This is a genomic window from Microcoleus sp. K4-B3 (assembly GCF_036704615.1).
Taxonomy (GTDB): Bacteria; Cyanobacteriota; Cyanobacteriia; order Cyanobacteriales; family Microcoleaceae; genus Microcoleus.
In genome coordinates this window covers 1-46,368 of the sequence record NZ_JAUBSF010000057.1, presented here as the reverse complement: position 1 = coordinate 46,368, position 46,368 = coordinate 1, and the positions used below count along the sequence as shown (strand labels likewise).

Genomic DNA, 46,368 nt, shown 5'->3' with positions numbered 1-46,368 from the left:
TGATTTTAAATCACCCTAACCTTCCTTCAGTCTTGTCTTATGGTACTCTGGCTGCTTAAAAACTGTCCGGAGTATTGAAACTTGGTGAAAGCATCTATGGCAACAAATTCAACAGTAAATATCCTGGATATCGCGTCTGGCTTGCCCGATAATTGGCTTATCGGTTGTGACAGTCGCGAATTTGCCCGAATTGTCGATCGGCTATTTCAAGAAATAACCCACAATCCCGCACAAAAAACACCCCCAAAAATTTGCCTCTCCGAACCAGAACCAGTGCAATTTCTTGCCAGTTTCATCGCCGCCCGTGCCGCCAAAAGCCCTATTTTTCTCTGCAATCCCAACTGGGTAAAACCAGAATGGGAACAAGTCTTTGATTTAGTTCAACCAGACATATTTTTAGGACAATACCCGCTTCCCAACAATCCCCATATCCCAGTCCGCGAAGGCGGGCTTCGTTTGTATAGCCGCGAATTCCATTCGCCTAGTAAAAGCGGTTTTGATACAATCATGATTCCCACCGGCGGTTCTTCAGGGAAAATCCGTTTTGCCATCCACACTTGGGAAACACTAACGGCATCAGTACAAGGTTTTCAACAATATTTTCAAGTTGAAAAAATCAACTCTTTCTGCGTTTTGCCATTATACCACGTCAGCGGTTTAATGCAATTTATGCGTTCTTTTACTACCGGAGGAAAAATCGCTATTCAGTCATTTAAAGAATTAGAAAATGGTAAAATATGCGATATCGAACCCGAAGAATTTTTCATTTCTTTAGTTCCAACTCAACTGCAACGGCTGCTGCAAAACCCAGATACAGCTAATTGGCTGAGACGGTTTCTGGCTGTAGTTTTGGGCGGTGCTCCGGCTTGGCCGGAACTTTTAGAAACAGCTAGAAATTATCAAATCAAATTAGCCCCCAGTTACGGCATGACAGAAACCGCCTCGCAAATTGCTACACTAAAACCCGAAGATTTTCTCGCTGGCAATAACAGTTCCGGTCAAACTTTACCGCACGCTAAAATAACTATTCGCAGTGCAAATGGCGATATTTTGTGCAATAATCAAATCGGAAATATTGCGGTAAATGCTAAATCTTTGGCGTTGGGTTATTATCCTGAAAATTTTGGCGATCGCGAATATTTCCAATTAGACGATGTGGGATTTTTTGATAAAAATAACTGCTTAAATATCGTCGGACGCAGCAGCGACAAAATTATTACAGGCGGAGAAAATGTATTTCCGGCGGAAGTTGAAGCCGTTGTGCGATCGACTAATTTAGTTGCGGATATTGCTGTAATTGGCTTGCCAGACAAAGATTGGGGTCAAGTCGTTACGGCTATCTACCTTCCCGCTAATTCCGAAGTTACTGTCAAAAATCTGCAAGCGGCAATAGAAGATAAGTTGAGCAAGTTTAAGCAACCGAAACATTGGGTAATCGTCGAACAATTGCCGCGCAATTCTCAAGGGAAAGTTAATCGAGAACAATTGCAAGAAATTGCGCTCGAATATCAATAATTATTAGGCGCTCGCAATCAATGCAGAAGGCAGAATTTCTCATGCTTATTTCCGACTCCTGACAACAGTCAACAGTCAACAGTTAACAGTCAACTGACTAATTACGACAAACCTAACAGCCTTCTCGTCCTCTCTGCTTCTTGTCTTTGAACGTCCATAAACTTCAACATTCGGTAAAGTACCTCTATTTGGGGCAACTTAATACCTGCTTGCTGCGCCACCCGTATCGGATTACCAAAAATCGCCTCAACTTCCAGGGGCCGCGATTCATCATAATCGATTTTCATGCTCGTGCGGTAAGGCTTCATTTTCTCAGTGTATTCGAGCATATGTGGGATAAAGTCATCGGCAATAATGCGATCGCAACTTTTGGCTCCCGCTACCACTTCCCCCATCATTTCCTTGACTAAAATCAGAGTATCGGGATTAGCCATCAGTTCATCTGTTCTCGCATCCAACACTACAGACAGCCCGTTATAAGGAATATTCCAAACCAGCTTTTTCCACCTTGATAATAGCAAATCTTCGCTCATTTTAATAGGAATATTAGCACGTTTAAAATCCCCAGCAATTTGGTGCATTCTATTAGTAATACCGATGGCTTTGTAGTCTTGGGCATATTCTCCCAGCGTGATAGTGCCGTAATCTAGGTGGCAGATGTGACCTGGCCCAACTTTATAAGAACAGAGAAAACACAGCCCGCCAACCACTCGTTCTGCACCGACAATTTTAGCTACTTCTGGTTCCGTATTCAATCCGTTTTGCAATACTAAAACCGCGCCGTTATCCTTTAATAAAGGAGGCAAAATTTTGGGCAACAAGTGATTTTGAGTTGTTTTCAGCGCTACAATTACTACGTCGCACTGAGGCATTTTGTGCGCGTCGTGGTAGGCGCGGACGTGGGGGAGGATGAAGTCGCCTTCAGGAGACTCGACAATCAAACCGTGTTTTTTGACCCGATCGTAGTCGCTGCGTAGCAAAAAATTGACTTCTAAACCTGCTTGTTGCAGTCTAGCACCATAGAATCCCCCTAAAGCTCCCGTGCCGACAATGGCATAATTGCGATTTGGCATAATATCAAAAACTCAGAAATAACGATCGACTAAACTGTAATTTTACTGTCATTCCCTGCTATTATTTAAAGATAGAACTAATCTGAAATCTCAGATATCAAATTTCTTGATCCACTGCATCAATTCTTCAGATAGCTGTTTTCTAGTTCGGCTAACTCCATTGATGCAGACGTGCTTAGTAAGACCTTTCGCCGCGCTTCTTCCTGCAACTTCGCCAGAAAATACTTGATAGGCAATTTCAAATTCATCGCCAGCAACTTGTTTGGGCGTCAATTGAATCGTCAGCCGATCGCCCGCAAACATTGGGCGATAAAAATCTACACTAGCATGAATTATGGGAAAGGCAACCTCGGGATTGCTGAAAAATGCTTTGAGATTGATTCCCGATGCTGCTAGAGATGCCTCGTAAGCTTCGTGGCATATCGCCAAAACGTTAGCAAAGTAAACAACTCCAGCAGCATCGGTATCTTGAAAGCGAACAGTGCGAATGTAAGTGAAAGGCATTTGAGGTAGTAACGGGCGATCGCAAATTGGATCTGAATTTTACCAACCATCATATCCGTAAACCCGCACTTTTGGAGAAGTTATCAGCTAAGTAAGTAGGCGCTAATTTTTTCTATTGTAAAACTCGCCCTCCTCACTCCTTCCCCTTCTTTATTAACCTTTGTTCTTAATCAACATCACATCTATAATCTTGAGGGCAATATCTTCGGAAAGCCCCAATGCACTGTAAAGATCGTTCAAAAGTTGTTCTTCTTCTTCTGAAACCTCGCCATCTGCTAAAGCGATATCAGTTGTCACAGCAAAAACTGTTTCTTTAAGTTCGTCCGGAAGCGTTGCCAAAGCCGCATTAAACAGTACCTCAACTCCTTGCCGTTGCAGAATCATCAGCAGGCGATCGAGCATTTTTCTCATCACGTCATCGGGATAGCTGCGGAACAGTTGCATCCGAGATAGCGTCATGCTAATCGCTTTGCTTTCGCTGTCATTGATGTAACCGTCGGCTGCTACGGCAATTAGCGCGATCGCCGCAAATGATTCGGCAGGCCCTAACGTTACTTCCGTTTCTTGGCGAGTCTGCGATACTTTATCAAATAAACCCATGATATTTTCCTCATTATTTAGTAGTGGATTCATGGAGTCAGGATCAGCTCTGGCTCGGGAGGTTTGTTTGGGGATTTCGACAATTATATCAAATTTTGTTAGTTATTTGTTATCAATAAAATTATGAAAAAATTAAGAATTTTTATTTCGCCGTCGGCGCTGGAAGGGCAGGTTGATTCATATCCTGAATTACCTTCCCATATCTCAGGTAAAACCCGCCCTCCCAGCCCCGCCGATCTACTTGTCAAAAATGGCTAAATCTGCTTTCAGGAAATCAACAAACTGCCGCGCAGTCCTGCCCGATCGACCGTTGCGGCGAGTTGCCCATTCTTTAGCGCGGTGTTCCAAATCATCGGGAGCGAGTTTAATTCCAGCAAGTTCTGCCAGATGTCGGACAATTGTTAAATAAGTGTTTTGATCGGCCGGTTCAAAAGTTAAAGTCAAGCCAAACCGATCGCTAAAGGAAAGTTTTTCCTGCACAGTATCCCAAGCGTGAACTTCGTCTCCATCGCGGGGGCGAGGCCTGTCGTCAAAAAACTCTCGAATTAAATGCCTGCGGTTAGATGTGGCGTAAACTACTACATTTTGAGAGCGAGCTGTTACATTTCCTTCCAAGACAACTTTCAGAGCTTTAAAAGCATCGTCATCTTCCTCAAAAGAAAGGTCATCCACAAAAATAATAAACTTTTGAGGAACTCCCCGCAACTGCTCGACAATTAGTGGCAAATCTTGCAAATCCGATTTAGATACTTCAATCAAGCGCAGATTGCGAGATCCAAACTCATTTAATAGCGACTTCACCAAAGAAGACTTACCGGAACCGCGGCTCCCGTACAGCAAGACGTGCAAAGCCGGATAACCTGCCAGCAAAAACTCCGTATTTTTCACCAGAGCATCCCGCTGCCAATCGCAGCAAACCAACTCTTTTAAAGTTATGCGATCGGGATGCAAAATACTCGCCAACTGCCCTCCCCGCCACGCAAAAGCGCGATATTCTGCAAACAAACCCGTTCCAAACTGTCGGTAATAAACTGCCAAAGATTCTGTAGCGCTAGACCATTTTTCCAGTTTTTCGTGCAGCGGCAAATCGCCCTTTTCTTTGACACTTTCTGAATGCCAAATCGGAGGCACAGCGTCAAGTTGACCCGCTACCCGCACCCACTTGCTCAACTGATCGCTGCTGCAGTCGTAAATATTTTGCAGCACTTGTAAATCATGTCGCGCTGCTTCCACCAAGGCGGGGGGCAAACTCGCAAAATCTGTTTCCTGAGCTCGGCGAGAAAAGGGGTTTTCGTCTTTGAGAATTTCAGCAATCAGAGAATCTTTCCAGCTCAGATTTTTAGCAGCCTGAACTTTGAACCAGTTCCCGTAAGCTACCTGACATTCCAAACCGCTGACTTCGCTGTGGTGGAGGGCTTGCAGCAAATCGAGAAAAGCTTGACCTGCGGGGCTTTTGAGAACTGATTGATACAGCAGCAGAGATGCCGCTTGGCGCTGGAGGTAACGGATTTGGGCGATCGCACTAGAAGTTAGGGCTGACATAATGGCAATTGTATAACAGTTAGATATCCTGACTGGGTTTAATAAATTTTCTAACAATTTGTGACCGCAATTGCAGGTCTCGCTGTATAAACTTAGATGCAAAGAGTGAAATTTCGAGGATGAAAAATGAATTTAGGTACAGCAGCGGCGATCGGCTACGGCATTTTAACACTGGTTGGCGGCATCATGGGTTATATCAAGGCCAAAAGCCAAGCCTCGCTCATTTCGGGCTTGATTAGCGGTTCGCTGCTAATTTTTGCCGGCACCGCACAACTCATGGGACAAAGTTGGGGTTTAACATTAGCAGCAGCCATCTCCGCTGTTTTAGTAATAGTTTTTATTGTGCGCCTTGTTAAAACTCAAAAATTCATGCCGGCAGGAATGCTAATTTTAGCTAGCTTAGCGTCTTTGGGCGCGATCGTTTACGAAATCAGCGGTCAATAGATTTGAGATTTGAGATGGGAGAGTTTAGATTTTAGATTTTAGATTGACTTCACAGCTTTTACTGGGAGCTTGAACTAAAGTCTAAGCTTTTTTATCTCCACCACTTATACCAATTCTAAAAAGTAGGGAGACATATAGATTGTACGCGAGCATCTGTAAGGATACGGCCTTGCCGTGTCCGGGGCTGGTCTCTGTGACTTTTAATAATTGCTAGAGTGAATATAAGAGTTGGCGGTTGAAACCGCCACTACACAAACGAAGTTCGGATGGTGCGCGAACTTAAGAATAAAGGGAGCATTAAAGCCGGATTTGGTATCAGCCTGTATTACCAATTACCAATTACCAATTATAGCGGTTCTCAAGCGTGGTGAGGTATGCCCTATGCCCACGGAGGCCTATGCCCACGGAGGCCTATGCCCACGGAGGCCTATGCACGTCGGGTACCTCATGTTACTGAGAAAGGCTATACCCATTACTAATGACTGATGACGGCTTCAATATACTGCTGAACTTCCCTGAGTTGCTCCCGCTGGTATTCGATCCAATCTTTTTCCGTCGATCGCTGTTGGGCTGTTTCTTGCTGATACCGCGCCTGCTTATCTAAAAAATCATTGTAGAACCTCATCGCTTTTTCAACAGTTTGAATTGCCAGTTTCATGCGCTCCTCAAAAATTTCTAAAATCAAATTATCCATGATTGACCCAATCACTTTACAGGACTCTTCAAAATCGACCAAACTGATTCCCATCTTGCTTTTATGAACCAGAGTTTCTACAGGTTCTTTCAGCGTTTCTTTAAAACTCTTCATATAAGAATCCGGCAAATATTTCAGTGGCTCCGTAAACTTCGACACAATCTCGCTGCCTATTGATTGCAGTCGCTCTCTAAATCGCGCTTGACTTTTGATGTCGAAGCATTCAAGACAAAATTCAAATTTTTCTATATCAATAGATTGTAATTCTTTAAAAATCAAATTAAGTTCATTCTCCATAATTAAAATCACTCGCTCTGCCTGGTAATCAACTTCATTCCGTAACTCTTTGTGCAAATTATCTTTTTCAACAAAACCGATAGTATCTCTTTGAAAGACTTGATAGTTTTGATCCCACAAAAACCACTGATTTTTTAACTTTGTAGCCTTGTCGATCCACGATTGGCGAACTTTAACAACAGCATCATATTTGCCCTGTTTTCCTAAACTGCGAATTCTCACATCGCATCCGCTTAGTTCGCCAATTTGCTCCCAGACATCAACAGGAGATGCTCCAGCAATTCTCGGCTTGCTATTCCAGACATCCTCAGCCTGAGATACATCTTTGAAACATACCTGAAGTAACCCCTTGAGTCTGATGGCAGATTGCTTAATTTCCTCAATACAAGGTTCCACATCTAAACTGAGTTGGGTAGCTGACTGTTTAATCTCCACGGATTGATATTCGTCTGCCAACAATCGATCGCTAAACTGGGTAATAGCCTGGAATGCCTTGAGATACTCATTCATTTCCTTTCATCCCTCGTTTCCCTAAACAGCATACAATACAGAACATCTGCCTTTTTGAATGCAAACTGAGTCACAACATGGATTATCTATTCACCCCTGCAACTCAGGCTAGACTCAATAGTGGCAACCTCGTACAGCCTGCAGCCAAAACAGGAAAATTGCTCCCGGCAGCTAGAGATCCGGTGACAGGGGAGTTTGTGGAGATCGCAAAAATCTTTTATCAATCAACAAATAGAACTTTATGCGATCGCGGAGTTATAGGATTGCTCGCACAGTTAGCCGGAGGCGGCCCCGTACAGCCGCTGGTAGCTCCCGTGTACGTGACAGTAGCGCCGTTGCAGGTTGCTCAAACTCATCAGGGGTTTCAAAAAATATACAGAATGCTTAACTGTCTGAAAATTAATTTGGCAGTGATGCAAGCAACTGCAGCAGTCATGGGTATTGGCGCTGTATCGAGTACAGTTTTGTCAGCAGTAAACCTCAACCAAGTATTAAAAATCAGAGAAGAGGCAAAGCACCAGAAACTAAAAATTAAAGACGGGTTTATCGATCTCAGACACATCCTCAAAGATAGGGGAGTAGAGGTGATCCAGCAGATTTTTAAGGTGGCTCACGACTCAAGTTTTGAAATGCACCGCCAGAAATTTGTTAACGGTTACGATATTTTTTCTAAAGCTGTCAGACGCTGCCAGTCAGCCCTGACAGTGCCCGATTTCAAACTTCGGAATTCCGAAATTAATAGCGGGCGGGATATGCTGTTTGAGGCTTTAAAAATTTATGACAATCCCAGTTTGTTGGAGGGGCTGTGTTCTGCCGGACAACTCCGGCAAAGGGAATGTGTTTGGGCGATCGAGCAGGCGATCTGCGTCACGTTTCACTTGCAGCGGGCCTACGATATGGTGAGCGATCGCCTGCTGGAACTCCAATCAAAAATTCGTCAAGATCTTCTAACTGTTGTTAAAGGATGTCAATCGGAACCGGAATTAGATTTTTTATTTCCCGAAGTTACTAGGATTCTCGGTCATGATTTAAGTGTAATAGAATTTTGGCAAAATGAGGTTGATTGGATGCAAACTTTGTCTTCAAAAGAGCAGCACCAGTTAGCTAGTTTAGATAAACTCAGCGGCGATAGTTTAAAAAGCAGCTTGCACACTACATTCGCGGTATTAGCTGCGGAACTTTCACTTTATGAAACTTTAAAGCAAAAGTCTCACTTTCTATCCTTGCGCGACCAGCTAACCTTCGCTGTGTCGCCGGAAATCCGCCGGAGATACGAATTCTATGTCAGCCAGCAGGCGATCGCTACTGGCTATCAAGCTTTAGCTGCCTCGAATTGGCAAGAAATATCCGATTTAACTGTGGCTAACCTCTACTACTTTTTTCAAATTCGAGAGGACTCAACTGAAAGTTCTCCAACTGAGGACGAAGTAGAAACGCCTTATTGGCACTTTCCCCCAACCTTAAAAAACGAGCTGAATTACAGCAATTAAATGACAGGGGACTAATTACCTCAGCCACAACTTAATAGTATTGTCTTTAGAACCGCTAGCAATAGTTTTGCCGTCGGGACTAAAAGCAACCACATAAACTTCATCGGAATGTCCCGTCAAAGTATTCAGCAATTCTCCGGTAGCAAAATCCCAAATTTTAATAGTTTTATCCTTGCTTCCGCTCGCAATAAACTTCCCGTCCGGGCTGATAGCAACCGAGACAATATCGTCAGAATGTCCGTTGATAGAGCGAATTAAATCTCCTGTTGCGATATTCCAGATTTTAATAGTTTCATCGTAGGAACCGCTAACAATTGTCTGGCCGTCCGGGCTAACAGCAACCGACCTCACCGGGTCGCTGTGTCCCTCAAGAGTTTTAAGCAACGCCCCTGTTGCTACATCAACAATTGTAATTTTTTTATCCTTAGAAGCGCTAACCAAACTTTTGCCATCTGGAGTGAAAGCAACAGAATAAACAAAATCTGTATGGTCGGGCAAATTCTGAATCACACTGCCAGTTGCTGCATCCGAAATCTTCGTGGTTGTGTCTCCGCTGCCGCTAGCCACAAGCTGTCCGTCGGGGCTGAGAGCGACAGACCAAACAGAAGCAGTGTGGTCGAGACTGCGAATCACTTGCCCTGTTTTCAAATCCCACAGCATGACTCGCCAAAAACCGGTTCCAGTAGCCAGTTTCGTACCCTTTGAGTCAAAAGCAACCGACCAAATAGTGGAGGAATCTCCTGGAAAAGTGCGGATCGACTTACCTGTAGCTAAATCCCAAATTTGGATGGTTTTGTCTTTAGAACCGCTGGCTAACATTAAGCCGTCTGGACTGAAAGCAACAGACCCAACGGCATCTGAATGCTGAGCGAAATTTTTGACTTTGGCGTTCTTCCACTGCAAGCCTGCTTGGCACTGTTCCTGTAACTCCTGAGCGGACGCATAGCTGCTGGAAGTGCCGGCAATTGTTGGTATTTGGCTGATGCAGCCTTCATAATTGCTGGCTTTATAAAGAGCTTCAATTTGATTGAGCTGTTGAGATTCTTTCTGGACTCGCTGCTGCCATTCTTGCAACTTGAGATATCCGTAAATTCCGCCGATCGCAGCTAAGATAGCCGCAATTGTTGCCCCGGCGAGATAAGGATTGAATTTGCGAGTTTCTTTGGGGACAAGCGCTGCGGTCGGGGCGATCCTCTCCGAGGGCTGCGCTAACGACAAATCGGTTTTTCCGTTCAGATTTAGCTGGGGGGATACCGCCGGACTTGCCTGCAATTCGAGTTGAGGGGCGCTGCTTGCTGCTGGCGGATTGGGGTTGCGGTGTCCCTCCAAAACTGTGGAGATCGCCTTGTACAATTTAGCGAATAAAGATTTAGGAATGACTAATTCTTCGATTTTCGCGGCATCTTCGTCAGTAAGCCCTAAAACTTGCTGCAAGCGTTTTAACTCGTCGCGAGTTTCCAAAGAAAAGGGATATTCTTGCTGCATTGCTTCTTGCAGTGATTGTTCGTAGCGTTCGCCTTTTTGCCTGTATTTGCGGTAAGGGTTCAATACCTCATCTTCGATCGCCTCTGCTTCTTCTGGCAGCAATTCCAAACTGACGCGCAGTTCATCTAATATTCTACGACCGACGACTGTAATGTCACCGCGGCTGCTGCTGCGCCGATCGACTTCTTCGCGATATATTGTAAGCTTGGGAATCCGCGCCCGAGAGCGATCGCCAATTTTCCTCAAATCGGCTAAAGCTTCCGCCGCCGACTGGTACCTCTCCCGAAAATCGTAGCGCACCATATTGTCCAAAACATCGGCCAGCGCTTGGGAACACGCGGCTAAATGGCGCCAAACAATTTCGCCTTTATTAGAATTTTTCAAATCCCGCAGTTTCGGCAAATCGTAAGCCGGCAAACCCGTCATTGCTTGGATGCCAATCATTCCCAAAGCGTAGATATCGCTGTTGAGTTGCGGGTTGTATTGAAATTGTTCGATCGGCATATATTCCAGCGTGCCAATCCGCACAGTTACCGGCGCTTGCCTTTGAGCGATGTGAATTTCTTTCACCGACCCAAAATCGATCAAAACTAACTTGTTGTCTGAATAGCGGCGGATTAAATTTGCCGGTTTAATATCTCGGTGAATTACTCCCTGCCCGTGTACAAACACTAAAATTTCTAACAGTTCCTTCAGCAAAGAAATCATTTTTTCTTCTGTTAGAGGTTTGCCCGGTACTATCTCGGTTGATAGCGAGTGACCGGCAACAAAGGATTCAACTAAGAAAAATTCTTCATTTTCTTCAAAATAAGCGAATAACTGAGGGATTTGGTCGTGTTGACCGAGCTTTTCTAGAACTTCTGCTTCTTTTTGAAAAAGACGGCGCGTAGTATTAATTAATTTCGGTTCGGTGGTACCGGGACGCAGGTGCTTGACAAAGCACTGCGGTTCTCCCGGACGGCGAATATCTTTGGCCAGATAGGTTTGTCCAAATTCTCCTGTTTCTATGACTTCAATGATTTGATAGCGTCCATCTAAAAGTTGGCTCACCATGATAATAACGCAGCCTTTTTTTGGTTGATTTTCGCAAGAAACAGTTGCACTGCCGGCAGGAATTGCTATTTTTACCCTTCGCAGCCTCGCTCTTTACTTTCTCTCTATGTATCGCTGCGATCGATTTAAATTGCATATTTTGGCGGGCCGGATGCCCACCTCACAAGAACTTAAGTTGATGCGACCGCCACTGCAAACTCGGCTTTATTTACTAAATACTTTATTTTTTCAACATCTGCAAAGCTTGATATCCCAAAAAGAAAAAACCCAAAGCGCCGAGTACCGCTATCGTGTTCGCAAACACATCGACTGTAAAAAATTCGCCCATTGCAATCTCCTCTGACAACTGATATCTATCCTCGGCTTTTCGGTCGCTGACCGGATGAGGGGTCTTGCCCCTCGCTACGGGCGAGCCGAAAGATGCTCACAAATTATAGCAAAAGAGGCGGTCAAAATAACTTTCCGGGCGATCGACTAGCTTTTTGTTTTAATATTTTTTAATATTTAGGAAGACAAATCGTGCACCGAAAATTTGAGGTCAGTTCGCTTTGATATTGTTAACCCTGCTAATTTTTTCTCTCATAGTAAGTAGAGCTTACACTAAGAATTTGCGCCGATCGGTCAAAAATGCGCCTCGAACCGACAGAATTTCAGCGAGGCTCTCACCTGGGTCAGCCGCGCAGTTCCCCAAAGTTTCGGTAATCGTACCAGCATACAACGAAGCGGAGAATATTCGGGATTGCGCGATCGCCATTTTGGAGAGTACACCCCTGTCTGTGGACAACCTAGAGGTTTTGATTGTAGACGATCGATCGACAGATGACACGCTAGCGATCGGGCAAACCCTGCAACAGCATCTCAACGACCCCCGGCTTAAAATATTAGCAGGTCAGCCGCGACCTGCGAACCAATATTGGGCGGGCAAAAACTGGGCCTGCGCCCAAGCTGTTCAGATAGCAACCGGAGACTTCTTATTATTTATCGATGCCGACGTGCGGCTCAAACCAGGGGCGATCGAAACCGCTATCGCCACAGCCGAAACCGAGAAAATAGACTTGTTCACCTCTATGCCAGCGCTGGTTTGTGAGTGTTTTGCCGAGTGGTTAGTGCAGCCGATAATGTTCAATCACCTAGCAGTTTGCTACGACTTTACCGCCGTCAACGATCCCTCGAAAACAGACAGTGCTTTTGCCGGCGGCCCATTCATGCTATTTAGGCGATCGGCCTACGAAAAAATCGGCGGTCACGAAGCAGTTGCCGGCGAAATTGTTGAAGATGTGGAACTAGCTAGACGCATCAAACGTGCGGCTTTAAAGCTCGGACTTTATTCCGGTTCAAATTTGGCATCCGTGCGGATGTATCGGTCTTGGAACGCATTGTGGGAAGGCTGGACAAAGAATCTGTATCTGGGTGCTCACCGCAGTTGGGTAGCGATGGTTTACATGGCCGCAATTATGTTATTTCTTTATCCTATGCCGTGGTTGGCATTAGGTATTTTGCTGGCAAACGGGGACTTCGCAGAAATTCTGGCAATTACCAATTATCAATTACCAATTACCAATTACCAATTGCCAATTACCTTGTTAACTATTTGTTTATCCGTAATCGTAATTTGGCAGCATTACAATTTGCGCCGCTTGGGTGTCGAGATTTCTGACTGTCCGACGAAATACTGGTGGTTGGGAGGTTTGGGAGGTGCGTTAGTGGCGGCGATCGCGATCGGTTCTGCGATTAAAACCGAAACCGGTTGGGGATGGACTTGGCGCGGTAGAGCCTTGCAAAATCCGAATACTTAATAGAAATTGTTTTGGCAAGTTCTATTAAGTACGGTAGAATGAAAATACCTGAGTCACACGAGGCTTTAAGCTTATGTCTAACTCAGGTTATATATAAAATTATTTGTAAAATTCAAATTAATTGCGTGAAAAAAAACTTAACTACAGGAAGCCCCTATAGAAACACACTTCATTACGAGTATCCCCAAGACATACCTGAGTCCTATGCGGATATCGTAGAGGAACTGCGGACTAAGGCTCTAGAAGTTCGATCGATTTGTATTAAAAAAATCGATTCTGGTAATGCTGCTGCTGCGAAACTCGAACTCGCAACAGGTGGAGTTTATAGAAAAGAAGCTACGAGCAAGAAAAAGCCTATCAATATTCCAGGCGAAAACAGTGGGCCAAAGTTGTTTTTTGAGCCAAGGATTGACAGAGCATCACTCAATAATAATTACAACGAAAAACACGCTGAGTACAAGCTCTTCAATGCACTTGCAGGAGAATTGGAAGGAGATAGTGTACCTTCGGATGCGACAGGAAGGCTTTACCTCTACACGGAGATGGAGATGTGTTCTGGGTGTAACACTACTTGCGATGAAGACTTTGGTAGATTGTTCCCGAACATTCAAGTAATTATCTTCTACAAGGAGCCATATCCGTAGAAATATAGGATAAAAAGCCAGTAGAGCCAAGAACGGCTTTACTGGCTTCTCTGGGGAAGGTAGAATGGAAGTGATATCAAGCTTAACATTAGCTGGCTCTTAGTTTACGATTAAGGAAAATACATAAGGAGGAAAAGTCAATGATACAGTTTGACATAGGTCATTACACCGATTTCAAGTTGCCCAGCAACTCAACTATTCCCGATCAATTACAGCAAACACTTCGCACGGTTTGGGACCGAAAATATGACGATTTATACGAAAGAGGCGGAAACAGCGATGTAGAAGAAGCTTTTGTAGAAGTAATGACAGCCTTTGGAATGCCTAATGATGCAATATCCCATCAGCGATACGTCTATATGGCTTATGGAATAGCATTAGCAGCTCAACCGACCATTAAACATTACTTTCCTGAAGAACACAAGGTTGATATCGTTCAAGCAATTGTATCGTGTTGGCTAAAGGATGGTGGTGAAATCCCAGAAACTTGGGCAGATACCTTGTTTCCTCATGTCAACAAAATTGGAAGATATCAAGCTGCTGATGAAGCTTATAATATCTTCTATGGCTTGCTGCAAACACTCAATACCAAAACAGCCTATAATGCCATCTTAGATATTCTGTATGATGCCATTACTGGCGATGCCATTTCTGGTTTTGCTGCGGCCCAACGAGATATGTTTAATTGGTGGTTGATCGAGGTGGTTCCTGCTGCCTATTGTTTAAAGCTGCCATCTACTTTATATTCGGGAAAATGGGAATTTCCGCCCCTGAGTCAGTGTGCGTAATTGCGATGAGGCAATCAATAGTATTCTGTTTTTACCTTTCCGCATAAACAAAAGCAGGTACGCGCTTGTAAGCAGGCGTACCCGATCGCTTTTCAATTTCCGGGTTAAAAATCACATTAACTTCAGGATAAAACATCAAAGCAGCACCCACGCGAACCGCCCCGTAAATCACCTCGACATTTTCCATTTTCCCCGCATTTCCCTGTACCGTAACCCGCTGATGTTCCTTCAAACCCACACTTTCTGCATCCGCACTATTCATCAAAATGCAGTTGCGGTGTGGCATTCCCCGGTATTTGTCATCAATTTTGTAGACGACAGTATTATGCTGAGAATAGCTGCGTCCCGTCATCAATGCCACAACAATACCCTTTGTTGATTCCGGTACTCCAAACTCTTTGGTTTCCGGTAATTTCAGCTTAGGTAAAGGCGCGACAAACATCTTCGCTTTCCCAGACTCTGTAGGGAATTTAGGTTCTGTAAAAATGCGACCGCTGATGGTGAATTCTTCTTTGGTTTCATCAATTGTCGCTATTTTTTCATAGCCAGGAATAGTTTTAGCAATCAATTGCCGAACGTATTTTGTGTCTTGAAGTTGGCGCCAATCAACGGGAAAATTGCCGTGAATTCTGCTGGCTAATTCTGTCAAAAAATGCACTTCAGGAATCAAATCAGAATTTTTGAGATGAGTTTCACCCTCATCATTTAAACGCACAAAATTATTCCCAGATTCCACCGTTGTTTTATGGGGGTTTTCAAAGCGATTCAGTACAGGAATCACAATTGTATTGTGTTTTGCCAATCCGCTAAAATGCCCTAAGTTCGGTTTAGTTGCCAGGTAAATAATAGTTTCAATTTTACCTAAAGCGCGTTTTGCCTGAGTTGAATCTGGATTTGCCCCATACAAGTTGCCGCCCAGACAGATCAGTGTATCGACTTTGCCTGCATCTGCTGCTTCAATGAGCGATCGAGTTTCGTAACCCTTAACAGGGCTGAGGGGACGATTTAATAACTTTTCTAAAGCTTGTTGAATTTCTTTTTTCAGCTTCACAGTGACGCCCATAGAGCCGAATCCTTGGACGTTTGAGTGTCCTCTGACGGGCATTAATCCCGCCCCTTCTTTGCCGACATTTCCAGTCATTAAGGCAGTATTGGCGATGCTGAAAACGTTATCTACACCGTTATCGTGTTGGGTAATTCCCATCGCCCAACCGAAGACAACCCGCTGTGAAGTGCCGATAATTTTGGCGGCTGCCTCAATTTCTGCGCGGGAAACTCCGCAGGTTTTAGTAATAGTTTCCCAAGACGTTTCGCGGGCGTGCTGGACTGCTGCTTCCCAGCCTTCTGTATAAGCTTGCAAGTATTTTTCATCCAGCAATCCTTGTTCGATTACAGACTTTTGAATGCCGACAAATAGAGCCGTATCGCTACCGGGAATTGGTTGCAAGTATAGCGAGGAAATATCGGAACCGGGGATGAGCGACTTGACGGGAAAAGCAGGAGAACCAAACTTGACTAACCCGATTTCCATGACCGGGTTAATTACAATTATTTTACCGCCTTTGTCGCGAATTTTAATCAATTCGTTCATCAAGCGGGGATGGTTGTAGGAAGAATTGCTGCCCGCGAGCACGACGCAATCTGCTTGCTTCAAGTTTTCTAGACTCACTACCGAGGTGCGGGTGGCAAACATTTCGCTTAAGCCGGTTGTCGAGGGAGCGTGGCAGAGATCGGAACAATCTGCTAAGTTATTGGAACCCATCGCCCGCATCATCAATTGCAGCAGAAAAGCCGCTTCGTTGGAAGAGCGGCCGGAACTGTAAGATGCGACTCGTTCGGGAGTTTTGCGAAAGGCAGCTTCGGCAATTTGATAAACTTCTTGCCAAGAAATGCGATCGTAATGAGAGGAACCAGCCCGCAAAATCATCGGAAAACTCAGCCTTCCCAGCCTGTCGGCTTCCATTGAAGTTAATTGCTGAAGTTGCGCAATACTCTTGTTTTCAAAAAATTGAGTTGAGATAGCCGGCTTGATTTCAGCAGAGATTGCTTCGACGCTTTTCATGCAGCGCTGAAGTTTTTCGCCTTCTTCATTCGTAAAACCTCCTTTCTGCCCGCCAGTGCCCCAAGAACAGGACAAACAAGCACTTTTGTGCAGCAAAGTTTTCCAAAGTTTTGGGCCTTCTGGAGACAATGTATGCTTTGCCCAAAACTCAATTACGGGCAAACCGCCACCTATCTTTGGTGTTTCCTCGTTTGTCTCGTTGAATGGCGGGATTGGTTGGACATTTTGGGAGTTGACATCCATGCGGTTTACCTTTTGTTTGAATTGCGGATTGATGCGGCGGGCGAACCGCCAAAGGAGTTAAGTTTATTACTGGAATTTTACCGCCTATTTACCGCCTAAAAAACCAGTCAACAGATAGATATTTTAATCTAAATTCAACTCTCGGTTCGCAGTCAGGAAGGCAAGTCCTTCTTCATCCGCAGGCAGAGGAATGAAGTCCTCACTACAAACCAGGTTTACTTCCTCTTATTTAACGCCTGTTTCCCAAACCCAAGACAAAGCAGTCGATCGCCCTCAGCAACATTCGGGTCATTTTGCAAATAATCTCCCAACCACTCGCAACTCCGAGCAATAATATTATTCAGTTCCAAATTCTCCACAGGCAACAGAATTACAGTCCTATCCCTACTAGCAAAAGCCAGAGTTTTGCTGTCCGAACTAAAAGTAACGCTCAACACGCGATCGCTCGATTCCAAAGTCTTAGATAGCAGCGCCTTCTTGCCGTCAAAATCCCACAGCTTAACAGTATTTCCCCCACTCGCCGCCGCAATCAACTTGCCGTCAGGACTAAAACTCACGCTTTCTACAGTATCGCTGTGGTCGAGTTTTTCAGTTAAATTCGCCACCTTGCCATCAAACTCCCATAAATAAACTTTTTTGTCAGCGCAAGCAGCAGCAATAGTCTTACCGTCGGGACTGAAACTAACATTTTTAACGCTGTCCCGGTGGTCGAGAGTTTTCAGGATTTTCGCTGACGAACCGTTAAATTGCCAGAGGTAAACTCTCTTTTCTCCGGTAATTTCAAAAGCCTTTTTCTTCCCGCTTGGCTTGTCCTCAGCAGCGGTAGCAGTAGCAATAGTTTTGCCGTCGGGACTGAAGCTAACGCTAATTACTGGATTGGTGTGATCGAGTTTTGCAAACAAAGTTGCTTTAGCACCGTTCCAGCGCCAGAGGTACAATTTGCGATCGGCACTTGCGGCGGCAATTATTTTTCCGTCTGGACTAAAACTCACGCTTCTGACAATGCCGCTGTGGCTGAGAGTATCTAACAGTTTCCCGTTTAAATTCCAGACTTTCACCGTTTTGTCATCGCTGGCAGAAGCAACAGTTTTATCATCAGGCGAAATGCTCACCCAGGTAACAGAATCCTTGTGACCTTCTAAGGTTTTGAATAAACTGCCGTCAGCGTGCCAAAGTCTCACTGTTTTGTCTCCGCTAGCAGAAGCAATTGTTTTGCCGTCAGCACTAAAACTAACTTTGTAAACCCAGTCTCCGTGTCCCGATAAAATCTTATTCAACGGAGTGCTGTCCGGTTGCCAAAGTTTCACTGTTTTGTCCTTACTTGCGGAAGCAATAGTGCCGTCGCCGCTGAAACTGACGCCCCTCACGTCGTCTTGATGTCCTCGAAAAGTGTTGAGCAAAGTGCCGCTGCGACTCCAAACTTTCACCGTATCGTCTGCACTGCCGGTGACAATTTTTTCGCCGTCGCGACTGAAACTCGCGCTGACAACTTCATCGTTGTGTCCTTTGAGAGTTCTGATTTCCTCACCATTTCGGTTCCAAATTTTGGCTGTGGTGTCGGCACTTGCTGAGACGAGTTCTCGACTGTTGGGACTGAACTTAACGCTGTAAACAATTCCAGAATGATTGGTTAATGTTTTGGGATTATTTTTAAATTTCTGGGTTTTACTTTCTCGGTTCCAAAGCTTGACAGTTTTGTCAACACTTGCTGAGGCAATTGTTTGGCCGTCGGGACTGAAACTGACGCCGAGCACCCAGTCTTTGTGTCCGGTTAAGGTTTGCAGCAGTTGTTTGTTCGCAAGGTTCCAGATTTTGACGGTGTTGTCGTGACTGGCGGAAGCTAGGGTTTTGCCGTCTGGACTGAAACTGACGCTGGTGACGATATCGCGGTGGCCTGATAAAATGCCGTGAAGCGGAGCTATCCCGTAGGGAATCGCACTTTTGTCGTTATCTACTTGCCAAATTCTAATTGTACGATCGGCACAACCAGTAGCGATCGTTTTCCCATCGGGACTAAAACTAACACTCGTCACGCTATCTGGGTGATTGAAAGTTTTTAATAACTTACCTTCTTTGCTCCACAATTTCACAGTTTTGTCAGCACTTGCCGAAGCAACTAAATTGCCGTCGGGACTGACACTCACATCCAAAACAAACTTGCTGTGCTGCTCGAAACGGTTGCGTTCTTGCACACCGGAAACTGCTTGTCTGAGTCTTTCAGAAATTTGATTTTTAGTGTCCACAGGCAGCGCTGTACTTTTCTGAGAATCACGGCCGATTTTGATACTATTTCCCAACACTCCTAATTGATTTTTTTCATTAGAAAGCACCAAAGCTTCCGACGCCGAATTTAGGGCATCAGTCCGACTGGTTTCTGCTTCTTGCCGCGCGCTTTCTGCTAATTTTGCTTGCTCGAATGCCATCGCCGAAACACCTCCGAGTACAAGCACTCCTAGAACCGCCGCCCGCAATTGCCATCTCCGAGCTTGATAAAGTTGAGCTTCCGCTTCGTGCTGTTTGTCTCTAGCTTGACGCTGTTTGTCTCTAGATTCCGACAGCAAAGCATCTCGCTCTCTGTCTTTGCGAATTTGTTCAATTTCATCTCGGTTAATTTGGTTTTGCTTTCGCAGTTCCTCGAATTCTGCCTTTTTATCTAATTCCTGCTGCTGGCGGATGAAGCTAACTAGATAATCGTGAACGAGCTGGTAAAGCTCTGCCGGCAGTTCCGTCCACCTAAAAACTAAACCAGACTTTACTAACAGTTCTAAGACTAAATCTAATTTATCAGCTTCGGCAAATGTCGCTAAATTTGAGGCTAATTCGGCGCGGGTTTTTAGGGGACGGATCTCGTCTTCATCTGTCAGCAAATACAAAACTCGGCGCGCCGCTACTTCATTTTCCGGGCCGCAATCTTTGATGACTTCTTCGAGAAATCTTTCGACTAATTTTTGTTGCGGATTGTTGCCAAGTTCCTGATATTGAGTTAAAGTTCTAATGTTCTCTTGTTGCAGTTGAGCGCCGACAAGTTGTAGTTCGATCGGGCGGACTTCTCCCAATTCTCCAGCTAAATCTTTGACTAATTCTTCGATTAGCTCTGGTTCTAAGTAAAACTGCGCTCGTTCAGTTAAAGTGCGAATTACCGATCGCGCATCGCCCAGGGAAAAATTTCCCAAATAGAACAGAATATCTTTGCTGAGAATGTCCTCCAAAATATCATTATTAATGAATCCTGTCTGGTTTTTTGGTCGGGAAAATTCCAATAAATAGTGCAGGTAATCTTCCCGCAAAGACAGAATGACTTTTAAATATTTTATTTTTAAACATTCCCTTAAAAAATCAAAAAATATCTGCCTTTCCCCTGGCTCTTTCCACACGAAAAAAAATTCTTCAAATTGGTCGAATATCAGAACAGTCACTAAATGTTCTGAATTTATTTGCAGAGCCTGGATAATGTTTTCGTATTCTATCGCCTGTTGTTCTATGATTAATTCTACTGGGTGTGACGGCTCAGTTTTATCCTGATTGTTCCCAGCCGATCCGCCGTTAAACCCCGAAATAAGATTTCCCGTGACTGTGCCTGCTTCTACTGGAAAATCTACTGGAAAATCTACTGTTACTGCTTCGGAAATTTCCGGATAGAATATTTCAGCTTTACCAGCAGATAACTGTCTGGTCAATTCCCGCGGCCAGTTGTTGTAAACTTGCAGCACTATCGGCAAAACAGTCCGCATTTCTATTTTTTTTTGTTTGAGAGCCGGTACTAATCCCCCGGTGACAATTGAACTTTTACCAACTCCAGACTGACCGTAAATTACTGTCAGTTTGTCTGGGGTATTGTTCATCCTATATATCAAGCGATTGAGGTCTTGTTCTCTGCCGGAAGCAGTAATTTCGTCAGCAATAGTAGCAGCGCCAGCAAGAGTTTCGGCGACGGAATTAACCGCTTCTCTGTGCGGCTGCAACTTTCCGGCTCCAATAAAAGCTCGGAACCGATATGTATGTTCCACCGCTCGATAATCTTGCTTAATTTGAAATGCTTCGAGATATTCTCCCCGCATAAAATAGAGCGATCGCAGCATTTCTAAAATCCGCAAGTACAGTTGCGGGTTGTAGCACGGTTCGGTTTCCGAGCGAGCAAGCTCTAAATGCGCGATCGCCTCCTCCATCTCACCCAACTGGCTCTGAGCTTCTGCTAAAATTAACAGATATAAGCCTTGATGCTGCGACTTTACAGGCGTTCCATGTCCCGTCGCTTCTAAATTCGAGTTGAGAACGTTTAGAGCGACTAAAGCCCATTCTTTTGCCCCTTGCCAGTTCTTTTGCTCTAAGGCTACTCTAGCCAAAAAGCCGTAATCTTGAGCCAAATTAACTGCTGAATTTTCCATCTTTTGATGTAACCTCCGAGCTTTGATAGCTAAATTCCAGAGTGCATCCCAATCTTCTAAATGCTGTAATACTTCGCCGAGTTGATTGATGAATATACCAACTGCATCCGACCGTCCTGCGCGTTCTAAAACATCTATACATTCCTGAAAATAATTCTTAGCTTCCGTCCAGTAAGGACGGTTCCCGCTGCGGTGTCTTTCTGCTTGGAAGCGGTAGCAAAGACCGATGTGGAATAGCATAATTCCCTCTAACACCGGGGCCGGATGAACGGTAAATAACAAATTGCTAAATTCTGTCTTTGCGCCAATAAATGGTACTTGATACTTCCAAAAATTGAGACTTTTTTGATACAATGCAAGAGCAGCCGGGATGCGGTGACAAGCATATTCGTCCCGACCGCGAATAAATTGCAAACTCGCTTCAATAGCGGGTTCTAACCTGATGTTGCAAGTTTGCAAGTCTTGGCTAGCGGACTCTAATTCAGTCAAAGAGTTGGTTCCGAGAATGGCAGAATTACTTAAACGCCAATTGCCGCTTTCTAAAATGTTGGAAAAAATGCGATCGGCACTTTTACCCAGGAAATCCACCAAGTCGTCTGGGCCGAGTACAAATTCAACAGTTGTCGTCCAAGTCTCGATATCTGTTACTAACCGAATCAGTTTTTTTAAAATTTTGTCTGTCACCCACAGCACCACCGGGAAGGGAAAATTATTCCGAAATTCTTCCCTAACGTAGTTGGTAGAAGTCAGGACTCGATCGATCGCGCTTACCGATTCCAATCCAAACACCATTAAAGCTGGCGGATGCTTGCCGGAAAGTTCGGTTTCTATCGTCGTGTAAAGAGTTTTAACAGATGCCGGGAGGACAAGTTCTCGAATCTCGATACCAGACTCCTCGCGCAATTGCCGTACAGTTTCCTCTCTCATGGCACTGTAATTGCACCGCACCAACATCAGCGAAAATTGCCCCTGAGACATTCTCAGAGTCCGGGAAAGAGTTTGCAGCGAACTTTTGTTTTGCTGTGCTGCGGTGTCTTGCTGGCAGTGGGAATTAATCATAATTAATATTTGAAAAAGTTTCTCAGAATAGGTACTGTCAACTGCCGATCAAAAGAAGTTCGGCAACGGATTCGCTTTCTTCGGATGTAACGGATAGAAGGAAGTTCGGCAACGAGCAATGTACCGGATGTAACGGATGTAACGGAGGTCAGCAAGAAGGGATCGACCGCATAAAGTGCAATTAACAAATTCATAACTAACCGTTTTTGCGGTTGCTATAAGCTTACTTGTACCAGTTTTTGCGTTCGCAAATCACAGCGAACCATCACATAGTTAAGTTTATTTCTGCCCGTTTTGGCAATTTCCCCTCACCGGGAACCATCAATTAGTTAAGTTTATTTCTGCCTGCATACTTATTGTTGTAGCGGATCAAATTAAAACATACCCAAAAAATACATACTCTGTTATTCGCATATTCTCAGCAAAATCAACCGGATTTTACAGAAATCTTGATGATGGCTCAAATTGTACCCAGCTAAAGAGTCGTAGTTTGCGGGGTTCCCAGCCATAGCCCAAATCGCACAAATCCGATTCAGTTATTCGCAGATGCCAGAAATCCGGCATTCCCGGGTTGACTGGCCCCTCACATCACTGAGATAAACTACCGGCGGCGGCTCATCAATTACAGCTTGAAGATTGTTGGTCATAAATTTACTAATCTCCATATCTAAAGTAGCTGCAAAATCAGGTTCATCCCAATCCTCGCTTTCTTCAATGCTGATTGTTGTTGGTGCGCCAATATCAAAATCAAGCTCATCGCCAAAATCCGAAACTTTCTTAATTGGATCTATTTTCTGATCGGTATCAGCGGCCAAAGCTTGAGTGGTATTGGCTATTAGTACGATCGGCAGTGCTACTATGGCACTTATCGTTTGTCGCGCCGTGATTTTCCTCATGCTATCCTCCTGGTACAAACTAAACTTTTGTGCTGCTATACATTCAACATCGGCCGCTACTTTCCTGCGCAGTCATTAATGAATAGTGGTTTCTTTTCTGAGAAAATATAACCTCATCTGTGACACTTCGCTACAAGTTTGCTTTACGGAGGGTATCCGGTCAACTGTTTGCCTTTCTATTTACTACGTGAAAACTCTTAAACAGTCAGGTTTTCCCGTTAAGTAATTCCCCAGCCTTTGCGAGTGTTCATCTCAGACTCAAAGCAGTGAGAAGTACGCGCGGCGTAGCTATCCCGTAGGGAATCGCACCCCGCGCTGCCACCAGCAAGCTGATGTGATATACCACAGCCACCAGATATCTGTCAAGACTTATATCTTAACATTTCTAATTTTTTGCATAATTATCGTTACCAGGAAGAGCGCATTCCTGACAACTTAACGTAAAACCGATAGTCCGGTTCTTGTTGAAACCCCTGTCTCAGTCTCTCTCAAAGCTAAAGTCCTCGCTATGAGGACTGAAGAACTCATTAGTCCTCATAGCGAGGACTTTAGCTAACCCCGTCGAATTCATTCCCTGGCGGACTAGAAGCTTAAGTTGTCACCAATGGGAAGAGCCTGGTAACGCAGAGCGGCGAAGCAGAGCCTCCAGCAAAGTCGAGAGGGCTTCTACTTAGTCAAGCCGTGTTCGAGAGCGAAGCGAACCAACTCAGTACGGCTGTTAGTACCCGTCTTGCTAAACAAACGGCTGACGTACTTTTCCACATTGCGCACGCTAGTTTCCAAGCGGCGGGCAATTTCTTTATTCATCAAACCTTGAGCAACCAAATCCAAAACACTTTGTTCTCGCGGAGTCAAATCAATTTTAATCGGCGAAGGACTTTGGGCGATCGAACTCCGCCCGCTCAGCAAAGACTCAATTCTCGCCATTTGGCTTGTCAAAGCAGCAATATCGGGACTTTCAGCACTTTCGCCCGTCTCCTTAGCAGCCGCGCGGCGGGCCAGCAAATTCGTTACAATTGCTACTAACTCGTCGGGATCGAAGGGCTTAGAAAGATAAGCATCGCAGCCTGCTTGATAGCCCTGAATGCGATCGCCCGTCATCCCCTTAGCAGTTAAAAACACCACCGGCAAAGCCTTATAGCGAGGATCTTCCCGCACTTGCTTAAGAAACTGATAACCGTCCACCTGCGGCATCATAATGTCTGAAATCACCAAATCCGGATTGTACTGCTGCAAGAGTTCCCACCCATCCCGAGCATTACTGGCAACCTCAACCGCAAAATCGCTATCTTCCAAATAAGCTTGTACCGCTTCCCGCAAGCCCGGTTCATCGTCTACCAATAATAATCGTGCTGACATATCTCTTACCCTTACGCTTTACCAGTATCTTTTAATTTAGCCGCATTTAACTCTTATTGTCACTCCATCTCTCGAAGGATCTCAAAAAATTGTTGTTAAACTCCAGAGTTTTGAGCTGTGTTTTGATCTAACGATAAAAAACTGATTAAATCTTTAATTCAAAACTCAAAACTCAAAACTCAAAATTATTATTGAACCTTTCTAGTTAAACTTTTGAACGATCGGTCAAAATTTCATAGCCTGTTTCCGTCACCAACACAGTATGCTCAAACTGAGCCGACATAGCATTGTCAACCGTTACAGCAGTCCACTTGTCAGAAAGCGTCCGAGTGTACTTAGAACCCGCATTCAGAATCGGTTCGATCGCCAATGTCATCCCCGAGCGCAATTTCACGTTCGGCATTTCGCGGGTGCGGAAATTGAAAACCGACGGTTCCTCGTGCAAATTTCGCCCGACACCGTGGCCAGTAAACTCCTCAACGATGCTAAAACCGTTGCTTTTGACATGATCTTCGATCGCACCAGCCAGATCGAGCAAATACGCTCCAGCTTTCACTTGTTCGATGCCTTTGTAGAGAGCTTCTTCTGCGACTCGGATTAATTTTGCAGATTCGGGAGTCACTTCCACAACTGCGATCGTGATGCAAGAATCGCCGTGAAAACCTTGATAATATGCCCCAGTATCTACCTTGAGAACATCTCCTGCCCGAATTACCTTTTTGGCACTGGGAATGCCATGAACAACTTCGTTATTAATGCTAGAGCAAATCGATCCGGGAAAACCGTGATAGCCTTTAAAACTCGGAGTTGCACCCATAGAACGGATGCGTTTTTCCGCGTAAGCATCTAAATCAGCAGTAGTCATTCCCGGTTTCACCATTTGGGAAATTTCTTTGAGTACCGTTGCAACGATTTTCGCGGCCTGCCGCATAATTTCGATTTCGCGTTCCGACTTAATTTCAATGCCTCGACGCTGTTTTTTGACTTGGGGTGCTTGAGTTGGCCCAGAAAGCAGACTGCTAAAAATATTCATGTATTAATTGGCGGGTAATTTTGTACTTTGACGGCAGGTTGAAGCAAAAAAACGGCAAATATCCGGCTTTTTGGGTAAAAACGGGTCTCTTGTTCCGAACTGTCGATCGCTTGTCCTTTAAACTAGCTTAATATTATTATCAGTAATCGGCACGGGATTGGGGGGTCACAAAAGCGGTTTCAACCGCCGAGTCCGTCGGCTCGGGATTTTCGAGTATTCCTGCGAGGTTAGCAATTCCGGCAATTAACTCAGTTACCTCAACTGGTTTAGATAAGTGCATCTGGAAACCAGCTTGCAGCGCTTGCTGGCGCTCGGACTCTCTGGCGTAGGCCGTCAGGGCGATCGCAGGCATCTTTCCACCCCTGAGCACTTCCATTTCTCTCACCCGCGCGATCAACTCGTAGCCGTCCGATCCGGGCATTCCAATGTCGCTCAGCAGCACATCCGGCCAAGAACTCTCCAGTGCAGCTAGAGCCTCGGCCACCGATGCGGCGGATCGCACCATAGCTCCTTCCTCCTCCAGTAAAGCAATCAAAAACTCCCGCGTGTCATCGTCATCATCCACCACCAGCAACTGCAAATTAACCAGAGCTGGGAGAGCCTCTGCCGGCTCATTGAGCTGCGACAAACCATCCTCTACACCTCGGGCGTTCCTCTGTACAACAGGTAGAGCCACCGTAAATTTCGCACCCTCGCCCGGATTATTTTCTGCGTCCACCTTACCGCCGTGCAGTTCCACCAAGTGACGGACGATCGCCAATCCCAGTCCCAATCCCCCGTAACACCTAGTTGTGCTGCTATCAGCTTGGCGGAAGCGATCGAAAACATAAGGCAAAAAATCAGGAGCGATACCAATGCCGCTATCAATTATCTGAATTTGAGCCTCATCGCCAACTGATTCCAACCGCACCTCTACTTTACCCTCTTGCGGAGTAAACTTAATCGCATTTGACAGCAAATTCCACACAATTTGCTGCAAGCGATCGAAATCGCCGATAACTTCACCTACATTTGGACTGCACGTTAATTCTATGACTATTGATTTTTCCTCAGCCAGCGGCTGCAAAGAATCAATTGCCAGGTTGATCACAGATTCCAACCGAATCGGATGCTTATTTAAATTTAGTTTCCCACGCAGAATCCGCGAAACATCTAAAATATCTTCTATAAGTTGAGCTTGAGATTTAGCATTGCGTTCAATTGTTTCTAGAGCTTTATCAATAGTTTCTCCGTCAAATTTTTTCGCACGAAGCAGCCTGGACCAGCCGAGAATAGCATTTAAAGGAGTGCGGAGTTCGTGAGAAAGAATGGCGAGAAATTCATCCTTCATCTGGTTAGCTCTCTCAGCTTCCTGCCGCGCCACCTGCTCGTGGATTAGCCGACCCCGCTCTTCCTCTGCTTGCTTACGGTCAGTGACATCTCTAACCGTGCCCACGTGACCGATCAATGTTCCCAAATCCGAAAACATTGGCGACGAGTGTACGTTAATCCAACGCACAGTTTCGCTAACAGCTAATCGAAACTCGTTAGAATATTCCTGCCCTTCTTCTATCCATGCTGACAAATGTGCCACTACGCGATCGCGATCGTCTGGATGAACCGACCGTTGCCAAACCTCTGCCAAACTTGACTCCAAAATTAACCCGGAAATCGCTTGACAGCGGGGATTCATGTAAGTACAGCGGCCTTCAACGTCAGCTAAGTAAATTCCCAGCGGCGAACAAGCACACAAAGTGCGAAACCGCTCTTCACTTTTAGTTAGTTCACTATTAACAGCAGCTAACTGTGTTGCTTGCTGCTTCACTTCGACTGTTTTTTGGAACAATTCGACAAACACCTGCACTTTCGATGTCAATATTTCCGGTTCCAAGGGTTTGAAGAGGTAATCCACCGCACCCAAAGAATAACCTTTAAACACGTGGGTATCATTACTGCTGAATGCTGTGATAAAAATAATCGGAGTCGATCGCGATCTATCTCTAGACCGAATCAATGTTGCTGTCTCAAATCCATCCATTCCCGGCATCTGCACATCAAGCAAAATTACCGCAAAATCTTCATTAAGCAGACATCTCAGAGCCTCCGCGCCAGAATTAGCTTGTACTAGATTATAAGAGGGGCTGTTGAGGATAGCTTCTAGAGCCACCAAATTTTCTGGGCGATCGTCAACTAAAAGGACATTTACTCGATCGGGGGACTGCAGATTCATAATTTTTTTAATCTTTAATTCTTAGCAAATTGACTAAACAGGGAGCGATTTTAGAGAGGGGTAAAATCCAGTCTACTTCAACATTTGCGATCGCGGAGGCCGGCATGGTCCGGCATAGAGCAGAGGCCGGTTCCTCCACAAATGTCAACCCTCCCTCAGCTTTAATTTTTGCCAGCCCTTCACTGCCATCAGAATTAGCTCCCGTTAAAATTATCCCGATAACTTTCTCCCCGAAGGCATCCGCAGCAGACTCAAACAGCACATCGATTGAGGGCCGCGCATAACACACAGGACCCTCAGTTGATAGTGCAAATGTAGGAGTTCCGCGGCAGACGATTGGGGATTTTGAATTGTGCATTGGCTCCAATGCAACCCTCCCCCAACTTGTAAAGTCGTTTTCAGACACGTTCTGCTGCCACTCGCGGGGCGATTCTATGAGCAAGTGATAGTCAGCAGGAGCCAAATAAACCCGTCCTGGGGCGATCGGCTCTTTGTCTTCTGCCTCTGTGATTTGGAGAGCACTTTGCTGTTGTAAAAAATCACTAAGCCTATCCTGAGAACTCTTATGGCGGTGTTGGACAATAACTACAGGCAAAGGAAAGCTTTGCGGCAAATTTGCCAGCAGCACAGTCAGAGCCTGTAGCCCTCCCAAAGACGTGCCAACAACCACTATTTCAAATTTTTTTTTATTTAACTCTGCGGTATAGTTTATCACTACGTTCAATTGGTTCATAGTGTTTTTCATAAAGTGTAAAATTCAGAGACTCCTGATGTCCCAGCCCTAAAACTCCAAACATTGCCAGGCTGTCATAAAAAAGCTTGTGTACCCGATCTTGGAGGGATGAATTGAAATAAATCAGCACATTCCGGCACAAGATTACATTAAACTCATTAAAAGAAGTATCCGTTGCCAAGTTGTGGTGAGCAAAGACAATATTCTCTTTAAGAGAAGAGCGAAAAATCGCATTTTCATAGGCAGCAGTGTAATACTCAGAAAATGCTTTTTTGCCCCCTGCTTGGTGGTAGAGTTGCGTATATTCTTGCATTTGTTTCAGGGGGAAGATACCTGTTTTTGCTGTCTTCAACACTAATTCATTCATGTCAGTAGCGTAAATCCTACAGCGGTCATAAAGTCCTTCTTCTTGCAGCAAGATTGCCATAGAATAGACTTCTTCTCCCGTTGAACATCCAGCGTGCCAAATCCGAATAAAAGGATAAGTACGCAGCAGTGGCACCACTTTATTTCTGAAACTAACGTAAAAGCTGGGATCCCGAAACATCGCCGTTACATTGACAGAAATGTCCAGCAGGAAACGGTCTAGGTAGCCCGGATGGTGGAGTACCTTTTCCTGAAGTGCCGAGACAGTTGTGAGTTGTTCCGAGCGAATAGTGTTCCAAATGCGGCGCTTGAGAGAGGCAAGAGCATAATTGCGAAAATCAAATCCGTAATAGCGAAACATTCCCTCTAGTAGGAGTTGAATTTCGATTGTTTCAAGTTCATGGCTTGGGGGCATTTAAAATTATTTATTGTTATTGGGAATGGGTTATTAGGAATTGGGAATTGGGAATTGGGAATTGGGAATTGGGAATTAGTTCTTTCATAATTGCTCCTTATTCCTTCTTCCCTCTTCCTTCTTTCCATTATCTATAAAGCCAAACACGCAGCAGCGAGAGCAACTGTTCGGTATCAACAGGTTTGGTAATATAGTCAGACGCCCCAGCTTCGATACATTTTTCCCGATCGCCCTTCATAGCTTTGGCAGTAAGAGCAATCATGGGCAGAGAAGCGAATTGAGGCATATTACGAATTGCTTGCATTGTTTCGTAACCGTCCATCTCTGGCATCATCACGTCCATCAACACAATATTTATGTCAGGCGTATTTTGCAATGTAGCAATACCCTGTCTGCCGTTTTCAGCAAACACAATTTCCATTTGATGGCGCTCCAGCATACTCGTCAGCGCGAAAATATTCCGCATATCGTCGTCAACAATCAAGACTTTTTTTCCCGCGAGCGTCGAATCAGTTTGATATAATTGCTCTAGCATTTGGCGCTTCGGTTCCGGCAAATTTGCTTGAACTCGGTGCAGGAACAAAGCTGTTTCATCTAACAAACGTTCCGGCGATCGCACATCTTTAACAATAATGGTTTCCGCCATGCGCTTCAGTTGAGTTTCTTCGGCTCTCGTCAACTCTTTGCCTGTATAAACAATAATCGGCAGACTTTTTAAATTTGCATCTTGCTTGATCTGCTCGATCAGTTCAAAACCCGTCATATCTGGCAGTCCCAAATCGAGTACAATGCAGTCAAAAGACCCCAATTTCAAAGTTGCTAGCGCCTCTGCACCACTCCCCACAGCCGTTGTAGAAACATCGTGATTGCCGATTAAATCCACAATGCTGAGACGCTGCGTTTCGTCGTCTTCCACGACTAGCAGATTCTTGACTCGCCGATCGACAAAACCCTTAATATCAGTCAAAGCTTTGCTCAAAGCTTCGCTGCTAACAGGTTTTTGCAAATAGGCGATCGCCCCTAACTGCAAACTGCGCTGCCGCCCTTCTTCAACTGATACAATGTGAACCGGAATGTGGCGCGTATTCGGATCGTGCTTTAAGCGATCCAGCACTGTCCAGCCATCCATCACAGGCAAATTGAGATCCAGCATAATCGCAGTTGGCTTGAACTCTCGCGCCATCGCCAAACCGATATCGCTCCGCAAAGCCACTAAACCTTTAAAACCCTGATCCCGCGCCATATCCAAAAGAATGCGAGCGAAATTTACGTCATCTTCAATAATCAACAGTACGCGATCGCCGGGTTCGACAGTTTCCCGGTCATCAGCGATAATAGGTGATGGATAAGGGGCGATCGGCAAGTGGAAATTCGGCGAAGGAACTGCTGAAGAAATAGCAGCCGGTAATTGAGCCGTTTGCTTGCCCATTCCCGATTCCCTCTCATTGATTATTCGCGATTCTTGGTAAGTTTGCGGCAGATAAAGCGTGAACCTACTACCCTCACCCGGGCGGCTTGTCAATTTAATTTCTCCACCTAATAGATTAGCGATTTCTCTACTAATTGACAAACCCAAACCCGTACCCCCGTATTTGCGGCTAGTGCTACCATCAGCTTGTTGGAAAGCCTCAAAAATAACCCTGTGTTTTTCAGCAGAAATCCCAATCCCCGTATCGCTAACTGAGAAAGCCAAAACCGTAGGGGAACTCCTTAAACTTTCTATCTCTAAACTCCACCCTTCCCGCGCTACTTCGACACGCAATTTCACCTCACCCCGCTCTGTAAACTTAAACGCATTAGAGAGCAGATTCTTCAAAACTTGTTGCAGCCGTTTAGCATCAGTATAGAGACCTTTTGGCAACCCACCCTCAAGCTCTAATTGAAAACTCAACTTCTTATCCTGGGCGATTTGGCGGAAAGTTCGATCCAAATGATCTCGCAAGTCGGCAAACAACACTTGCTCAATTTCCACCGACATCGTGCCTGATTCAATCTTAGCTAGATCCAAGATGTCATTAATCAGCCCTAACAAATCTGTTCCCGCCGAGTAAATTGTGCGCGTGTATTCAACTTGCTTCAGAGTCAAATTGCCTTCAGTATTGTCAGTAAGCAATCGAGCGAGAATCAACAGCGAATTCAGCGGAGTTCGCAACTCGTGAGACATATTTGCCAGAAACTCCGACTTATACTTAGAAGTTAAAGCCAACTGTTCGGCTCTTTCTTCCAATAACCCCCTCGCCTGTTCGATATCTCGGTTTTTCCGCTCAACTTCCTTATTTTGTAGCGCTAGCAATTCAGCTTGTTCTTCTAGTTCTTCATTCGTTTGTTGCAACTCTTCCTGCTGCTTCTTCAGCAGTTCCTCATTCGTCTGCTGCAACTGCGCTTGCTGTTCTAGCCGCTTGTTAGTTTCCGTTAGTTCCTTTTGCTGAGCTTGCAACTCTTCTGCCAAAGATTGCGACTGTTTCAGCAACTCTTCCGTCCGCATACTCGCCGCAATTGTATTTAAAACAATGGCGATACTTTCCGTGAGTTGGTCGAGGAATGTTAAGTGAATTTCGCTGAAGCGGCGGAACGAAGCTAGCTCAATTACCGCTGTCACCTGCCCTTCAAACAGTACAGGTAAAACCACGACATTCAGCGGCGTAGATTCTCCCAGACCCGAGCTAATTTTAACGTAGTTGTCCGGCACTTCTGTCAACAGTATTCGTTCCTTTTCTAGGGCGCACTGTCCCACCAAACCTTCGCCTAAATGGAATTTATTTCCTAAGCTTTTACGTTCCCGGTAGGCGTAGGTACTTAACAGTTTGAGGAAGGGGTCGTGTTCTACAGTTTCCATCATAAAGAAGACGCCATGCTGAGCAGAAACCAGCGGCGTTAATTCTGATAAAATTAATTTAGAAACTGTTTCTAAATCCCGCTGACCTTGCAGCATTCGAGTGAACTTAGCGAGGTTGGTCTTGAGCCAATCTTGCTCGGTATTTTTCTGCGTTGTCTCCCGGAGATTGGCAATCATCTGGTTGATGTTGTCCTTGACGATCGCAACTTCTCCTTCAGCAGCGACGGAAATTGACCTCGTTAAATCGCCTTTAGTAACACCAATTGCCACTTCGGCGATAGCGCGCACCTGAGTAGTCAAATTCGCCGCCAACTCATTCACATTATCCGTCAAATCTCGCCACGTTCCCGCCGCCCCGGGAACCTTCGCCTGACCGCCTAACTTCCCTTCAATTCCCACCTCCCGCGCCACCGTACTAACTTGATCCGCAAACGTCGCCAGCGTGTCGATCATCTCGTTAATCGTATCTGCCAGAGTCGCAATTTCTCCCTTTGCTTCCAGCATTAATTTCCGCTTCAAATCGCCATTCGCCACCGCCGTCACAACTTTAGCAATACCCCGCACTTGCGCAGTCAAATTCCCCGCCATCGAGTTAACATTATCGGTTAAATCTTTCCAAGTTCCCGCAACTCCTTTCACGTCAGCTTGACCGCCCAATTTACCCTCAGTTCCAACCTCCCGCGCCACCCGCGTCACCTCAGAAGCGAAGGAATTAAGCTGATCTACCATGACGTTAATAGTATCTTTCAACTCCAGAATTTCGCCTTTGACATCGACGGTGATTTTCTTAGACAAATCGCCATTTGCCACCGCTTTCGTCACTTCCGCAATATTCCGCACCTGCGCCGTCAAATTCCCCGCCATCAAGTTAACATTATCGGTTAAATCTTTCCAAGTTCCCCCTACACCCCGCACGTAAGCTTGCACACCTAATTTACCTTCCGTTCCCACTTCCCTAGCAACTCTGGTTACTTCAGATGCGAAGGAACTCAACTGATCCACCATGATGTTAATCGTGTTTTTCAGTTCGAGAATTTCCCCTTTAACATCTACTGTAATTTTTTTGGATAAATCGCCATTTGCCACAGCCGTTGTCACTTCGGCAATGTTACGCACTTGTGCTGTTAAATTCCCCGCCATCGAGTTAACTGAATCCGTTAAATCTTTCCAAGTTCCAGCAACTCCTTTAACTTCAGCTTGCACGCCTAATTTCCCTTCGGTTCCTACTTCCCTAGCAACCCGCGTTACTTCCGACGCGAAGGAATTTAACTGATCCACCATCGTGTTGACAGTGTTTTTCAGTTCGAGAATTTCACCTTTAACATCGACAGTAATTTTCTTAGATAAATCGCCATTTGCCACAGCCGTCGTAACAGCCGCAATATTCCGTACTTGCTCCGTCAAACTACCCGCCATAAAATTAACTGAATCCGTTAAATCCTTCCAAGTTCCTGCTACGCCTCGGACATCCGCTTGCCCGCCCAGTTTACCTTCTGAACCCACTTCTCTAGCCACCCGCGTGACTTCAGAAGCGAAGGAATTAAGCTGATCCACCATCACGTTAATGGTGTTTTTCAGTTCTAAAATTTCGCCTTTAACCTGTACCGTAATTTTTTTAGATAAGTCACCGTTAGCAACAGCCGTCGTCACCTCAGCAATGTTGCGGACTTGTGCTGTTAAATTCCCAGCCATTGAGTTAACTGAATCCGTTAAATCTTTCCAGGTTCCTGCTACTTCCTGCACTTCAGCTTGTACGCCTAATTTCCCTTCCGTCCCCACTTCCCTAGCAACTCTAGTTACTTCAGATGCGAAGGAATTTAACTGGTCAACCATCGTGTTGACGGTGTTTTTGAGTTCGAGAATTTCGCCTTTAACATCGACGGTAATTTTCTTAGATAAATCGCCCTTTGCCACAGCGGTTGTCACTTCAGCGATGTTCCGCACTTGTGCTGTCAAACTGCCTGCCATGAAGTTAACGCTATCGGTTAAATCCTTCCAAGTTCCCGCAACTCCTTTAACTTCTGCTTGACCGCCGAGTTTGCCTTCGGAACCTACTTCTCTCGCCACCCGTGTTACTTCAGATGCGAAGGAATTTAACTGATCCACCATGATGTTAATCGTGTTTTTTAACTCCAGAATTTCACCTTTAACATCTACAGTAATTTTTTTAGATAAGTCCCCATTTGCCACAGCAGTCGTCACGTCGGCAATGTTCCGTACTTGTGCTGTTAAATTGCCAGCCATCGAGTTAACTGAATCCGTTAAATCTTTCCAGGTTCCTGCTACTCCCCGCACTTCAGCTTGCACGCCTAATTTGCCTTCGGTTCCTACTTCTCTCGCCACCCGCGTTACTTCAGATGCGAAGGAACTCAACTGATCCACCATGATATTAATCGTGTTTTTCAGTTCGAGAATTTCGCCTTTAACATCTACTGTAATTTTTTTGGATAAATCGCCATTTGCCACAGCGGTTGTCACGTCAGCAATGTTCCGCACTTGTGCTGTTAAATTGCCGGCCATCGAGTTAACTGAATCCGTTAAATCTTTCCAGGTTCCTGCAACTCCTTTAACTTCAGCTTGCACGCCTAATTTGCCTTCGGTTCCCACTTCCCTAGCAACCCGCGTTACTTCCGACGCAAAGGAGCTCAACTGGTCTACCATTGTGTTAACAATTTGCGCTGTTTGAAGGAATTCTCCTTTGAGGGGTCTGTCTTCTATTTCTAAGGCGATGGTTTGCGATAAATCTCCTTTTGCTACGGCCCGAATTACTCTGGCGGTTTCAGAGGTTGGTTGCACTAAATCTGTAATTAGGGTATTGACAGAATTTACGCTAGCTGACCATGACCCCTCGGCGCTGCCGATGGTGGCCCGCTGGGCGATTTTGCCTTCTTTACCGACAACTGTGCCAATTCGCTCGAGTTCGGCCGCCATTCTCTCATTGAGCTCGATAATGTCGTTAAGTTCGTCAGCAATTTTGCCCGCTAGACCGGTCTGGTCTATGGGCATCCGAACTGAAAAGTCCCCTTTTTTGACAGCTACTAAGGTTCTGAGTAACTGTTTGGCATAACCATTATTTGAATTGGCGCTTGTTATCTGTGCAGTTGACATGACCGTTACCTTTGGGGAGTTTGAAGGGGTTTTCCGCTGCTTCAGCGTTGATGGTGCAAGACATCTGGTCGCAGTGCGGGTTCAGGCGGCAGCAACCCTAGCTCTAATGAGTTTTTGGGGATGGTATTGCTATTATCGGGCTAAAGTAGTAGCTGATTGCTTCCGTCAAAAGATGGATGAAAATTGGTGTCAATTATGGTATTACGTTTTACATTACACATGGAGCGAAAATAAAGTCAAGGGCTAGAGGATGCTTACCGCACAAGAGCTTTGATGTACGATCGCACATAAAAGCTTCCCGTTCCCCCGGATTACAAAAAGTCGGCTATTCAATTACCCTCTTGAGGTTTCAAATTGGGCTCTGGAATAATAGGAGACACCACAGGTAAGTCAACAAAGCTTGTTAAACCATAGGGCAAGTCGGAAGCCCGGAGTGCGCCTGTTGCTTCCGACATCCCGCGGCAGTTTATAGGGTAAGGTGCGCGGCAGAAGAACACCCTACAGATTACCAAGTGCGATTATTTCCAATTTTGCCACGAACTATTGAAAATAGAAGTACCCGGAAAGGCGATCGGATTAGCATTTTGTTGCAACCGCAACTGCAACACTTCCAAGTTTGGCTCGCGGGATGGCAATTCGTCCACTAATTCATAAGGTATAATCCCCTTTTCTAGGGAAAAAGCAGCCGTAACTCCCGCCGCCGCACCGGCCGACCATTCAAAAGAATGCACTCGATAAGCAGCGGCCGCTGTGTGGCTAACAGCAATACTTTTACCCGCCACTAACATATTGTCAATTTTCTGGGGAATCATTGCCCGCAGCGGAATTTGGAAGGGATAAGCTTGCCCTTGAGCTTTGCGAGTACCTTCCCGTTCGGTATTTCCCGGTGCTTCCGGCGGACTGTTAGTCATGCAGGGGTGAAAGTCGATCGCATAATGACCGATACCCACAGAATCAGGATAAATCGTAGCGCGCGATCGCGATTTTGTATCCTCTACCGATTGACTTCCCACAGCCAAAGCGGGCGCATTCAAACCACCCACAACCAACCACAAATTGCGATACTCTTCCTCCGACAAATTCTGGCGGTAAAAATCAGTCTTAAAGTCAGTGCGAGACATATCAACTTCCCACACTGTAAAACCTTGAGGCTGATTGAAACTCGGTCGCCCAATAATGCGCCGGCCCTCCCGCATATAAGGATATTTAGAAAGTCCGTGTACCGTCCCCATCGGCGAATCCAAACCGCTCAAAAAACGATTGTTTGGATTAGGCTTTTTCACTCCCTCTCCTAGCTGCGAGTCAGTAGTTCCTGTTACCAGCCAGTAGAAAAACCCTTGGGCATTTTCCTCCCCTCTGCGTAAAGTTTCCGTTCGCAAGCCGCCCATCCATCCCCCTGATTGCAGTTGACCGGACTCTTGCAACTGCTCGCGAGAATAAATTAAATTATCCTGAGCAGAACCGGGACGATAGTCATTGCCCCAAGTCCAGTTTTGCATCGAAATATCCCCCGGATAAATCGGGAATTGCTTCGGGTCTGAAGGTCGCTTTCGATCGGGTCTCATGCTTCTGATTTGGCGGTAGGTAAAAACTAAGGGAAAGCTCGCCAATCTCTGCAATTCGTAACTGTAGTAAGGAGCGTATTGTTGATAAAAAGACGGCGCTTGATGCTGCTGCGGTTCCTTCGTTGCCTGCATTGCAAAGGTGTAGGTAAAACCTTGAGTGCAGTAAGCGTCGCCTGTTGGGCTGGGGGAGGAAGGTTCGAGAGGGGAACGCGGGTCAATTCCGAGGCGGTAGGGAACATCCGCAAGTCCGATCAATTCGCCTGTTTCGGTGGCATCTACAACGTACCAATCAGCACCCCCCCTAGCCCCCCCTTGTAAAGGGGGGGAACTGGTGGAATTCCCCCCTTGTAAAGGGGAACTGGTGGAATTCCCCCCCCTTGGCAAGGGGGGGTTAGGGGGGGTTCCAGATGCTTTAGAAATAAACCGAATAATAGTTTTGTTAAATCGGGGAGAATTTTCGTAGCGATAGGCATCTTCGATAGTCTGAGAAAGAGTTTCGGTGTTGATTGGCGGGGCGTTGGCGGCCGGTTTGTGTTGTATGGCGATCGCACTTTTAATTTGTTGACCCCCAACCGTATTCCCCGCCACAGCAGGAGTAATTGCTAGTTCTTTAATAACCGTATTGGGAAACCATTTCAGTGTGCCTTTGCCTTTTTTAGCGGCATCCTGCAAGATGTTAAATAGAATTTTGTGACCGTCGTAGGGCATGAAACACGAATAGCTAACCCAACAGCCTCCGGGATTTAGCCGGCCGTAATGTTCCCCGATCCGCCGCCGCAATTCTAGGTAGCCGCGGGGGTAAAATAAGAGCGATCGCTGAGTCTCTCTTTCATCAAGTGCGGAAGTTCCCTGGGAGGAAATTTGACCGCCTACCCAATCAGTAATTTCAGTCAGGCAAACTGTGCGCCCCGCCAGCAAACCTTCGTAAGCCGTAGCAGCACCGGCGAGCCCGCCGCCTGCTACTAGAATGTCGCAAGTTTCTGCACTGTCCCGATTGCGGGGAGGTGCGGCAAATACTGGCGAAATGCTCCCAATCGCGGAAATGATGCCGAGGGTGAGGCTAAGGATCGATCGACCTTTGAGCAAAAATAGATACCGTCGAAGTTTCATCGGAGATTGTGGAATTAATTTTGACATCAGCGAAAAACACTCATCGCATCCAAATGTTTATTTTGCAGTATACTGGTATTTCGTGGTGCAGTCAGGGCCAACTTTTTTTAGATAAGAGGCATTAATACCAGCCACAACTCTTGAACAGCCGGCTCAACCTTATGCTCAATATCGTCAAATTTTTTAGGTCATTCATTCCTTTTGAGAGTTTAACAATTACCACAAGTTTAACTTTTTCTGAAGTTTTGCGCAGGTTGGACGAAGTGGTTACTTTCCCCAAACTTTTTAGAATAATTCTACCCTTTGGCCCCCCACCTGCCAAACTTTATGAAGGAACAATTTCTGGCAATACCTTCAAAATTAATCGCATTATCATCGGCCGCTATTTATTTTTTCCAATTATACAAGGAGATATACATACTCAACCCTTCGGTTGTTCCATCAAAATTAGGATGAGTTTACATAAAATAGTTATAGGCTTTATAATTCTTTGGCTGTGGACAACTGGCAGTATTGGAATGTTTTCTTTATTTGCTTGGTTAGTTGAACCCTCCGTGGGAGCAATATTTTTACCAATTTTAGGAATGTTTATTTGTGCCTGGCTTTTGTGCTTGATTCCTTTTAAAATAGAAGCAAAAGCAGCTACAAAATTTTTGTCGATTCTCTTAACCTAAAGTAATTTGTAACGGCAATGTTTTAGCTGTATTATTAAAAACAATTTAGGTTCATCGGCCGTCAGCGGCGGTAAAAAGACTCCAAATTTATGCGTCAAAATCAACTCAAACAAAAAATTAAACAAGGCGAAACAGTCCTCGGTTTATTTATGAACTGCGCTTATCCCGCATTCATGGAAATCTGCGGTCACGCTGGATTTGATTTCGCCGTTATCGACATGGAACACGGCCCCCTGAACCCGCTTGCTGCTGAAGATTTGTGTCGCGCCGCCGACTGCACCGGAATTGCACCGATTGTTCGCGTCCGCAAAAACGACGGGCCGCAAATTCAACGAGCTCTCGACATCGGCAGTGCAGGCGTTCAAGTACCTCAAATTGAAAGCAAAATCGATGCTGAAACCGCTGTCAAAAGTGCTAAATACAGTCCTCTGGGCGCGCGAGGTCTTTCCTTCGCTACGCGGGCCGGACTTTACACTGCAGCAGGTACAAATATCACTGACAAACTCAACGAAGAATCCTTAGTTGTGATTCATGTCGAAGGCAAAGGCGGCATCGACAACCTAGCAGAAATTGTTACTGTGCCAGAGGTTGACGTGATTTTTCTAGGGCCTTACGATCTGTCGCAGTCGATCGGCATTCCCGGCCAAGTCCGCGATCCCCGAGTCATCGACATGATGCAGGAGGCAGTGCAAACCATCCGCAAAGCAGGCAAAGCCGCCGGTACTTTTGCCGAAAACCCCGAAATCGCCCAGCAGTGGATTGATGCTGGCGTTCAGTACGTCGCACTTGGGGTCGATGTTGCCGTTTTCCTGCGGGCCTGTCAGTCGCTGGTGAAAGCAGTCAATCGATTTTAGATTTTAGATTTTGGATTTTAGATTAAAAGAAGAACCAGCCCCCCACTTCATGTTGTCTTCTTTACGATATCTTTGCAATTTTTCTAGTGTCTTTTACGACACATACAAAAATCCTGCGCTAGAGTAGAAGCATACACCTCCTCAAGGCTAAATTAGGGAGGGGAGCAAGGCTTCAGGGAGTAAAATCTATGAAAACGGTATTAGAATCCATTCATGTGGATTATGCTTTCATGTTTACTTTCAAAAAAGTAAACTCTATTAAGCTAGAAGGTTTCAAGGAATTTTTTGACGATATGCCTGTCGATCCGTATGTGAAAGGTAAGTATCGTTCTAGAAGATTATCGCGGTTTGCCGTCAACGGAAATGAGTTAGTTAAGTTACCTCACGGCTATTTGTATCAAAGCAAAACATACAATCCGCTAGTGGGTGATATCAGGCGGGAATTTGCCGAATTGGACGATCGACTAATTGCCCTCGATAATTTCAAACAGATGATTTTTGCTTTTTTCGATTCCTGCAAAATTCACCCGGAAGCTGAAATCGGCATCCATCAAATCAGGACAACTTGTTCGCCAAACAATTTCGGCAACCCCGCACCGGAAGGCATTCACCAAGACGGTACTGATTTTATCGGCATCTTCTCGGTTGACAGAACTAATATTGTAGGCGGGGAAACGCATTTGTACTTGGCTAAAAAAGAGAAGCCTGTTTTTAATAAAATTCTGCATCCGGGAGAATTGCTGTTAGTTAACGACCACGAATTTTTCCACTTTACTACGCCGATTAAACCGGAATCTGAAGGTGTGGGAACCAGGGATGTCTTTGTGCTGACTTCTCCGAGTTTGCTTACCGATTGAGTAGAGTTGGGCAATTGGGCGTCTTTCGTTCGTAGTGAGGATTTTAGTCCTCTCTCTGGCGTTTATTCAATCATGACTAAAGTCCTTACTACCAACCTTTCGTTCGTAGTGAGGACTTTATTTGTCTTTCTGGCGTGTAGTCAATCATGACTAAAGTCCTTACTACAAACCTGCATATTTTCCTAAAAAACCAGGTTTATGCGTCTAGCAAATCACAGATAAATCTTATCGAAACTTCCGTTCAGACTCTTGAATGGGAACATCATTAATGCTGGCTTCACGTCTTCGCATTAACCCATTTTCTGCAAATTCCCACTGTTCATTACCATAGGCGCGATACCAGTAGCCAGAATCATCGTGCCATTCATACTCAAAGCGAACAGAAATCCGATTGTCTGTAAAACTCCACAGTTCTTTCTGCAAACGGTAATCTAATTCCTTTGCCCATTTTCGTCTTAAAAAAGCCTTGATTTCTTCCCGTCCGCTGAAGAATTCGGCACGGTTTCGCCACTGAGAATCTTCGGTATAAGCTAAGGCTACTCGTTCTGGATCGCGGGTATTCCAGGCATCTTCAGCAGCTTGAACTTTGGCTTTAGCCGTTTCCAACGTAAAGGGCGGTAGAGGTGGTTTAGTTTCCATCAGCTTTGTTTTTTGTGATTATAAAAGATCGGGTGCGGGATGCTCGCGCTACAGAGAGAGTTTTGGGACTTTGATATCAATCCTCAGCATCAGGATCGATTCCCATTGCTCGCAGTCGCTCCGCTAACTGGGTGACTTTTCGCTCTGCTTGTTCGGCTCTTTCCCGTTCTTGTTCGGCTCTTTCTCGTTCTTGTTCGGCTCTTTCTCGTTCTTGTTCGGCTCTTTCTCGTTCTTGTTCGACCCGGCCACGCTCAATTTCAACTTGTTCGGAGCCAGTTAACAGCAAATTCCCCTGCGAATCCCACCACCGCAGCCAAAGAAGTTCTTGATTTTGATAGCTTCCCTGCCACAGTCCCAATTCTACATCTAGTACAGGAATGGGATAGTGACCGCGTTCGTTTTGCTCCATCCTTCGATACACAAAATCTATCAGGTGATAGACTTCTAAATTGCCAGTTCTCATTTCATAAATACCGTAGTAAGGAATGCGGATAATTCTCTCGTACACCCAAAACTTACCGGGTTTAGTTGTTGTACCGTCAGCGGCCACAGAAAGCGGAGTACGATCGCGCTCTTCCTCTCCATTACCGCTAGCAAATTCTAAAGCTATGAACGGAGCCATGTGTTCCCGCCAAAGTACATAAGAACGGCGAAAACCGTCAAGTGTTGCCGGTACATTCGGCACGTAAAACCAATCCGGTGCTTCTGCACCTCGCTCTGGCGGGTCAGTTTCTCGCCAGTAAATGCCGCAATCTTGCCCGATCGCATATTGTCCGTCTGGATGCAGTCGCTCTACAACCGGCCCGATCGAATCTGTCAGAATGATGCTCTGAGGATGCTCCTGAAAATTTTTCACAAATGTACCGTCTTCGTCTGGCAGTTGGGTATGATCGGGGAATGCAGGAGGCAGACCTGTAGCAGTTATTGTCTCATTCATCGTCTTTTCCGTGCAGTTATTGTTCATTGTACTGCGAAATTTTATAGCAATCTGATTTGAAACTTTAGCTAATATTCCCTAATATGGAAAAGCGATCGTAAAAGGTAAGTCAGATGGTTGTCGCAATTTCTAAAGCAGGATTGGGTACAGGTGCGACTTTCCTGTCTAACGTGACATGGGAGACTCTGGAAAAGTTGGATGCAGATTTGGCGGAAACTGGGGCGCATTTAACTTATTTGGATGGGTGTTTAGAAATTATGGCTCCTTTTTCTGAGGAACATGAAGAATCTAGAAACACTTTAGATCAGCTTTTAGAGATTTATATGCGGACGAAGGACATTCGTTTCTACGGGCGCGGCAGTACAACCATCGGGATGAAGGAGTTGGGTGCACGGAAGGAACCAGATGAGTCTTATTGTTTGGGTACGCGCAAGTCAGTTCCAGATTTGGCGATCGAGATGAGAGTGACGAGTGGTGGAATTGATACGCTGGAAATCTATCGTCGGGTGGGAGTGCAGGAGGTTTGGTTTTGGGAGGATGGAGTAATTTCGGTTTATTGTTTGCGTCCAACGGGATATGAGTTGGTGAGCAAGAGCGAACTTTTGCCGGAGTTGGATTTGCGATCGATCGAGTTTTATTCGCGGATGGCGGATCAATATGATGCGGTTAATGCTTTTATGCGATCGATGTAGAAGTTGAGAAGTGCGATCGATGTTACAGTTTGATACTGCTAGGATTTGACTTGGATTGAATGTATTGTTGAAATACAGGATTGAGTAAAAATAGCGCTCCCGCTCCTACTTGTACTTTTTCCAGTAAGCCGCGCCGCGCTAAAGATTGTATGGCTTGCCAAAATTCTGATTTAGATATAGCCTTTCTCAGAAAGATGAGGTACTCATGGGCATAGGGCATAGGGCATAGGGCATAGGGCATAGGGGATAGGGCATACCTCACTTTTTTGAGAACCGCTATAAGTCAATATCCGCAGGTGCTTGTGAAATATCTACCGCTTCATCTTGACTTGCTAACCAATGGCTCACCTTTTTTTCTGACGCCGATAAACGCTCTAAGTGAGATTCTAAAAAGGTTTCTAAGTCACCTAAATAAATATCATTATTATCGGTTAAAAACCGGGAAGCGCTACCGTCAAAGAATTCTAAAATTGTTGAAGCTATGATATTTAACCAAGAAGGATGACCTTGATAAAGGGCGATCAAGTCTGACCATTTTTGCTCATCTGCTAATCCTTTTTCTCTGAGAATTTCTGCCGATTCTTCCCCTAACCCTTTGAGGTGTAAAGTTCGTGCAGGTCGGTTTAGTGCTTCTAAAGCAGTAATTTCTCTGGGTTGTTCCCAACTGAGGATAATTAAACAACTCTGATGAGAGGATGTGGCAATTTGTTTGAAAAATTGGCCATAGTCTTCATAGCCTGCTAAATATTGACCTGCTAATTGACTGCTTTTAAAAATATTTTGTACGTCATCAAGGATTACTAAACAGCGAGAAGATCGGAAATAATCGATGATTGTGGGTAATGGGGGTTGTGGCGATCGCCCAAAAAATTGCTTGAGCTCGGTTTGGACGGTTGAAAGTGTGGGAGTGTTGGTAAGGCTTAACCAAATAATATAATCAAATTCGGTTTGAATTTGTTCGATGAGTTTGAGGGCGATCGCGCTTTTACCAATTCCACTTAAGCCGTAGATGGTAATCAAGCGGGTGTGGGCTTCTACAATCCATTGTTTGAGGGTGGAGAGTTCTGAGGTGCGATCGTAAAAGCTTGTTAATTCGGGTGCGTCTGTTAAATCGATTATTGGGGAGTGACTGTTGTTTTGGGGAGAGTCAGGGGGTGAGGGCGAGCGGGTTTGTGTATCTTTGATAGTTTGTATAAATTGACCGCCAATATTAATATTATCAACTTGTAATAAACAGTGACCTGATTGGGAATTTTGGGAAACCCTATGTTTTTTCTCTAACTTAGAACGAAAATTAAATTTATTGAGGTCTTCTCCTAATTCCTCACCCAGCTTTCCCCATAACTTAGCCGCTTCTTTTTTTACGTGAGATTCACTACAATTATAATCTTTAGCTATTTGAGGATATTTCTGTCTTTGCCAAACACCCGTTACTATTGCTTCCTGTAGGGGTGTAAGATGTTCTCCTGTTTTATCAAAAATCGAATTATTCGCCCATTGTACAACATCTTCAACATTCATGGGTCAGCGTTGAGTGAGGTTGAGTGTACTATATCCTACTAAATCCTACTTTGTCAACTGAATTATACCAACTTCTACTAAATTGGTTAAGGATAGTTAGAAAACTTGGGTGCTAAATCCGACCGTTTTGAGTTGTTAAATATTAATATCACCCAATATAATTAGGGAAACAAAACAATCAAATTTGGAATTCTGGAGAGAATCAGCTTTGAAAAACTTCCTAGATATCTGTCTAACTCTATTTGGTATTTTAATACTATTTTTAGTTTCTTTAGCTATTCCCGGCATGATCCAAATTTACTTATCTATAGTAGTTTTAGCTGTCTGTGGATTTATGATATTTAGTGTAATTTGGTTGTTTCTTATGATAGGTTTGATATGTAACATAATTTATTCTTTCATAACGGGTGAATTATTTAAGACATATGAGGATTAAACTGGATTTGAGGAAATCCAGTTTAATTTTGAACTGTATGATGTGTTAGATAAATAGAACAAAATACAAGACTTTTTAGATAAGTGAGACACCGAAAATATGTGCTTATTCAAAGAACCTAACTTGAGACTGCCCTCCAACTAAAACCGTATAATAAGCACCACAACTCTTGTCAGAAAAACTTTTTGTCCCGGCAGCTAATTGAATACTTTTAAATTCACCCTTAAATCCTTTATGCGGCGGTTGCACTGTTTCTCCATCTCTGTCTTCTGAAATAGTGAAGAGTAAGGAATAACCAGTATTAGTACGATGCGTCACCTTTAGATTAATTTTCGATAAAACAGAGCGATTATAGCAGGTGACGCGCTCTACTAGGTAAAACTAACGTCGATAGAGAGTGCCATCAGGCATTTTTGCACCGTTAAGATTTGCTTGTCTCAAGTCTGCACCACTCAGGTTAGCTTGCTGTAGGTTGCTACCAGTAAAGTTTGCTTTTTGTAAGTCAACCCCGCTTAAGTCTACTGCACTCAACCTGTTTGCTAGTAAATTTATTAGCTCTTGACTACTTAGGGTGGAACTTCGCCATAAAGCGCTGTTATTTAGATTTAGCTGAATTAACCCTAGTAATTCGTCCTTAGTAAGATTTACCTGATTAGGATCGCTTTTGATTAAGTTAATTAAATCATGCTGATTTAGCTTAGAGTTTACGAGCTTCTGTACGTCTTGTTGGCTTAAGTTAACTTTATTCCAGTCTAACCTGCTGAAATCCAAGTTACTAGGGTCAGCTTTGATAAAATTGACTAAATCTTGCTTGCTCAAGTTAGCTGTAACTATCTTGATTGAATCTTCCTTACTCAACTTAATTTTACTCCAGTCAAATCCATGAAAATCTAAGTTTCCAGGGTTTTTAACTTTACTAATTTTGACTTCACTCAAGTCAGCACCTGTCAAGTCTACGCCAGTCAAATTTGCACCACTCAAATCTGATCTTCTCAAATCAGCATTATGCAGGTTAACACCTTGTAGATTCTTACCACTAAGGTTAGCACCTGGTTTGATTTCGGTTTCAGTGGCTACTTCATTCCTTGTAGAGTCACAAGTTCCTTTTCCGAAAACTAAAAAGCAATCAGTTTTTTTAGTGACATTAGGTTGACTTCCTTCTGCTCTGACGTTTTCAGGGTGCATCAAGAGGATTCCCAGACAGAAAAATATGACAATTAAAAACTTGCTCGTCAACTTTTTAGCACGGGTCATTTGAGGTAGCATGGTATTTTTATCCCTACACATAGTTTGACACAGATTAAGACAGATTTTCAGATACATGAACTCTATTATACTTGGAATCAAGATTACTAGCTGATTACTCGCAATTTTGGAAATTGGGTTCGCACCTCACCAATCATTTTTATTCCGTCTGTTGTACCACAGTATTTAATTGCTGGCGCTGTGCAATCTGAATTAACATCCTCAATGCCCCATTCACTGCTGCATCATTGGGAAAAGCTTGGGCAACATCTGCATCTAAAAGCACTAAGTTTGTCCCGGCACGACATTGTTCAACATACTTGCCTCTAACACCTCCTTCCATTGCGATTGATCGCCCTACCTCCTCACTGGCTGAAATCCCTGCACAAAACTCACCCAGCGTGGTACTTTATCACCTGTAATATCTAGGATGGGAATGTTGAAACTTCTGACAGCGGGGCGACCGACTTCACCAGCCGAAAAAGTCACATTCGTAGGTTCCGACTTACCTAAACCATAGGCAGTAGCTATTTGATTAGCAAGTCGGCAGGTTATTTCAAAACTTCCCATATTAATCCTGCCACCTCCAGCCGCGTAATTCCAAGTAATACCGGGTGTTAAATTCAGGGTAAGCTCATCTAATTTGGTATAAATTGTACTTGACAAAAAGGGCAATATATACGATTTGGCATTAGTGAT

33 protein-coding genes and 1 pseudogene are annotated in these 46,368 nt (G+C 44.8%); 11 read left to right on the top strand and 23 right to left on the bottom strand.

The features are described from left to right. Positions 1-96 precede the first annotated feature (96 nt). Positions 97-1,515, top strand: coding sequence for a 2-succinylbenzoate--CoA ligase (locus tag QUA78_RS21580; protein ID WP_333305745.1), 1,419 nt, complete (start codon positions 97-99; stop codon positions 1,513-1,515). A gap of 101 nt (positions 1,516-1,616) precedes the next feature. Here the strand turns inward: QUA78_RS21580 and QUA78_RS21575 are convergent, their stop codons facing one another. From QUA78_RS21575 to QUA78_RS21560, 4 genes are all read right to left on the bottom strand, one after another. Continuing rightward, on the bottom strand, positions 1,617-2,588 hold the full coding sequence (locus tag QUA78_RS21575; RefSeq protein ID WP_333305743.1) for a putative 2-dehydropantoate 2-reductase: 972 nt from the start codon (positions 2,586-2,588) through the stop codon (positions 1,617-1,619). A 90-nt stretch (positions 2,589-2,678) separates the two neighbouring features. Next, the gene (locus QUA78_RS21570) at positions 2,679-3,092 is read right to left on the bottom strand and encodes a thioesterase family protein (protein WP_333305741.1); all 414 of its coding nucleotides are present in this window, start codon (positions 3,090-3,092) and stop codon (positions 2,679-2,681) included. A 153-nt stretch (positions 3,093-3,245) separates the two neighbouring features. Next, on the bottom strand, positions 3,246-3,692 hold the full coding sequence (locus QUA78_RS21565) for a tellurite resistance TerB family protein (protein WP_333103984.1): 447 nt from the start codon (positions 3,690-3,692) through the stop codon (positions 3,246-3,248). Positions 3,693-3,929: 237 nt separating this feature from the next. Continuing rightward, the gene (locus QUA78_RS21560) at positions 3,930-5,234 is read right to left on the bottom strand and encodes an ATP-binding protein (protein WP_333305739.1); all 1,305 of its coding nucleotides are present in this window, start codon (positions 5,232-5,234) and stop codon (positions 3,930-3,932) included. A 126-nt stretch (positions 5,235-5,360) separates the two neighbouring features. On the opposite strand from QUA78_RS21560, the gene QUA78_RS21555 reads away from it, so the two are divergent. Then, positions 5,361-5,678, top strand: coding sequence for a TMEM14 family protein (locus QUA78_RS21555; protein ID WP_333305737.1), 318 nt, complete (start codon positions 5,361-5,363; stop codon positions 5,676-5,678). Positions 5,679-6,153: 475 nt separating this feature from the next. On the opposite strand, the gene QUA78_RS21550 is transcribed toward QUA78_RS21555, so the two are convergent. Further along, positions 6,154-7,179 (bottom strand): hypothetical protein, encoded by a 1,026-nt coding sequence (locus QUA78_RS21550; RefSeq protein WP_333305735.1) that lies wholly within the window; start codon positions 7,177-7,179, stop codon positions 6,154-6,156. Positions 7,180-7,256: 77 nt separating this feature from the next. Here QUA78_RS21550 and QUA78_RS21545 point away from each other — a divergent pair, with 77 nt between their 5' ends. Then, on the top strand, positions 7,257-8,669 hold the full coding sequence (locus QUA78_RS21545) for a hypothetical protein (protein WP_333305733.1): 1,413 nt from the start codon (positions 7,257-7,259) through the stop codon (positions 8,667-8,669). Positions 8,670-8,684: 15 nt separating this feature from the next. Here QUA78_RS21545 and QUA78_RS21540 read toward each other — a convergent pair whose 3' ends face one another. Further along, positions 8,685-11,207: a protein kinase domain-containing protein gene (locus QUA78_RS21540; RefSeq protein WP_333399009.1), complete on the bottom strand. Its 2,523-nt coding sequence runs from the start codon at positions 11,205-11,207 to the stop codon at positions 8,685-8,687. 548 nt (positions 11,208-11,755) lie between these two features. Here QUA78_RS21540 and QUA78_RS21535 point away from each other — a divergent pair. The 3 genes from QUA78_RS21535 to QUA78_RS21525 all read left to right on the top strand — a co-directional run bounded on the left by QUA78_RS21535 (position 11,756) and on the right by QUA78_RS21525 (position 14,435). Next, positions 11,756-13,003, top strand: coding sequence for a glycosyltransferase family 2 protein (locus QUA78_RS21535; protein ID WP_333302331.1), 1,248 nt, complete (start codon positions 11,756-11,758; stop codon positions 13,001-13,003). Between the two features lie 125 nt (positions 13,004-13,128). Further along, complete coding sequence (locus QUA78_RS21530) at positions 13,129-13,647, top strand: deaminase domain-containing protein (RefSeq protein WP_333302332.1); 519 nt, start codon at positions 13,129-13,131, stop codon at positions 13,645-13,647. 140 nt (positions 13,648-13,787) lie between these two features. Next, positions 13,788-14,435, top strand: coding sequence for a hypothetical protein (locus QUA78_RS21525; RefSeq protein ID WP_333302333.1), 648 nt, complete (start codon positions 13,788-13,790; stop codon positions 14,433-14,435). Positions 14,436-14,466: 31 nt separating this feature from the next. Here the strand turns inward: QUA78_RS21525 and QUA78_RS21520 are convergent, their stop codons facing one another. The 9 genes from QUA78_RS21520 to QUA78_RS21480 all read right to left on the bottom strand — a co-directional run bounded on the left by QUA78_RS21520 (position 14,467) and on the right by QUA78_RS21480 (position 35,139). Beyond that, complete coding sequence (locus QUA78_RS21520; RefSeq protein ID WP_333302334.1) at positions 14,467-16,740, bottom strand: FdhF/YdeP family oxidoreductase; 2,274 nt, start codon at positions 16,738-16,740, stop codon at positions 14,467-14,469. Positions 16,741-16,955: 215 nt separating this feature from the next. Then, the gene (locus QUA78_RS21515; RefSeq protein WP_333302335.1) at positions 16,956-22,184 is read right to left on the bottom strand and encodes an nSTAND1 domain-containing NTPase; all 5,229 of its coding nucleotides are present in this window, start codon (positions 22,182-22,184) and stop codon (positions 16,956-16,958) included. A 536-nt stretch (positions 22,185-22,720) separates the two neighbouring features. Further along, entirely contained in the window at positions 22,721-23,080 is a 360-nt protein-coding gene (locus QUA78_RS21510) for a hypothetical protein (RefSeq protein ID WP_333302336.1), read from the bottom strand. Positions 23,081-23,746: 666 nt separating this feature from the next. Continuing rightward, positions 23,747-24,439, bottom strand: coding sequence for a response regulator transcription factor (locus tag QUA78_RS21505; RefSeq protein WP_333302337.1), 693 nt, complete (start codon positions 24,437-24,439; stop codon positions 23,747-23,749). A 205-nt stretch (positions 24,440-24,644) separates the two neighbouring features. After that, entirely contained in the window at positions 24,645-25,472 is an 828-nt protein-coding gene (gene map / locus QUA78_RS21500; protein WP_333302338.1) for a type I methionyl aminopeptidase, read from the bottom strand. A 139-nt stretch (positions 25,473-25,611) separates the two neighbouring features. Beyond that, positions 25,612-27,681, bottom strand: a complete 2,070-nt coding sequence (locus tag QUA78_RS21495; protein WP_333302339.1) for a response regulator — start codon at positions 27,679-27,681, stop codon at positions 25,612-25,614. Between the two features lie 7 nt (positions 27,682-27,688). Then, positions 27,689-28,414, bottom strand: a complete 726-nt coding sequence (locus QUA78_RS21490; protein ID WP_333302340.1) for a chemotaxis protein CheB — start codon at positions 28,412-28,414, stop codon at positions 27,689-27,691. Beyond that, entirely contained in the window at positions 28,368-29,195 is an 828-nt protein-coding gene (locus QUA78_RS21485) for a protein-glutamate O-methyltransferase CheR (protein WP_333302341.1), read from the bottom strand. The genes QUA78_RS21490 and QUA78_RS21485 overlap by 47 nt, the downstream gene beginning before the upstream one ends. A gap of 127 nt (positions 29,196-29,322) precedes the next feature. Continuing rightward, on the bottom strand, positions 29,323-35,139 hold the full coding sequence (locus tag QUA78_RS21480) for a HAMP domain-containing protein (RefSeq protein ID WP_333302342.1): 5,817 nt from the start codon (positions 35,137-35,139) through the stop codon (positions 29,323-29,325). Between QUA78_RS21480 and QUA78_RS21475 the strand changes: the two genes are divergently transcribed. Next, positions 35,138-35,386: a hypothetical protein gene (locus tag QUA78_RS21475; RefSeq protein ID WP_333302343.1), complete on the top strand. Its 249-nt coding sequence runs from the start codon at positions 35,138-35,140 to the stop codon at positions 35,384-35,386. The two genes, QUA78_RS21480 and QUA78_RS21475, sit on opposite strands and share 2 nt — an antisense overlap. Positions 35,387-35,657: 271 nt before the next feature. On the opposite strand, the gene QUA78_RS21470 is transcribed toward QUA78_RS21475, so the two are convergent. Continuing rightward, a complete protein-coding gene (locus QUA78_RS21470) occupies positions 35,658-37,814 on the bottom strand; it encodes an FAD-dependent oxidoreductase (RefSeq protein ID WP_333302344.1) in 2,157 nt (718 codons plus the stop codon). Positions 37,815-37,975: 161 nt separating this feature from the next. Between QUA78_RS21470 and QUA78_RS21465 the strand changes: the two genes are divergently transcribed. The 3 genes from QUA78_RS21465 (at position 37,976) to QUA78_RS21455 (ending at position 40,199) form a co-directional block, all read left to right on the top strand. Continuing rightward, positions 37,976-38,488: a hypothetical protein gene (locus QUA78_RS21465; protein ID WP_333302345.1), complete on the top strand. Its 513-nt coding sequence runs from the start codon at positions 37,976-37,978 to the stop codon at positions 38,486-38,488. 89 nt (positions 38,489-38,577) lie between these two features. Next, positions 38,578-39,342, top strand: a complete 765-nt coding sequence (locus QUA78_RS21460) for an aldolase/citrate lyase family protein (RefSeq protein ID WP_333302346.1) — start codon at positions 38,578-38,580, stop codon at positions 39,340-39,342. A 188-nt stretch (positions 39,343-39,530) separates the two neighbouring features. Then, entirely contained in the window at positions 39,531-40,199 is a 669-nt protein-coding gene (locus QUA78_RS21455) for a 2OG-Fe dioxygenase family protein (protein WP_333302347.1), read from the top strand. A gap of 225 nt (positions 40,200-40,424) precedes the next feature. On the opposite strand, the gene QUA78_RS21450 is transcribed toward QUA78_RS21455, so the two are convergent. After that, a complete protein-coding gene (locus QUA78_RS21450; protein ID WP_333027583.1) occupies positions 40,425-40,838 on the bottom strand; it encodes a nuclear transport factor 2 family protein in 414 nt (137 codons plus the stop codon). A 76-nt stretch (positions 40,839-40,914) separates the two neighbouring features. Further along, the gene (locus tag QUA78_RS21445; protein ID WP_333302354.1) at positions 40,915-41,775 is read right to left on the bottom strand and encodes a Uma2 family endonuclease; all 861 of its coding nucleotides are present in this window, start codon (positions 41,773-41,775) and stop codon (positions 40,915-40,917) included. Positions 41,776-41,888: 113 nt separating this feature from the next. On the opposite strand from QUA78_RS21445, the gene QUA78_RS21440 reads away from it, so the two are divergent. Then, complete coding sequence (locus QUA78_RS21440; protein ID WP_333302348.1) at positions 41,889-42,467, top strand: Uma2 family endonuclease; 579 nt, start codon at positions 41,889-41,891, stop codon at positions 42,465-42,467. A 276-nt stretch (positions 42,468-42,743) separates the two neighbouring features. Here QUA78_RS21440 and QUA78_RS21435 read toward each other — a convergent pair whose 3' ends face one another. The 5 genes and pseudogenes from QUA78_RS21435 to QUA78_RS21415 all read right to left on the bottom strand — a co-directional run. Further along, positions 42,744-43,988 carry an ATP-binding protein gene (locus QUA78_RS21435; RefSeq protein WP_333302350.1) on the bottom strand — a complete coding sequence of 415 codons (1,245 nt, stop codon included), beginning with the start codon at positions 43,986-43,988 and terminating at the stop codon, positions 42,744-42,746. A 541-nt stretch (positions 43,989-44,529) separates the two neighbouring features. Then, positions 44,530-44,742, bottom strand: a complete 213-nt coding sequence (locus QUA78_RS21430; protein WP_333302351.1) for a hypothetical protein — start codon at positions 44,740-44,742, stop codon at positions 44,530-44,532. Between the two features lie 63 nt (positions 44,743-44,805). Then, a complete protein-coding gene (locus tag QUA78_RS21425) occupies positions 44,806-45,690 on the bottom strand; it encodes a pentapeptide repeat-containing protein (RefSeq protein ID WP_333302352.1) in 885 nt (294 codons plus the stop codon). A 139-nt stretch (positions 45,691-45,829) separates the two neighbouring features. Then, positions 45,830-46,012, bottom strand: coding sequence for a hypothetical protein (locus QUA78_RS21420; protein WP_333302353.1), 183 nt, complete (start codon positions 46,010-46,012; stop codon positions 45,830-45,832). 14 nt (positions 46,013-46,026) lie between these two features. Beyond that, positions 46,027-46,368, bottom strand: a pseudogene (locus tag QUA78_RS21415) (hypothetical protein); the annotation flags it as partial.

Excerpts from the sequence above, each read along its gene's own strand:
- QUA78_RS21580 (WP_333305745.1), top strand. The coding sequence starts at position 97 with ATGGCAACAAATTCAACAGTAAATATCCTGGATATCGCGTCTGGCTTG.
- QUA78_RS21575 (WP_333305743.1), bottom strand. The coding sequence starts at position 2,588 with ATGCCAAATCGCAATTATGCCATTGTCGGCACGGGAGCTTTAGGGGGA.
- QUA78_RS21570 (WP_333305741.1), bottom strand. The coding sequence starts at position 3,092 with ATGCCTTTCACTTACATTCGCACTGTTCGCTTTCAAGATACCGATGCT.
- QUA78_RS21565 (WP_333103984.1), bottom strand. The coding sequence starts at position 3,692 with ATGGGTTTATTTGATAAAGTATCGCAGACTCGCCAAGAAACGGAAGTA.
- QUA78_RS21560 (WP_333305739.1), bottom strand. The coding sequence starts at position 5,234 with ATGTCAGCCCTAACTTCTAGTGCGATCGCCCAAATCCGTTACCTCCAG.
- QUA78_RS21555 (WP_333305737.1), top strand. The coding sequence starts at position 5,361 with ATGAATTTAGGTACAGCAGCGGCGATCGGCTACGGCATTTTAACACTG.
- QUA78_RS21550 (WP_333305735.1), bottom strand. The coding sequence starts at position 7,179 with ATGAATGAGTATCTCAAGGCATTCCAGGCTATTACCCAGTTTAGCGAT.
- QUA78_RS21545 (WP_333305733.1), top strand. The coding sequence starts at position 7,257 with ATGGATTATCTATTCACCCCTGCAACTCAGGCTAGACTCAATAGTGGC.
- QUA78_RS21540 (WP_333399009.1), bottom strand. The coding sequence starts at position 11,207 with ATGGTGAGCCAACTTTTAGATGGACGCTATCAAATCATTGAAGTCATA.
- QUA78_RS21525 (WP_333302333.1), top strand. The coding sequence starts at position 13,788 with ATGATACAGTTTGACATAGGTCATTACACCGATTTCAAGTTGCCCAGC.
- QUA78_RS21520 (WP_333302334.1), bottom strand. The coding sequence starts at position 16,740 with ATGGATGTCAACTCCCAAAATGTCCAACCAATCCCGCCATTCAACGAG.
- QUA78_RS21515 (WP_333302335.1), bottom strand. The coding sequence starts at position 22,184 with ATGATTAATTCCCACTGCCAGCAAGACACCGCAGCACAGCAAAACAAA.
- QUA78_RS21510 (WP_333302336.1), bottom strand. The coding sequence starts at position 23,080 with ATGAGGAAAATCACGGCGCGACAAACGATAAGTGCCATAGTAGCACTG.
- QUA78_RS21505 (WP_333302337.1), bottom strand. The coding sequence starts at position 24,439 with ATGTCAGCACGATTATTATTGGTAGACGATGAACCGGGCTTGCGGGAA.
- map (WP_333302338.1), bottom strand. The coding sequence starts at position 25,472 with ATGAATATTTTTAGCAGTCTGCTTTCTGGGCCAACTCAAGCACCCCAA.
- QUA78_RS21495 (WP_333302339.1), bottom strand. The coding sequence starts at position 27,681 with ATGAATCTGCAGTCCCCCGATCGAGTAAATGTCCTTTTAGTTGACGAT.
- QUA78_RS21490 (WP_333302340.1), bottom strand. The coding sequence starts at position 28,414 with ATGAACCAATTGAACGTAGTGATAAACTATACCGCAGAGTTAAATAAA.
- QUA78_RS21485 (WP_333302341.1), bottom strand. The coding sequence starts at position 29,195 with ATGCCCCCAAGCCATGAACTTGAAACAATCGAAATTCAACTCCTACTA.
- QUA78_RS21475 (WP_333302343.1), top strand. The coding sequence starts at position 35,138 with ATGACCGTTACCTTTGGGGAGTTTGAAGGGGTTTTCCGCTGCTTCAGC.
- QUA78_RS21480 (WP_333302342.1), bottom strand. The coding sequence starts at position 35,139 with ATGTCAACTGCACAGATAACAAGCGCCAATTCAAATAATGGTTATGCC.
- QUA78_RS21470 (WP_333302344.1), bottom strand. The coding sequence starts at position 37,814 with ATGAAACTTCGACGGTATCTATTTTTGCTCAAAGGTCGATCGATCCTT.
- QUA78_RS21465 (WP_333302345.1), top strand. The coding sequence starts at position 37,976 with ATGCTCAATATCGTCAAATTTTTTAGGTCATTCATTCCTTTTGAGAGT.
- QUA78_RS21460 (WP_333302346.1), top strand. The coding sequence starts at position 38,578 with ATGCGTCAAAATCAACTCAAACAAAAAATTAAACAAGGCGAAACAGTC.
- QUA78_RS21455 (WP_333302347.1), top strand. The coding sequence starts at position 39,531 with ATGAAAACGGTATTAGAATCCATTCATGTGGATTATGCTTTCATGTTT.
- QUA78_RS21450 (WP_333027583.1), bottom strand. The coding sequence starts at position 40,838 with ATGGAAACTAAACCACCTCTACCGCCCTTTACGTTGGAAACGGCTAAA.
- QUA78_RS21445 (WP_333302354.1), bottom strand. The coding sequence starts at position 41,775 with ATGAATGAGACAATAACTGCTACAGGTCTGCCTCCTGCATTCCCCGAT.
- QUA78_RS21440 (WP_333302348.1), top strand. The coding sequence starts at position 41,889 with ATGGTTGTCGCAATTTCTAAAGCAGGATTGGGTACAGGTGCGACTTTC.
- QUA78_RS21435 (WP_333302350.1), bottom strand. The coding sequence starts at position 43,988 with ATGAATGTTGAAGATGTTGTACAATGGGCGAATAATTCGATTTTTGAT.
- QUA78_RS21425 (WP_333302352.1), bottom strand. The coding sequence starts at position 45,690 with ATGCTACCTCAAATGACCCGTGCTAAAAAGTTGACGAGCAAGTTTTTA.
- QUA78_RS21420 (WP_333302353.1), bottom strand. The coding sequence starts at position 46,012 with ATGGAAGGAGGTGTTAGAGGCAAGTATGTTGAACAATGTCGTGCCGGG.